This window comes from Paracoccus denitrificans, from assembly GCF_900100045.1.
Classification (GTDB): Bacteria; Pseudomonadota; Alphaproteobacteria; order Rhodobacterales; family Rhodobacteraceae; genus Paracoccus; species Paracoccus denitrificans.
Window position 1 is genome coordinate 1 of the sequence record NZ_FNEA01000032.1, and the last position, 48,262, is coordinate 48,262.

Consider the following 48,262-nt stretch of genomic DNA (forward strand, 5'->3'; position numbering starts at 1 on the left):
CATGACCGTGTTCTGGTCCGTCGCGTCCAGTCGGACGAAAAGACCAAGGGCGGGCTGATCATCCCCGACAGCGCCAAGGAGAAACCGGCCGAGGGCGAAATCATCGCCGTTGGCGAAGGCGCGCGCAAGGATTCTGGCGAACTGATCGCGCCCGCGGTCAAGGCCGGCGACCGGGTGCTCTTCGGCAAATGGTCGGGCACCGAGGTCACGGTCGACGGCGAAGAGCTGCTGATCATGAAGGAAAGCGACATCCTGGGCATCATCGCCTGATCGTCCCCTTCCGATAACCCATTCTAGGAGCGATTTCGAAATGGCTGCGAAAGAAGTTAAGTTCAACAGCGACGCGCGTGACCGGATGCTGAAGGGCGTGAACATCCTGGCCGATGCGGTCAAGGTGACGCTTGGCCCGAAGGGGCGCAACGTGGTGATCGACAAGTCCTTCGGGGCGCCGCGGATCACCAAGGACGGCGTCTCGGTCGCCAAGGAGATCGAGCTTTCCGACAAGTTCGAGAACATGGGCGCGCAGATGGTGCGCGAAGTCGCGTCGCGCACCAATGACGAGGCCGGCGACGGCACCACCACCGCCACCGTTCTGGCCCAGGCCATCGTGCGCGAGGGCCTGAAGGCGGTTGCCGCCGGCATGAACCCGATGGACCTCAAGCGCGGCATCGACGTGGCGACCGCCAAGGTGGTCGAGGCGATCAAATCCGCCGCCCGCCCGGTGAACGACAGCTCGGAAGTGGCGCAGGTCGGCACCATCTCGGCCAACGGCGAGAGCTTCATCGGCCAGCAGATCGCCGAGGCGATGCAGCGCGTCGGCAACGAGGGCGTGATCACCGTCGAGGAAAACAAGGGCATGGAGACCGAGGTCGAGGTCGTCGAAGGCATGCAGTTCGACCGCGGCTACCTCTCGCCCTATTTCGTGACCAATGCCGACAAGATGATCGCCGAGCTGGAGGATGCCTACATCCTGCTGCACGAGAAGAAGCTCAGCTCGCTGCAGCCGATGGTGCCGCTGCTGGAATCGGTGATCCAGTCGCAGAAGCCGCTGCTGATCGTGGCCGAGGACGTCGAGGGCGAGGCGCTGGCGACGCTGGTCGTGAACAAGCTGCGCGGCGGGCTGAAGATCGCCGCCGTCAAGGCTCCGGGCTTCGGCGACCGCCGCAAGGCCATGCTGCAGGACATCGCCATCCTGACCGGCGGCCAGGTGATCTCGGAAGACCTGGGCATGAAGCTTGAGAACGTCACCATCGACATGCTGGGCCGGGCCAAGAAGGTCTCGATCAACAAGGACAACACCACCATCGTCGACGGCGCCGGCGAGAAGGCCGAGATCGAGGCGCGGGTGTCGCAGATCCGCCAGCAGATCGAGGAGACCACCTCGGACTACGACCGCGAGAAGCTGCAGGAGCGCGTGGCCAAGCTGGCCGGCGGCGTCGCCGTCATCCGCGTCGGCGGCATGACCGAGATCGAGGTCAAGGAGCGCAAGGACCGCGTCGACGACGCGCTGAACGCGACCCGGGCGGCGGTGCAGGAAGGCATCGTGGTCGGCGGCGGCGTGGCGCTGGTGCAGGGTGCCAAGGTGCTCGAGGGCCTGAGCGGCGCGAACTCGGACCAGGATGCCGGCATCGCCATCATCCGCCGCGCGCTGGAGGCGCCGATGCGCCAGATCGCCGAGAATGCCGGCGTCGACGGCGCCGTGGTGGCCGGCAAGGTGCGCGAGTCCTCGGACAAGGCCTTCGGCTTCAACGCCCAGACCGAGGAATATGGCGACATGTTCAAGTTCGGCGTCATCGACCCGGCCAAGGTGGTGCGCACCGCGCTGGAGGACGCCGCGTCCGTGGCCGGCCTGCTGATCACCACCGAGGCGATGATCGCCGAAAAGCCCGAGCCCAAGGCCCCCGCAGGCGGCATGCCCGACATGGGCGGCATGGGCGGCATGATGTAAACAAGCCCACAACCGGGTGAAAAAAGCAGGCCGCCCCAAATGGGGCGGCCTTTGTAATGGCAAGCAAGGGGAAATGCGACGGGCGGCGATCGTTGCCCGGGCTTGCCCCATGATCGGAAAACCGCCGTGACCCGACATCTGCCCTTTTGACAAGAACCGATCACGGTCGAAAACCTGCCGTCGAAAGATATATCCGATCCGCGCGAGCCGTTGAAATTCCCGGGTCTCGCGTCTGGTTTTTCTGTCAGGACCCGGCCGCTTCCTTGCGACTGCCTTCGGCAACCGCCACGGTTTCGCCCTGCTTGTTCAGGAACATGATCGCCAGCCGGCGCCTGTCCTGGTGCTTTTGCGTGATCCTTCTGCGGTTCGCGCGTCTGTTCGATGTTCTGGCCATTCTTCAGTCTTTCTTTTTTTGGTTATTGGGCAGCCCCGCCCGGCTTCCGGCCGGATGACCGGACAGAATTCCGACGGAACGAGCCGCGATGAGATTGTCTGCAAAAACCGAGCCTGCCGACGCGAGCAAAAGCCGACGCGAGGCCCGTGATGTCTATGCGCCTATGGCTTGCGCTTTTTGGGCGAAGATGCGCCCTTGCCGGTTTCGGACGCTTCCTTGGCCAGCCGCGCCGCGCGCAGGTTGGCGGTCAGTTCCCGACGGCGTTCGGCCTGCTCGCTGATGATCAGCTTGGCCTCCTGCGTCGTCCGGTCCATCGCGGTCAGCGGTGCCGGCGCGCGAAAAAGTTCCTTCAGCCTGTCCTTGGGTGCCATGCGGACCTCCGGGAAGGGATAGGTCCGACCAGGATCGGTCGGACCTGCTGTCGAAATCAGGCCAGCGCCAGATCGCGCGCCGATTGACGGCCGTCGCGGCCGGTCTCGATTTCGAAGCTCACGGCCTGGCCGTCAGCGAGGTGGCTGATATTGGCCCTTTCCAGCGCCGAGATGTGCACGAACACATCCTTGCCGCCGTTCGCGGGGGCGATGAAACCGAAGCCTTTGGTGGCGTTGAACCATTTCACGGTGCCATTGGCCATCGTGATATCTCCTTCAGATGATGTCGCCCACGACATTGCGGCGACCCGGCCTAGTCAGATCGAAACACAGTCTGAAGCCGGGAAGGAGACAGGATGCGAAGAAATAACGTAGCCCCCGCAAGATGGGGCAGCTCGGGCCAAAATGCAAGGCCCGAGGCGATCTTTCCCAGCCAGGCGGGTCAAGAATCGCTCAGCCCTGGTCCTTTTCTGCCAGTTCCAGCCATTCCTCCTCGGCCGCGGCCAGTGCGTTCTGGCGCTCGGCCAGGCCTTCGCTGGCCTTGGCGAACTTGGCCGGGGCGGTCTGGAACAGGTCGGGCTGGGCCAGGAATTCGGCCAGCTTGCCGATCTCGGCCTCCAGCCGCTCGATGATGGCGGGCAGCGTCTCCAGGCGCTTTCTTTCGCTGAAGCTCAGGCCGGTGCGCTCTGCCCTGGGCCTGGGGGCGGGCTTGGCCGGCGAGGACGCGATAGGCTTCGGCACCTCGGGCGCAGGCGACGCCTCGGGGCGTTGCGCACGATAATCCGACCAGCCGCCGGGATAGATCGTGGCGCAGCCGTCGCCCTCCATCGCCACGGTGGTGGTGGCCACGCGGTCGATGAAGTCGCGGTCGTGGCTGACCAGCAGCACGGTGCCGTCGTAATCGCCCAGGATGTCCTGCAGCAGGTCCAGCGTCTCGACGTCCAGATCGTTGGTCGGCTCGTCCAGCACCAGCAGGTTCGAGGGCCTGGCCATGATCCGCGCCAGCAGAAGCCGCGCCTTTTCCCCGCCCGAAAGGCTGCCAACCGGGGCGCGGGCCTGCGCCTCGTCGAACAGGAAATCCTTGAGATAGGCCACGACATGGCGCGGATTGCCGCGCACCATGACCTGGTCCGACCGTCCCGAGACCCGCATGGACGGATCGCCCGCCAGCGCGTCCCACAGCGTCACCGTCTCGTCGATGGCCGAGCGCGCCTGGTCGAAGACCGCGATCTCCAGATTGGTGCCGTGCTTGACGGTGCCGGTATCGGGGGCGATCTCGCCGGTCAGCATCTTGATCAGCGTGGTCTTGCCGGCGCCGTTCGGGCCGACGAAGGCCACGCGGTCGCCGCGCAGCACCCGCAGGTCGAAGGGTTTCAGGATCACCCGCTCGCCGAAGGACTTGGAAATCCCCTTGGCGTCGATCACCCGCTTGCCCGATTGCGGCCCCGCGTCCAGTTCCATCGCCGCAGTGCCCTGGCGGCGGATCTGGCCGGCGCGTTCCTCGCGCAGCGCGGCCAGTGCGCGCACCCGGCCCTGGTTGCGCTTGCGCCGGGCGCTGATGCCCTCGACCGCCCAGCGGGCCTCGGCCTTGATCTTGCGGTCGAGCTTGTGGCGGGCCTCGTCCTCGGCCGCCCAGAGCGTTTCGCGCCAGTCCTCGAAATGCTCGAAGCCCTTGTCCTGCCGGCGCACCTCGCCGCGGTCGATCCACAGCGTCGCGCGCGTCAGCGCCCGCAGAAAGGCCCGGTCGTGCGAGATCAGCACGAAAGCCGTCCTGGTCGTCGAAAGCTGATCTTCCAGCCAGCCGATGGCTTCGATGTCCAGGTGGTTCGTCGGCTCGTCGAGCAGCATCAGCTCGGGCGCCTCGGCCAGCAGCCGGGCCAGCGCCGCACGCCGCCGCTCGCCGCCCGAAGCGGTGGCGACCGGGCGGTCGGGGTCGAATTTCAGCCCCTCGGCCGCCATCTCCACGCGGTAGCCTTCGCTGTCGCCAAGGCCGGCGCGGGCGAAGTCGCCCAGCGTGGCAAAGCCCGACAGGTCGGGATCCTGTTCCATATAGCCGACATGGATGCCGGCAGGTGTGACGACCTCGCCGCTGTCGGGCTCGACCAGCCCGGCCATGACCTTCATCAGCGTGGACTTGCCCGAGCCGTTGCGGCCGACCAGCGCCAGCCGGTCGCCTTGCTGGACGGTCAGGTTCAGCCCGTCGAAGACGGGATTGCCGCCGAAGGTCAGGGAGATATCGGTGAGTTGCAAAAGCGGTGCGCGTGCCATGGCCCGCAGATAGGCCGCGCCGGGGCGGCGGTCAACGGGCAGCGCCCGGGTGCCGCAAGGGAATTGCCGGCCCAGCCATCATGAGAGATTGACAATCCGGTTCCCAGGTAGACCGTTGCTCCACTCGTCTCAGTGAACAGGTTTACAATGCAAAAGAAACTCCTGGCCGAAGGCATCGGCACGTTCTGGCTCGTGTTCGGCGGCTGCGGCAGCGCCGTCCTCGCGGCGGCTTTCCCAGAACTCGGAATCGGTTTTGCTGGCGTCGCCCTGGCCTTCGGCCTGACGGTGCTGACCATGGCCTATGCGTTGGGCGGCATCTCGGGCGGCCATTTCAACCCGGCGGTCTCGGTGGGCCTGACGGTCGCGGGGCGCTTTCCGGCGGCAAGCCTGCTGCCCTATATCCTCGCCCAGCTTGCCGGCGCCATCATCGCCGCCGTCATCCTTTACCTGATCGCCAGCGGCAAGGCCGGCGTCGATCTGGGCGGGTTCGCCGCCAACGGCTATGGCGAGCATTCGCCGGGCGGCTATCCGATGTTCTCGGCGCTGCTGATCGAAGTCGTGCTGACGGCCGGCTTCCTGATCGTGATCCTGGGCGCCACCCATGGCCGCGTGCCGGCGGGCTTCGCCCCGCTTGCCATCGGCCTGGCGCTGACGCTGATCCACCTGATCTCGATCCCGGTGACCAACACTTCGGTCAACCCGGCCCGCTCGACCAGCCAGGCGCTTTTCGCCGGGGGCTGGGCGCTGCAACAGCTCTGGCTGTTCTGGGTCGCGCCGATCGCCGGCGCCGTCCTGGGCGGCCTTCTGTGGAAGGTGGTGGGCGAGCACGACTGAGGACACGCCCCAAGACACTCACCGGGGGCATCCCTTGCGGGATTGCCCCCAACGGCACCCGGCAGCGATTGCATGCCCCGGCATCGTGCCTATATGCACGGGGCGCGGGCCCTTGCCCGGCGGACCTCCGGTCCCGAACCATCCCAATCCGTCCGCCAGCCGCCCGCCAGCCGGACCTGCAAGACAGGAAAGACATGTCACAAACCGTCATTCTTTCGACCTGCCGCGTGGCGACGCCGAACGGCAGCCGCTATCTGCAACAGCTCTGCAAGCATTGGGCCCACAAGTTCGAGGTCGAGTTCGACCCCGGCCACGGCCGCATCGCCATGCCCGAGGACCGCACGGTCACGCTGACGGCCACGCCCGAGGCGCTGGAGATCCGGCTGGAAGCGCCCGAGGAAACCACCGCCCACATGCGCCACATCGTGGACAGCCACATCGCCCGCTTCGCCTTCCGCGAGGAACTGGCCTTCGACTGGCAGCCTGCCTAAGGGCGGTTGCCGCCCCCCGCCAGCGCCGCTAATCTGCGCCGGTCAACAAGGGCCGGACGATGAGCGAGAGCGAACGGAACTATCAGGTGCTGGCGCGGAAATACCGCCCCGAGACCTTCGCCGACCTGGTCGGCCAGGACGCGATGGTGCGGACGCTGAAGAACGCCTTCGCGGCAGACCGGATCGCGCAGGCCTTCGTGATGACCGGCATCCGCGGCACCGGCAAGACCACCACCGCCCGCATCATCGCCAAGGGCCTGAACTGCACCGGCCCCGACGGCCAGGGCGGCCCCACGACCGAGCCCTGCGGGGTTTGCGAGCATTGCGTCGCGATCTCCGAGGGCCGCCATGTCGACGTGATGGAGATGGACGCGGCTTCTCGAACCGGCGTCAACGACATCCGCGAAATCATTGAATCGGTTCACTATCGCGCGGCTTCGGCCCGCTACAAGATCTATATCATCGACGAAGTCCACATGCTCTCGACCAGCGCCTTCAACGCGCTTCTGAAGACGCTGGAGGAGCCGCCGCCGCATGTGAAGTTCATCTTTGCCACCACGGAAATCCGCAAGGTGCCGGTGACGGTTCTGTCGCGCTGCCAGCGCTTCGACCTGCGCCGCATCGAGCCCGAGGTGATGATCGCGCTGCTGCGCCGCATCGCGACGACCGAAGGCGCCCAGATCACCGACGACGCGTTGGCGCTGATCACGCGCGCCGCCGAGGGCTCGGCCCGCGACGCGACCTCGCTTCTGGACCAGGCGATCAGCCATGGCGCGGGCGAGACGACGGCGACGCAGGTTCGCGCCATGCTGGGGCTGGCGGATCGTGGCCGGGTGCTGGACCTCTTCGACATGATCCTGCGCGGTGCCGCGGCCGAGGCCCTGGCCGAATTGCAGGCGCAATATGCCGATGGCGCCGACCCGATGGCGGTCTTGCGCGACCTGGCCGAGATCACGCATTGGGTCTCGATCGTGAAGATCACCCCCGAGGCGCTGGACGACCCGACCATCGGCCCGGATGAACGCGCCCGCGGGCAGGCCATTGCCGAAAAGGTGCCGATGCGGGCGCTGACCCGGCTGTGGCAGATGCTGCTCAAGGCGCTGGACGAGGTGGGCCAGGCCCCCAACGCGATGATGGCGGCCGAGATGGCGATCATCCGCCTGACCCATGTCGCCGACCTGCCCGACCCCGAGACGCTGATCCGCAAGGTGCAGGCCAGCGCCGCGGCGGGCGAATTCAGCCGCAACGCCGCCCCCTCCGCCGCGCGCGGCGAAGCGCCGCCCCGGGCCGCCGCCCCCCGCACCCCCGTGGCAGTCCGCCAGGACGGCAGCGCCGCGGCGCTCGCGGTCTCGCCCGATGCGCTGGCGGGGTTTCCCGATTTCGAATCGGTGATCGAACTGATCCGGCGCATGCGCGACATGAAGCTGCTGCTGGATGTCGAGGATCACCTGCGCCTCGTGCGCTATTCGCCCGGCCGGATCGAGTTCCAGCCGACCGACAAGGCCCCGCGCGACTTCGCCCAGCGGTTGGCGGAGCGGCTGCGCGGCTGGACGGGCGGCCAACGCTGGGCCGTGACCGTGACCTCGGAGGCCGGCCGGCCCACGATCAGCGAGCAACGCGCGGCGCGCGAGGCCGAGGCCCGCGCCCGCGCCATGCAGAACCCGACCGTGCAGGCGATCTTCGCCGCCTTCCCCGGCGCGAAGATCACGCAGATCCGGCCCATCCCGGCGCCGGCCGCGGTTGAAATGCCCGCGGGCGAGGATACATCCCCGCATGAGCTGACCGAAGGCCCGGTGGCCGAGGTCGAGGAATGGGACCCCTTCGAGGACGAGGATTAGGCGATGTTCAAGGGCCTTGGCGATATGGACCTGTCGAAAATGATGGAAGCAGCCCAGCAGATGCAGGGCAAGATGGCCGAGATGCAAGAGGGGCTGGCTCGCCTGACCGTCACCGGCGAGGCCGGGGCCGGACTGGTCAAGGCCACGGCGACGGCCAAGGGCGAGCTGACGGCGCTCGACATCGACCCCTCGATCTTCAAGGCCGAGGACAAGGAGGTGGTCGAGGACCTGATCCTCGCCGCGATCAAGGACGCGCAGCGCCGCGCCCAGGACAAGGCCGCCGAGGAAATGGCCCGCCTGACCCGCGAGCTCGGCCTGCCCGGCGACATGAAGATGCCCTTCTGAATGGCCGCTGCCGGCGACGAGATCGAGACGCTGATCGCCACCATGGCGCGCCTGCCGGGGCTCGGCCCCCGCTCGGCGCGGCGCATCGTGCTGCACCTGATCCGCCGCCGCACCGGACAGATGGCGCAATTGGCGGGGCTGATGGCCAATGTGGCGGAGCATGCCCGCGAATGCCTGGTCTGCGGCAACGTCACCGGCTCCGACATCTGCCCGATCTGCGAGGACCCGGATCGCGCCACCGGCGAGATCTGCGTCGTGACCGACGTGGCCGACCTCTGGGCGCTGGAACGCGGCCGCGCCTTTCACGGCCGCTACCATGTGCTCGGCGGCAGCCTCTCGGCACTGGACGAGGTCGGACCCGAGGACCTGCGCATCCCGCAACTCATCGCCCGCATCGCCGAGGAAGGCATCACCGAGGTCATCCTCGCCCTCTCGGCCACGGTCGAGGGCCAGACCACGGCGCATTACATCGCCGAGGCGCTGGCGCCGACTGGCGTCGCCGTCACCGGCCTGGCGCAAGGCGTGCCGATCGGCGGCGAACTCGACTATCTGGACGACGGCACCATCACCGCCGCGCTGCGCGCCCGCCGCAAGCTCTGAAGGGACTCTGAAAAGACAACGGGCGCGACCCTGCGGCCACGCCCTGCGTTTTCCGTTTTCCAAATACCCCGGGGTCCGGGGCAGAGCCCCGGTCCGGCCGTGCCGTCAGGCGTCCAGCTTTTCGACCGCCTTGGCCGGTTTCGCGATCTCGATGCGGCGCGGTTTCAGCGCCTCGGGGATCTCGCGCACCAGGTCGATGTTCAGCATGCCGTCCTCGTGGCTCGCACCGCTGACGCGGACATGATCGGCCAGGGTGAAGCGGCGCTCGAATGCACGGGTCGCGATGCCGCGATGCAGATAGGTGCGGCTCTCGTCCTCGGCGGCCTTCTTGCCCGAGACGATGACGGCCCCGTCCTTGACCTCGACGGTCAGGTCGTCGGCGGAAAAGCCGGCAACGGCAAGCGAGATGCGATAGGCATTCTCGCCGGTCTTTTCGATGTTATAGGGCGGATAGCTGGCGATATCGGCCGACAGGGCACGATCCATGACATCGGCCATGCGGTCGAAGCCGACCGAGGCACGATAAAGCGGGGTCAGGTCGAAGTTGCGCATTTTTCGCATCCTTTCTCAAGCGATACAAAGGCTTGCCCCCCGATCCGGGCGGGCAGGTCCGTCGGTGCCGCAAGGGCCCTCCGACAGCGTTGAGGTAGGAATGCGCCCGATGGCTTTCAAGTCCCCGCCGCGACCCCGCGGGGCGGCCGGACCAGGGCGCGCGATGCCACCGCGCGCCCGACGTTCATCACGCCCCCCAAATGGACCGCCTGACGGCCCCGGGGCAGGCGCCACATCAGGCGCGCGCGCCGGCCAGCATGCGGGCAATCTCGTCCTTCAGCGCGGCGCGCTGCTTGCGCAGGGCGATCTCGGCCTCTTCCGACATCGGCGTATGGCGGCTTTCGGCCCCCGCGACCTGATCGTTGATCTCGTCATATTCCTCGAGCAGGCGCGCGAAATGCGCATCCGAGACCTTCAACTCGTGGATGCGCGCGGCGTCGTTGGGAAATTCCTCGTGGATGGCGTGGGGTGCTGCCATTGTCTTTACTCCGGAACAAAGTTGACCAGCCTGCTGGATAGCCGCCGGGACAGTGGCTGGCAACATCCGGACCGCAAGGGTAGAATCGCGCCATGGACCCGAATACATCCCTGCCCGGCCCGCCGATCTTCGACCCCGCCATCTTCGGCCCCCTCTCGCTGGCCGACCTCGCAGCCCTGCTATGGCTGTTCCTGGCTTGGTTCGGCATCGGCTGGATCACCGAGCATCCGCCCCGGGCCCATCCTTCGGTCACGGTGCTGATGAAGGCGCATCGCCGCGAATGGATGCGACAATTCATCACACGCAATCCGCGCATCTTCGACAGCGCCATCCTGACCACGCTGCGCGAGGGCACGTCCTTCTTTGCCTCGGCCTGCCTGATCGCGGTGGGCGGCGGGCTGGCGCTGATCGGCAATACCGACCAGCTTGCCGGCGTGGCGCGGCAGTTCGACCTGGGCCATGTGCCGACGCTGAAATGGGAAATCAAGATCGTCGTGGTGCTGTTCTTCGTGGCCAACGCGCTCTTGCGCTTCGTCTGGTCGCACCGGCTGTTCGGCTATTGCGCGATCATCATGGCCTCGGTCCCCAACGAGCCCGAAGACGCACGCGCCATGCCGCTGGCGATGCAGGCGGCCGACATCAACATCACCGCGGCGAAAAGCTTCAACTCGGGGCTGCGCTGCGTCTATTTCGCGCTGGGGGCACTTGGCTGGCTGGCAGGACCGCTGGGGCTGTTCCTTGCCACCAGCTATGTGCTGCTCATCTCGTGGCGGCGGGAATTCGCGTCACACTCGCGCCGGGCGATCATGCAGTTGGTACCCGGAGAGACGGGCCTGCCGCCAGGCAAGGCCGAGGGCGAGCAGACCGGCCCCTGACAGCGCCACCGCCACCAGGCCCGAGGAACGCCAGCCCCAGCCCGCCGCCAGCGCCAGCCCGGCCAGCCACGGCCCCAGCGCATTGGCGGCGTTGAAGGCCGCATGGTTCATCGCCGCGGCCATGCTTTGCGCCTCGCCCGCGACATCCATCAGCCGGGTCTGCAAGGGCACCACCATGCCCGAGCCCAGACCCAGCAGGAAGGACGAGACCAGCATCAGCCCCCAATTGCCCACCGCCCAGGCCGCAAAGCCCTGGGTCACGGCCATGAACAGCATCAGCCGCAAGGCCGCGCCCCAGGTGCCGTGCCGGATGGTCAGGCGGGCGGCCAGAATGCTGCCTAGCGTGCCGCCGATGCCAAAGGCCGAAAGCGCAGCCGGTATGGCCCAGCCCGGCGGCTGGGCCGTCGCCAGCATCGCGGCGGAAAGATAGGAATAGACCGCGAAAAGCCCGCCGAAGCCGATGGCGCCGACCAGCAGGATCAGCATGACCGCCGGATTGCGCAGCGCCCTCAGTTCGGCCAGCGGCCGCGCGTCCTTGGGCGCGCCGACCCGGGGCGCCAGCCGCAGGATCAGCCAGCCCGCCAACAGCGCCAGCACGCCGGGCAGCGCGAAACCCCAGCGCCAGCCGAAGCCCTGCCCCAGGATACCGGCCAAGGGCACCCCGGCGATATTGGCGATGGTCAGCCCCAGCAGCACCTGCGTCACGCCCTTGGCACGCTGTTCGCGCGGCAGGGCATCGGCGGCAAACAGCATGGCCACGCCCAGAAAGCCGCCATGCGGCAAGCCGGCCAGAAAGCGCATGCCGACCAGCGTGCCGTAACCCGGCAGCACCGCCGCCAGCAGGTTCATCGCGCCATAAACCGCGATCAGCGCCGCAAGATAGCGCCGCCGCGGCAGCCGCGCGCCCAGGATCGAGGTGACGGGCGCCCCCACGACCACGCCAAGCGCATAGGCGGAAACCACATGGCCCGCCTGCGGCTCGGTGATGCCGAGGTCGCTGGCATACCAGGGCAGCAGCCCCATGGCGGCGAATTCCGAAGTGCCGATGGCAAAGGCGCCAAGGCCAAGGGCAAGGATGGCAAGCTTGAGATTGGGCTGCGGCGACATGGCGGCACCTTCGGGCTGGCGGATGGGGGAAACAGGCCCGCTAGCGTTAACAGATGCGACCATATGTCGCCAAGCCGCCCGCCGCGAAGCCCTGACATGCAAAGGGCGCAAGGCTCCGACGCCGCGCCGGCCCGCGTCTTCTTCGTTCCTCAAATACTCGAATCCCGCAATGCGGGCGGGCGCGACGTCGATATGGGGACCAAATCCGCAACCTGGGCGCTGCGGGACGCCTGCCGATGAGTATTTCCAGAACGAAGAAGACGAAGGTCGGCGCCTCAGCCGACATGCCAGCGCGGTTTGCGCTTGTCGAAGAAGGCGGCGATGCCCTCGGGGGCCTCGTCGCCCTCCCAGACTTCGACGAGGGCCTGGATGCTGGCCTCGATTTCGGCCTCGCCGATGGGGGAGCCGAGGCGGCGGGCCAGGCGCTTGGCGGCCGCCACCGCGCCCGGGGCGCAGGAGAGATAGGGCACGACCTCGGCCTCGACGGCGGCGTCCAGCGTCTCGGCATCGGCAAGGCTTGCCAGCAGGTTCAGCCGCAACGCCTCCTCGGCGCCGAACAGCCGCGCGGACATGAAGACGCGCCGCGCCTTGTCCTCGCCCATGCGGGCCAGGACATAGGGGCCGATGGTGGCGGGGATGAGGCCCAGCCGCGTCTCGGTCAGGCCGAAGCGCGCCTCGGGCACCGCCACGGCCACGTCGCAGACCGAGATCATGCCGATCCCGCCGCCGAAGGCATTGCCCTGCACCCGGCCGATCAACGGCTTGGGCAGGGTGTTGAGCGCGTTCAGCATCATGGCAAGCTCGCGCGCGCCCTGGCGGCGGGTTTCGGCATCGGCGCGCATCTGCTCCTGCATCCAGCCCAGATCGCCGCCGGCGCAGAAACTGCGCCCCTCGGCCGCCAGCACAACGACGCGCACCGCCGGATCGGCCCCGAGCGCCTGCGCCGCCCGGGTCAATTCGCGGATCATCTGCGCCGAAAGCGCATTGTGCTTCTCGGGGCGCGCGAGCCACAGATGCGCCACGCCGCGGGCGTCGGTGTCGATGCGGATCGTTTCCATCATGCTCCTCCCCTCATGGTGCGGGCCCTCATGGTGCGGGCCATGGCGGCGGCCTGTTCGATCACCGCCATGTCCAGCCCGGTGTCGTGGCCGTGCGCGGCCAGATGCGCGGCAAGTTTTTCGGTCGCGACATTGCCCGCCGCGCCCGGTGCATAGGGGCAACCGCCCAGCCCGCCGACAGCGGCGTCGAAGACCCGCAAGCCGCGCGAAAGGCTTGCATCGACATTCTCCAGCGCCCGGCCTGCGGTATCGTGGTAATGGCCGGCGAGGTTTTCGGGCGGCAGTTCCTCCAGCACGGCAGAGAGCATGGCGTCGATGGTCTCGGGCCGGCCCTGGCCGATGGTGTCGCCCAGGCTGACCTCATAGCAACCCATGTCGCGAAGCGCGGCGGTCACCCGGGCGACGTTCGCGGGCGGCACCGGCCCGTCGAAGGGGCAATCCGTCACCACCGAGACATAGCCGCGCAACGGAATGCCGTCGGCCCGCGCCGCCTCGGCCACCGGGGCGAAGCGTTCCAGGCTTTCGGCGATGGTCGCGTTCAGGTTCGCCCTGGAAAACCCCTCCGAGGCCGAGGCGAAGATCGCCACCTCGTCCGCGCCGGCCGCCTTCGCGGCCTCGTAGCCCCTGAGGTTGGGGGTCAGCACCGCATAGCGGATGCCGGCATGCCGGGTGATGCCGGCCATGACCTCGGCGGCATCCGCCATCTGCGGCACCCATTTCGGCGGCACGAAGCTGGTCACCTCGATGCGCCGGAAGCCGGCCTGCGACAGCAGGTCGACCAGCGCGACCTTTTCCGCCGCCGGGATCAGGCGCTTTTCGTTCTGCAGGCCGTCGCGCGGCCCGACCTCGAAGATCTCAACCCGGGACATCCGGCACCTCATAGAAATCGCGTTCATAGATCGCATCGCCCCCGGCGCGGGCCAAGGCACGGCGATAGGCCGGCCGCACCGTCATGCGGTCGCGATAGGCCGCCAGCGCCGGATAGTCGGCAGTTGCCAGAAAGCGGAACAGCGCCTCGATGTTGAAGCCCAGCATGCAATCGGCGGCCGAGAATTCGGACAGCAGCGTCCCGCGCCCCGCCAGGTGATCGTCCAGCGCCCGGGCGGTTACGGCAAGCCGTTTCGTGTCGAGCCGCATCAGCGGGATCGAGCGCGCGCTTTCCGGCCGCAGGAAGATGTGGTGGATGTTCAGGGCTTGCAGGATATTCGCCTGGGTTTCGGCAAAATTGACCCATTCCAGGAAATCGGCGCGCTCGGGCTCGCCCGGCCCTGGGGCAAGCCTGCCCTCGCGCTCGGCCAGGTATTGCACGATGGCGCCGGATTCGAAGATGGCTCGGCCGTCCACCTCGAGCGCCGGGATGCGGCCCGCGGGCGAAAGCGCGCGGAATTCGGGGCTGCGCAGGCCGCCATCGGTCAGCGACCAGAGCCGCAATTCGCAATCGAGCCCCAGTTCCTCGATCAGCCAGAGGACGCGCATCGAGCGCGAGCCGGGGACATGGTGCAGGATCATGCGTCCCCTTCCTCCTCCAGCCGGATCAGCGCCGCGCCGGCCTCGACCTGGTCGCCGGCCCGGGCAAAGACCTCGGCCACGCGACCGTCGCGGGCGGCGGTCAGCGTATGTTCCATCTTCATCGCCTCGAGGATCGCCAGCCGCGCGCCCGCCGCGACCTCCTGCCCCGGTTCGACGAAGATCGCCTTGACGAGCCCCGGCATGGGCGAAAGCGTCATGCCGCCGCCCGCCTCTTCGCCGCCGCGCGCCAGCGGGTCGAGCGGCGCAAGCGTCAGCGAGCGGCCGCCGAAGACGCTGGTGCCGGCCGCATGGTTGACGATGCGCGAGCGGCGCGGGCTGCCATCCACCCACCAGCGCCCGCCTTCATAGGCGATCTCGTGGCTGCTGCCGTCCAGCGTGACGCGGGCGGCGCCGGGGCCGAGCACCTCCAGCACCGCCTCGCCGCCTTCCCAGGCGATGGTACGGCTCAGCGGCTGCCACAGCGTGATGCCGCCGCGCACCATGGGGTCGTCCAGTCCGGCAAGGCCCAGCACCGCCAGCGCCTTGGCCCGCGGATCGGGCTCGGCAGCGGCGATCAGCGCCTGAAGGTCGCGGGCGATCAGGCCGGTATCGACCTCGCCCTTGCCGAAACCCTCGTGCCGGGCCAGCGCAATCAGGAAATCGACATTGGTGACCGAGCCCGCCACCTCGGTATCGACCAGCGCCGCCTCGAGCGCGCGCAGCGCGATGGCGCGGGTGGCGCCATGGGTGACGATCTTGGCGATCATCGGGTCGTACCAGGGCGAGATCGCGTCGCCGGGACGCACCCCGGTCTCGATCCGGGCATGGTCGGGAAAACGCAGATGCGCAAGCCGGCCGGTGGCGGGCAGGAAGCCCGCGGGCACGTCCTCGGCATAAAGCCGCGCCTCGAAGGCATGACCGGTGATCGCCAGATCCTCCTGCCTGGCCGGCAGCGGCTCTCCGCTGGCGACGCGCAGCTGCCATTCCACCAGATCGACGCCGGTGACGAGTTCGGTCACCGGATGCTCGACCTGAAGGCGGGTGTTCATCTCCATGAACCAGAAGCCGTCGGAGCGCAGGCCCCGGCTGCCATCGACGATGAATTCGATGGTGCCGGCGCCGGCATAGCCGATCGCCTCGGCGGCGCGGACGGCGGCGGCGCCCATGGCGGCACGCATCTCGGGCGTCATGCCGGGCGCCGGAGCCTCCTCGATCACCTTCTGGTGGCGGCGTTGCAGCGAACAGTCGCGCTCGAACAGGTGGACGGCGCGATGGCCGTCGCCGAAGACCTGCACCTCGATATGGCGGGGCTGCTGGATGTATTTCTCGACCAGTACGGCCGGGTTGCCGAAGGCGGTGGCGGCCTCGCCCTGCGCGGATTGCAGCGCAGCGGCGAAGTCCCCTGCACGCTCGACCAGGCGCATGCCCTTGCCGCCGCCGCCGGCCACCGCCTTGATCAGCACGGGATAGCCGATCTTGTCCGCCTGCGCCGCAAGATGGCCGGCGTCCTGGTTCTCGCCGTGATAGCCGGGGACGACCGGGACGCCCGCCTCGGCCATCAGCGCCTTGGCTGCGTCCTTGAGGCCCATCTTGCGGATGGCATCGGCCGAAGGGCCGATGAAGGTCAGGCCCGCGGCCGTCACTGCATCGACGAAGTCGGGGTTCTCGCTGAGAAAGCCGTAGCCGGGATGGATGGCCTGCGCCCCGGTGTCGAGCGCAGCCCGGATGATGGCATCGCCGCGCAGGTAGCTGTCCTTGGGTGCGGGACCGCCGATGGGAACGGCCTCGTCGGCGATGGTGACATGACGCGCAGCGCGGTCGGCCTCGGAATAGACCGCGACCGTGCGCACGCCCAGCTTGCGGGCGGTATCGATGACCCGGCAGGCGATCTCGCCCCGGTTGGCGATCAGGATTTTCTGGAACATCCGGCACCTCTTGTGGCGGGCGAGGCACCGGGGGTTTCACACCCCCGGACCCCCGTGGAGTATTTGGAAAACGGAGAAATCATCGGCGGGCCTCTTCCACGGCTTGCCGGAGCGTCGCATGGCCGGGGCCGTCGAAGCCGACCAGGATCACCTCGATATCGGCGGCATGGTCGAGGATGGTCGCGACGGCGATGCGAGCGGCACGTTCGGCCGGAAAACCGTAGATGCCGGTCGAGATCGCCGGGAAGGCGATCCGGGCAAGGTCGTGGGCCTGCGCAAGCAGCAGGCTGTGGCGGTAGGCGCCGGCGAGCAGCGCGTCCTCGCCCGCCATGCCGCCTTGCCAGACCGGGCCGACGGCGTGGATGACGTATCTTGCCGGCAGGTCGTAGCCCCCGGTGATCCGGGCCTCGCCGGTGGGGCAGCCGCCCAGGGTGCGGCATTCCTCGAGGAGTAACGGGCCGGCCGCGCGGTGGATGGCGCCGTCGACGCCGCCGCCGCCCAGCAGCGTGCGATTGGCCGCATTGACGATGGCATCGACGGCGAGCCGGGTGATGTCGCCTTGCCGGGTGGAGATGCGCATGGCCGTCACATCCTGAAGATGCCGAAGCGGGTCGGCTCGACCGGCGCGTTGAGGCTGGCGCGCAGGCTCAGCGCCAGCACGTCGCGGGTCTTCCTGGGGTCGATGATGCCGTCGTCCCAGAGCCGGGCCGAGGCGTAGAGCGGGTGCGACTGGCGCTCGAACATCTCGATGGTGGGACGCTTGAACTCGGCCTCCTCCTCGGCGGTCCAGGTGCCGCCCTGGCGCTCGATCCCCTCGCGGCGCACGGTGGCGAGCACGCCGGCCGCCTGTTCGCCGCCCATCACCGAGATGCGGGAATTGGGCCAGGTCCAGAGGAAGCGCGGCCCGTAGGCGCGGCCGGCCATGCCGTAATTGCCGGCGCCGAAGCTGCCGCCGACCAGCATGGTGATCTTGGGCACGCTGGTCGTCGCCACCGCCGTCACCATCTTGGCGCCGTGCCGCGCGATGCCCTCGTTCTCGTATTTGCGGCCCACCATGAAGCCGGTGACGTTCTGCAGGAAGACCAGCGGGATGCCCCGCATCGAGCAGAGTTCGATGAAATGCGCGCCCTTCTGCGCAGCCTCCGAGAAGATCACGCCGTTATTCGCGACGATGCCGATGGGGCAGCCTTCGAGATGGGCGAAGCCCGTCACCAGCGTCTCGCCGAAGCGGGCCTTGAACTCGTCGAAGCGCGAGCCGTCCACGACGCGCGCGATGACCTCGCGGATGTCGTAGGGGATCTTCAGGTCGGCGGGGACGATGCCCAGGATGTCTTCCGGGTCATGGGCCGGAGGCTCGGGGGATTGCCATTGCACGGTCGCCGGCAGGCTGCGGTTGAGGTTCCCGATGGCGCGGCGGGCAAGGGCCAGCGCATGGGCGTCGTCCTCGGCCAGGTAGTCGGCCACGCCCGAAAGCCGGGTGTGGACGTCGCCGCCGCCCAGATCCTCGGCCGAGACCACCTCGCCGGTGGCGGCGCGCACCAAGGGAGGGCCGGCCAGGAAGATCGTGCCCTGGTTGCGGACGATGATGGTCACGTCGGACATGGCCGGCACATAGGCGCCGCCCGCCGTGCAGGAGCCCATGACCACGGCGATCTGCGCGATGCCCTTGGCCGACATCCGCGCCTGGTTGTAGAAGATGCGGCCGAAATGGTCGCGGTCGGGAAAGACCTCGTCCTGGTTGGGCAGGTTCGCGCCGCCCGAATCGACCAGATAGACGCAGGGCAGCTGGCATTCCTCGGCGATCTCCTGCGCGCGCAGGTGCTTTTTCACCGTCATCGGGTAATAGGTGCCGCCCTTGACGGTCGCGTCGTTGGCCACGACCATCACCTCTTGCCCGTGCACGCGGCCGATGCCGGCGATCACCCCGGCGCAGGGCGCGGCGGCGCCATACATGCCATGCGCCGCCGTGGCGCCGATCTCCAGGAAGGGCGAGCCGGGGTCGAGCAGGTTCGCCACCCGTTCGCGCGGCGGCATCTTGCCGCGCGCGACATGGCGCTCGACAGCCTTGGGGCCGCCGCCCGACGCCGCGGCCAGCGCCGCCTCGCGCACCGTCTCCAGCATGGCGAGATGCGCCGTGCGGTTGGCGCGGAACGCCTCCGAGGACGGCAGGGCCGAGGTGCCAAGCTTCATCGCATCATCCTTTCGGTCGAAGTGCCGGCGCTGCTGCGCCAGTTTGTCGCATCCCTGCCAAAGGCGGGAAAATCTTGATCCAGATCAACGTCGAAGCCCGGGACAAGGAGCCATGAGCGGGCATGCGACAAGAAGAGAGGATCGCCATGAGACACAAGCTTGCCATTGCCGCGGCGCTCGCCGTGCTTGCTTCGCCCGCGCTTGCGCAATCGCAGGGTGATTGGACGCTCGGCTTCGGGATCGCAAACGTGAACCCGAAATCGGACAACGGGACGCTGGCGGGGGGCACGGTGCCGGTCAGCATCGACGACAACACGCGCCCCAGCATCACCTTCGAATACTTCATCCGCGACAATATCGGCATCGAGGTGCTGGGCGCCCTGCCCTTCAAGCATTCGATCAAGTCGAACGGGACCGAGATCGGCACGGTCAAGCACCTGCCTCCGGTCGTTTCGCTGCAATATCACTTTGACGCGCATCCGCGCTGGAAGCCCTTTGTCGGCCTGGGCGTGAACTTCACCGGCTTCTGGGACGGCGAAGCCAAGGGTCCGCTGGCCGGCAGCGATCTGCGGGTCAAGAACAGCTGGGGCCTGGCCGCGCATCTGGGCGTGGATCACTGGATCAACGAGCGCTCGGCCCTGCGCGCCGACCTGCGCTGGATCGACATCGGCGCCGATGTCGAGCTGAACGGCCAGAACATCGGCACGGTCGATGTCGATCCGGTCGTGGTCGGCATCAGCTATGTGATGAAGTTCTAGGCCCTCGTCACCGCCAAGGGGGCGCCGCCGCTGGTGGCGCCCGTTTTCCGCGGCCCCGCTCATTGCGGTTCCGCCAGCGAGGTCAGCAGCGCCGCCTGCCGCGCCGTTTCGTCCCGGATGCAGCGGCCATGGGCCAGGTCGCCGCCCGTTTCCCGCGCCCGCTCGCAAAGGATCTCACGGAAGTCGATCCAGCTGCGTTCGACCCGGCGCAGCGTCTCCTGCGCCTCGCCGCCCTCCAGCGCCGCCTGATAGACGGCGGTCAGCTTCACCTCCCATGCCTGGTGCGAGGCGTCGAGGCAGTTCGCCATCGGGAAATCCGGGTCGTCGCCGGTGTATTTCTGCCGGACATAATCCAGGCAGGCATCCATCCCCGCCGTGGCGCAATCGGCGCGCGCGCCCTGCGTTTCGGCCGCGGCCAGGCATTGGTCGATCGCCGCCGGATCGAATCCCGAGGCATCGCCTGCCAAGGCGGCGGGGGCGGCCATGGTCGCGGCCAGCCAGAAAAGCAGTCCTGCCTTGCGCATCCTCTCCTCCCCGGTGCCTACATGTCCTTGCCGCGATACTGGTCCAGCCACAGATATTGCCGCGCGGTCAGGGTCAGCGCACAATGCAGCCCGGCCGGACCGCCGTCGGTGCCGCCGCCCCAGCGGCTGCGTTCGAACCCGCAGGCGGTATCGCGGAAAGCGATCCAGTTGCGTTGCATGTCGCGCAGCAGCGGCGATTCCTTTTCGGCGGCCGAGCCCAGTTCGGCCATGTTCCCGTCCGTGGCCTCGGACTGCGCCATGACCTCGCGATAGGTCTCGTTCAGCCTTGCGTCCCACAAGTCCAACTCGTTCCCGAGACAGGCCGACATGCCGACCGTCGTCGAGCCGCCCTGGCTGTCCATGCAGGGATCGGCGGCAGCGCCTATGCAGGTCTCGCGCGCATCGACCGGGCCGTCGCCGCGTTCCGTCCCCGACAGGCATCGCTCCAGAAGCGCGGCGTCGAAGGCCGGCCCGCCATTCTGTTGCTGCGCCACGGCGGTGCCGGTGCCAAGCACCACCAGCGCACCAAGGACCAGCACGCGCCGCAAGCCGGCCATCAGGCCAGCCCCAGAAGCTCGCGGCCGATCAGCATGCGGCGGATCTCGCTGGTGCCGGCACCGATCTCCATCAGCTTGGCATCGCGGAACAGCCGGCTGACCACCGAATCGTTGAGGAAACCCGCACCCCCCAGCGCCTGCACCGCCTGATGCGCCTGCACCATGGCCTGCTCGCTGGCGTAAAGCACCGCGCCCGCCGCGTCTTGCCGGGTAACCTTGCCCGCGTCGCAAGCCTTCGCCACCTCGTAGACATAGGCCCGCGCCGTGTTCAGCGCGACATACATGTCGGCGATCTTGCCCTGCATCAGCTGGAACGACCCGATAGGCTGGCCGAACTGCTTGCGCTCCTTGACATAGGGCATGACCTCGTCGAGGCAGGCGGCCATGATGCCGGTGCCGATGCCCGACAGCACCAGCCGCTCGTAGTCGAGGCCCGACATCAGCACGCGCACGCCCTTGCCCTCGGCGCCCAGCACGTTCTCGAAGGGCACCTCGCAATCCTCGAAGATCAGCTCGCCGGTGTTCGAGCCGCGCATGCCCAGCTTGTCGAAATGCGGGCTGGTCGAGAAACCCTTCATGCCGCGCTCGACGATGAAGGCGGTGATGCCCTTGCTGCCCGCCTCGGGATCGGTCTTGGCATAGACCACCAGCGTATGGGCGTCCGGCGCGTTGGTGATCCAGTATTTGTTGCCGTTCAGCACATAGCGGTCGTTGCGCTTTTCGGCGCGCAGCTTCATGCCGACGACGTCGCTGCCCGCACCCTCCTCGGACATGGCCAGCGCGCCGACATGCTCGCCCGAGCAAAGCTTGGGCAGGTATTTCGCCCGCTGCTCATCGGTGCCGTTCAGCTTGATCTGGTTCACGCAAAGATTCGAATGCGCGCCATAGGACAGGCTGACCGAGGCCGAGGCGCGGGCGATCTCCTCGGTCGCGACGACATGGGCCAGATAGCCCATGCCGCTGCCGCCAAGTTCTTCGGACACGGTGATGCCCAGAAGGCCCAGATCGCCCATCTCGCGCCACAGCTCGTTCGGGAATGCGTTCTTGCGATCCACCTCGGCCGCGATGGGCTTCACCCGCTCCTGCGCCCAGCGGTGCACGGTCTCGCGCAGCGCGTTCACGTCCTCGCCCAGATCGAACTGCATTCCCGCGTTGAACATCGGCGATCTCCTCCATTTATTGAACAAGTGTTCATTTAACTGTCTTATGCCGCCGGAGCGTGGCCTGCGTCAAGCCTTCTGTCGCGGCATCTCCCCTGCCATCGATCCTGCGCCGGGCTGGGCTTCGTTGACAAGCCCGTGCCCCCGCGCCATCCATGCCGCGCAATGCCGCAAGGATGCCCGATGAGCCCCGCCCCCGATGCCGCCGCGCGGCTGCTGATTCTGCGCCATGCGCCGCTGGCCCACCCCGGGCTGGCCGGGCGGCGCGACGTGGCGGCGGATTGCAGCGACCTCGCGGCGCTCGGCTGGGCGCGCGAAACGCTGCGCGGGGCCGAGAGCCATTGGTCCAGTCCCGCCCTGCGCTGCCGGCAGACCTGCGCGGCGCTGGGGCTGACCCCCGAATGGCACGCCGCCTTGTGGGAACAGGATTTCGGCGCCTGGGAACAGCCCGGCGCCGCCATCCCCGACCTCGGCCCGCTGCCGCCCGGGGAACTGGCCCGCCAGCGCCCGCCCGGTGGCGAAAGCTTCCTCGACATGGCCGCGCGGGTGCAGCCGCTCCTGGACCGGGCGCGCGGCACGGTGGCCATCGTTGCCCATGCAGGCACGGTTCGCGCCGCGCTGGCCCTGGCGGTCGGCCCGGCGGCGCTGTCCTTTTCGGTGGCGCCTCTGTCGCTGACCATCCTGTCGCGCAGCCCCGCCGGCTGGGCTGTCGAGGCCGTCAACCGGGTCGCGCCATGACGCAGGACACGCTGGTGATCGCGCTGATCGCCCTGTTGATCGATGCGCTGATCGGCTGGCCCGATGCGCTTTATCGCCGCATCTCGCATCCGGTGGTCTGGATCGGCGGGCTCATCTCGACGCTCGACCGGCGCTGGAACCGGGGCGCAAGCCGCATCGCGCGCGGCGCGCTGGCGGTGGTGGTGACGGTCGGCGCGGCGGTGATCCCGGCGCTGCTGCTGACATGGGCGCTGGCGCCGCTGCCCTTCGGCCCGGTGGTGCTGGGCGTGCTGGCCTGGCCGCTGGTCGCCGCCCGCTCGCTTCACGATCACGTCGCCGCCGTCGCGCAGCCCCTGGCCTCGGGCGACATCCCGGCGGCAAGGGCGGCCGTGGCGATGATCGTGGGCCGCGACCTGGACGACGGCCGGCCCGAGCCCATCGCCCGCGCCGCGCTGGAAAGCCTGGCCGAGAACACGTCCGACGGCGTGGTCGCGCCGCTGTTCTGGGCGGCAGTGGCCGGGTTGCCGGGGATCGCCGCCTACAAGGCGATCAACACGCTCGATTCGATGATCGGCCATATGAGCCCGCGCCATGCACTGTTCGGGCGGGTGGCGGCGCGGCTGGACGATCTGGTGAACCTGCCGGCCTCGCGCCTGACCGGACTGCTGTTCGTGGCCGCAGCGGGATCGCGACGGTCCTGGCGGGTGATGCGCCGCGACGCAGGCCGCCACCGCTCGCCCAATGCCGGCTGGCCCGAGGGTGCCATGGCCGGCGCGCTGGATGTGCGCCTGTCCGGTCCGCGCCGCTATCACGGCGTGGAAAGCCCCGAGCCCTGGCTGAACGGGAGCGCCCGCGACCCTCTGGCGCAGGATCTGCTGCACGGGCTGGCGCTTTATCGCCGGGCAATGGTTCTGCTGGGACTTGGGCTGGCGCTGGGGCTGGCGCTTTAGGACCAGTCGAAGAAGTCGGCAGGCGCCCGGCCGCGCAATTCCTCGGCCAGATCGGTGCCCATGGCCGCGCCGTCCGCGGCCGGACCGACGCGCTCGGCCGCGATGACCTCGCTGCCGTCGGGGCGCAGGATCTCGCCGCGCAGCCGCAGCCGGTCGCCCTGCAGTTCCGCCAGCCCGGCGATGGGCGTCTGGCAGGAACCGTCGAGCCGCGCCAGGAAGGCCCGCTCGGCCGTCACCCGCAGCGCGCTGTCCCGGTCCGAAATCGCGGCCAGTAGCGAGGCGGTGCGCGCATCGTCGGCGCGCCGCTCGACCCCGATGCAGCCTTGCGCCACGGCAGGCAGCATCTCGTCGGGTTCGACCGCGCCGCGCGCGACATGCAGCATGCCCAGCCGCGTCAGCCCGGCCATGGCCAGGAAGGTCGCTACAGCAACGCCGTCTTCCAGCTTTTTCAGGCGCGTCTGCACGTTTCCTCGAAACTCCACAAGCTTCAGGTCGGGCCGCCGCGCCGCCAGTTGCGCCCGCCGCCGCAAGCTCGAGGAACCGACGACAGCCCCTTGGGGAAGCTCGGAAATCGCCGCGAACTGCGCGCTGACAAAGGCGTCGCGCACATCCTCGCGCGGCAGGTAGCAGTCGATCACCAACCCCTCGGGCTGGATCGTCGGCATGTCCTTCATGGAATGCACGGCGATGTCGATCTCGTGCGCCAGCAGCGCATCCTCGATCTCGCGGGTGAACAGACCCTTGCCGCCGATCTCTTTCAGCGGCCGGTCCAGCACGCGGTCGCCGGTGGTCTTGATCACCACGATCCGGAAGGCGTCGGCGGCAAGGCCATGCGCGGCCATCAGCCGGTCGCGGGTTTCATGCGCCTGCGCCAGCGCCAGGGCCGAGCCTCGGGTGCCGATGCGGATGGGGTTCTGGGGGTCGGGCATCTGGGTCATGACACAGGGCTTAGCGCCCCCCCTCGGCCTTGACAACGGGGACGCGCGCGCCATGAAAGGGGCGAGAGGTGAATTATGTCCGAAAAAACCATCCTGCGCGCGCTGAAGGGCGAGCGTTTGCCCGTCCCGCCTGTCTGGATGATGCGCCAGGCCGGCCGCTACCTGCCGGAATACCGCGCCACCCGCGCCCAGGCCGGCGACTTTTTGTCGCTGTGCTACACGCCGGACCTGGCGGCCGAGGTGACGCTGCAACCGATCCGCCGCTATGGTTTCGACGCGGCGATTCTCTTTGCCGACATCCTGCTGCTGCCGCAGGCGCTGGGGCTCGACCTGTGGTTCGTGACCGGCGAGGGGCCGCGGCTCTCGACCGTGACCAGCGCCGCAGGGGTCGCGGCCCTGAAACCCGCCGCCGCGATCCACGACACGCTGTCGCCGGTCTATGAAACCGTCCGCATCCTGGCGCGCGAACTGCCGCGCGAGACCACGCTGATCGGCTTTGCCGGCGCGCCCTGGACCGTCGCGACCTACATGGTCGCCGGCCGCGGCACCCCCGACCAGGCCCCCGCCCACGCCTTCAAGGCCGAGGACCGCGCCGCCTTCGCCGCCCTGATCGACCGGATCACCGAGGCGACCATCGACTATCTCTCGGCCCAGATCGAGGCCGGGGCCGAGGTGGTGAAGCTGTTCGACAGCTGGGCCGGTTCGCTCAAGGGCCGGGACTTCGACGATTTCGCGGTCGAGCCCGCGCGCCGGATCATCGCCGCGCTCAAGGCGCGCCATCCCGGCATCCCGGTGATCGCCTTCCCGCGCGAGGCCGGGCCGCGCTATGCCGGCTTCGCCCGCGCGACGGGGGCCGATTGCGTGGCGCTGGACAATTCGGTCAGCGCCGACTGGGCGGCCGCCGAGGTGCAAAAGGACGGCTGCGTGCAGGGCAATCTCGACCCGCGCCTGCTGGTCAGCGGCGGCGAGGAGCTCGTCTCCGAAACGCGCCGGATCGTGCAGGCCTTCTCGCGGGGTCCGCATATCTTCAACCTCGGCCATGGCATCACCCCCGAGGCCGATCCCGAGAACGTCGCGCGGATGCTGGAGGCGATCCGGGGCTGATGGGCGGGGTCGGGGCTTGAGCTGGATCGTCGCCACGCTGATCGCCGCCGCGGCCCAGACCGGGCGCAACGCGGCGCAGCGGCGGCTGACCGCCGAACTGGGCACGATGGGCGCGACTGCCGTGCGATTTCTCTTCGGCCTGCCCTTCGCCGCGCTGGTCCTGGCGGGCATGGCAGCGCTGGTGCCGGTGCCCCGGCCCGATGCGGCGGTGCTGGGCTGGGCGGCGCTGGGGGCCGCCTCGCAGATCGCCGCCACCGCGCTGATGCTGGTGACGATGGAAAGCCGCGGCTTCGGCGTCACCACCGCGCTGATCAAGACCGAGCCGGTGACGCTGGCGCTGATCGGCACGCTGATCCTGGCCGAGCCGCTGGGTCCCGCCCGCATGGCGGCGATTGCCACGGCGACGCTGGGCGTGGTGCTGATGTCGGGCGCGGACTGGCGGCGCAGCACCTGGCGCACGGCCGGCCTCGGCGTCGCGGCGGGGGCGCTGTTCGGCCTCTCGGCCATCGGCTTTCGCGGCGCGATCCTGGCCCTGCCCTTCGGCGCCGAGCCGGTGCGGGCCGCGACCGTCCTGGTCCTGGCCCTCGCCATGCAAAGCGCGATCATGCTGATCTGGCTGGGCACGCTCGACCGCTCGGCACTGGCCGGCATCGCCCGGCACTGGCGCGGCTCGCTGGGTGCCGGCGCCCTGGGCGCGCTGGCCTCGCTGTTCTGGTTCCTGGGCTTCGCGCTGACGGCGGCGGCCAATGTCCGTACGCTGGCGCTGGTCGAGGTGGTGATGGCGCAACTGGTTTCGGGCCGGGTCTTCCGCGAAGGCGCCAGCCCGCGCCAGCTTGGCGGGATGGCTCTGATCGTCGCCGGCGTCGCGACGCTGATCGCGGTCAGTGCCCGGTGACGACCGGCAGCATCGAGCCGACCAGCAGCACCGCCATCGCCCGGTTGAACAGCATGAGCCGCGCCGGGTCCTGCAAGGCGCCGCGCAACCCCTGCCCCATCGCCGCCCAAAGCGCGACCGAGGGCAGGTTCACCAGGGTAAAGACCAGCGCCACCACCAGCGTGCCGCCCACCCCGGCCGAATAGGCCGAAAGCGCCCCCAGCGCCATCATCCACGCCTTGGGATTCACCCATTGAAAGGCGCAGGCGGCCAGGAAGCTCATCGGCCGCGCCGCCGCCCCTTCGGTTCCGGGCGCCGCAGCATAGGCGATCTTCCACGCAAGCCACAGGACGTAAGCCATGCTGATCCATTTCAACGCCTCGGCCAGCCGCGGCGCGCCCGCGATCAGCCGGTCCACGCCCAGCCCCAACAGCGCCACCATGGCGCCAAATCCCAGCGCCACGCCCAGAAGATGCGGAATGCTGCGGCGGATGCCGAAATTCGCACCCGAGGCCATCAGCATCAGGTTGTTGGGCCCCGGCGTGACCGAGGTGACGAAGGCGAAGGCGACAAGCGCCACGAGTATCTGATGCGACATTGCGGATTTCCCGAAAGAAGCCACAATGATACTGCGGGCCAGGCGCAATTTCCGATCAAGTTTGAAGATGAACAGCATAGATCAACAATCAGAGTTCGAAATTGATACTATCTCCGCGCGAATCTTGCGCATTCTTGCGCGGAACGGCCGCATTCCGAATCAGCAACTCGCCGCCGAGGTCGGGCTCTCGCCCTCGGCCTGCCTGCGCCGCGTGCAGGACCTCGAACGGCGCGGCGCCATCCAGGGCTACCGCGCCATCATCGCCCCGTCCGCCCGCGCGGCGGGCTTCACCGCCTATGTCACCGTGGGCCTCGCCCGCCATTCGAGCGAGGCGCAGCAGGCTTTCGAGCGCGCCTGCCTTGCGGCACCCCAGGTCCGGGAATGCCACAACATCACCGGCTCGGTGGAATACCTGCTGCGCGTCGAGGTGCGCGATCTGGACGCCTATCGCCGCTTTCATACCGAGGTGCTGGGCGCCTTTCCGCAGATCGCCACCATCACCACCCATGTCGTCATGGGCTCGCCCAAGGACGAACGGGCCTGAATGCTGCACCGGGGCATGAGTATTTGGGGAACAGAGAAGCGGCGGGCACCCTGTCGGCCTTCTTCGTTCTCCAAATACTCAAATCGCGGCGGCACCACCGGATCGGCCTTTCAGCCTCTCGCGCGGCGGGCTAACAAGGGCTCATGACCCTGCCCGCCCTTTCCCCCGATCAGGCCGAAGCCTGGGACGCGCTTGCCGCCGTACTCGAAGAATCCGGCATCGACCTGGTTTCGGAAGAGATCGCGCCGCCGAAGCCCGGCAAGGGCCGCGTCATGGCGGTGATCGGCAAGGCCGGCTCGGGCAAGACGCTGCTGCTCGCCGAACTGACCAAGGCATTGAAGGCAGCCGGGGTCGATATCGTTTCGGGCGATTACGAGGGCAAGAAGCGCAAGGACCGCCGCACCGTCGCCATCCTTGCGCCCACCAACAAGGCGGCCTTCGTGCTGCGCATGCGCGGCGTGCCGGCGACGACGATCCACCGCATCCTCTATACACCGGTCTACGACCCGGAATACGAGCGCATCGCCGATTGGCTGACCGGCGTGGGCGAGCGGCCCTCGGTCGACGGGCTGATGGAGGGGCTGACCGAGGCCGCGCTGGACCGGGCGAAGGCCTTTTACGACCAGCATGCCTCGATTCCCGGCGCCCTGGCCGCCGCCGGCCTGCGCGGTTCGGACTTCATCCGCGGCTGGAAACGGCGCGAGGAGGGGCTGGACATCGGGCTGATCGACGAGGCGTCGATGCTGGACGAGCGCCAGTTCGAGGACCTGCGCGAGATCTTCCCGATCCTGATCCTGTTCGGCGATCCCGCGCAATTGGCCCCGGTCGGGCAGTCGGGCGAGATGGTCTTCGACCGGCTGGCCGCCTCGCAGCGGCTGACGCTGAGCCGCATCCACCGGCAGGAGGGTGACAGCCCGATCCTAGACCTTGCCCATGCGCTGGCCGATCCCAGGCTGGAATTCGACGCCTTCGAGCGCATGATCCGCGAGGCGGCAGCCAGCGATCCGCGCGTGATCTGGGCCGAGCGGGTGGAAAGCGACCTGATGGCGCAAAGCCCGGTCCTGGTCTGGCGCAATATCACCCGCATCAAGCTGATCCAGGCGTTCCGCTCGGCCTATGGCGCGCCGGGCGATGCGCTGCTGCCGGGCGAGCCCCTGATCTGCGACGGGCTGGAACTGCCCCTGAAGCACCGCAAGAAGCGCATCGACCTGGAGGCGCGCGGGCTGATCAAGGGCGCGCAGGTGGTTTATCTGGGACCGGGGCGCAAGCCCGGCTTTTCGCGCCTGCATGTCGTGGGCGCCGAAGAGCCGCGGCTTTCCGCCGCCAGCATCGTCAAGATCGAGATGCCGGATGTCGAGGAGCCCTTCATCCCCTTTGCCGCCCGCATGGGCGCGGCCTTCCTGCACGGCGCGGCGGTGACGATCCACAAGGCGCAGGGTTCGCAATGGCCCGATGTGCAGGTCTTTGCCCCCGACATCGCCGCCGCCGCGTGGTCGGGCCGCTCGGAAGCCGGCATCGCGCTGTGGAAGCGGTTGGCCTATGTCGCCATCACCCGCGCGCAGGAGCGGCTGCATTGGGTGGTGAAATCGCGGCTGGCCCGGCCCTCGGGCCCCTTGCGGACCGATCACCTGGAGGCCCCGGCCAGCGTGCTGGAGCTCGCCGCCGAACCCGGGGAATAGCCGAAGGGGGGCTAGCCGCGCCGCGACAGCTTGCGCGCCGCGGTATTCGGGCGCAGCTGGATCATGCGCAACTCCAGCGCCTCGGCCAGCGCCTCGCGCGGGATGCCGGTTTCCTGAGACAGCCGCAGCAGGCCGAAATGCACTCGCGCCAGTTCCTGATAATAGCGGGTGAAGCTGTAATTGATCGAGGCCCCCGCAAGCGCGCCCAGCACCGGCACCGCCTGCGCCGCCAGCTTCTGCGCCAGCGAGGCGGAAAGCCGCGGCGCCACCCGCGCGATCAGCGCCTGCACGGTCTGGCCGGTGATGGTCATGCGCGCCGCCAGCAGGCCCAGGTCGGTGCCGTCGTCATCGGCAAGCGGCCCGGCCGAGGCGAAGACATGCAACGCCTCGCGCCGCGCCTCGTCCGAAACCGGGTCGAAGCCGTGCTCGGCGGCAATGTCCATGATCGCGCGCAAAAGCAGCGTGACCGTCACCGGCAATTCCAGCATGGCGCCGCCGATCCCCGCGAGCCCACCCACCGCGCCCGAGGTGGTCGACAGCATGCGGTTGAACAGGTCGCCGCGATCCCGCAACACCCCGCGCGAGCGCGATGCCGCGTCGAAGGCGCGGTTCAGCGCCGCCAGGGTGATCCGGTCCATGCGCCCGCGCACCGGGGCCGGCAGGCGTTCGATCAGCCCCTCGGCCTTGCCGCCGACAGCGGTCAGCAACTCCATCGCCACGCCGCCCGCCTGAAGATAGCGCCGCGCCAGCCGGTCGATCGCGGCATGCACGGTCGGGTCGTCGATCGGAGGCAGCACGGCCTGGCGGACGGGGATCTGGCTTTGTTCGGTCATCCTGCGGCTTCTCTGGGTTGTCTGGCCTGCGCCAGAACTGGGCATCGGCAAGGGAACCCGCAAGGCGTCGCCGGGGTTCCGACGGAAGAATGCAAACCTGCCGCATGGCGGCGGGACAAGGACAAGGAAGACTGGAATGAGCATCCGCCGCATGATCCCGGCCCTGACATTGACCGCTGCCCTGGCCCTGGGGCAGGCCGGGTTGGCGCAAGAGGCCGACCCGCCGACGCAACCGGCGCAGGAACCCGCCCAGGCCGCCGCGCAGGAGACGGCGCAGGGCGAAACGCCCGGGGCGGCCCAGGCTGCGGCCTCCGATGTCGGGTTGACCCTCGCCGACCTGGGCAAGGACGAGGGGTTGACCGCCGCCGTCGAGAAGATGGCCGAGGGGCACCAGATGCCCGAATGGCTGCGCGAGGGCGCGGTGATCTCGCCCAGCCAGAAGGTCGGCTTCGGCGGCCAGGAATACCTGGCCATGACCGCCTGCAAGCAGCATGACTGCGCGGCGAACCAGTTCGCGGTGCTTTACGCGCCCGGCAGCGGCACCGCCCATGGCGTGCTTTCGGTGCGCGACGGCGAGGGGGCGGAGCTGCTGACATGGCTTGGCATGGCCGGCGGGCCCGAAACCATCGACGGCCGCACCATCCTTTATGCGGCGCTGACCGGCAGCCTGGCCAACCACCCGCAGGATTTCACCTACGCCGAGTGATCGGGCGGCTCGACCTGGGTGCAGCCCTCGCGGCGCATCTCGCGCAGGCCGGCGGCGGTGTCGCCGGTCTCTCGCTCGACCGGGCCCGCGATGCCGGACCAGGCATCGGGCACCAGTTCCAGCCCCAGGATCCGGTCGGGATTGGTGGGCGGCGGCATCTCGACATCTTCGAGCTTCCAGAAGCCAAAGCGCTGATAATAGGGCAGATCGCCGACCAGCATTGCCCGCTGCCAGCCCATCTCGGCCGCCCGCGTCAGGCTTTCGCGCATCAGAAGGCCGCCCAGCCCCTCGCCCTGCGCCGTGGGATGCACCGCGACCGGCCCCAGCAACAGCACCGGCCGCCCGCCCACGCGCACCGGCCAATAGCGGATCGCACCCATCAGCGCGCCGAAATCGTCGCGCAGCATCAGGCAAAGCGGCCTGACCGGCGCAACCCCCTCGCGCAGCCGATAGGAGGACAGCGCCGTGCGTCCCGGCGCAAAGCACAGGTCCAGCAGCGCCTCGACCTCGGGCGTGTCGGCGGGGGTTTCGGGGCAAAGTTCGTACATCCTGCCTCCGGTTCTGGGGTCGGGATTCGGGTGGTCTCGGCGCGGCGCAGGGACCGCGTAACATGCGGGCGCGGCCGCGAAAACCGCCTGCGGGACCCGAAGGGCAAATTTCGCCGTCCCATGGCCGGGCGGGACGGGCGAAGCTGCGAGAATGCTTGACGCGCCGCGCGCATGGGGTCACTTCTGGGCCCCGCATCAGGGATGGATCAGCGAGGCACGCCATGTTCTACCGACCCCAGGACGGCCACGGGCTGCCGCATAACCCGCTGAGCGCCATCGTCGCGCCGCGCCCCATCGGCTGGATCTCGACCCGCGGCCGGCAGGGCGACAACCTGGCGCCCTATTCCTTCTTCAACCTGACCGCCTATGTGCCGCCGCAGCTGATGTTCGCATCGACCTCGGCCAAGCCGGATCGGCCCGGGACCAAGGACAGCGTGGCCCAGATCGCGCAATCGCGGGTGTTCTGCGTCAACATCGCCGACGGATCGCTGAAGGATCAGGTGAACGCCAGTTCCGCCGCATTGTCCGCCGGGGTGAACGAATTCGAGGCGGCCGGCATCGAGGCGGCCGAATGCGAGACCATCGACTGCCCCCGCGTCGCCGGCGCCGCCGCCGCGCTGGAATGCCGCGCCACGCGCATCCTGCGGCTGGCGGGCGAGGCGAACTACATGGTGCTGGGCGTCGTCACCGGCATCCACCTGCGCGAGGACTGCCTGAAGGACGGCCGCTTCGACCTGCGTGGGATCGGCTGGCTGTCGCGGCTGGGCTACAAGGACTACACCATCACCACCGAGACCTTCGAGATGGAGCGCCCCTGATGGAAACGCCCGCCGGAAAGCGCCGCCGCGACAGCCGCACGGTGCGCGACTACATCCGCACCATCGTCGATTTCCCGCATGAGGGGATCCTGTTTCGCGACGTGACCACGCTTTTCGCCGATGCGCGCGGCTTTCGCATGGCGGTGGACCAGCTTCTGGCCGCCTATGCCGGCGAGGATATCGACAAGGTGGTGGGACTGGAGGCGCGCGGCTTCATCCTGGGCGGCGCGGTGGCGCATCAGCTTTCGGTAGGCTTCGTGCCGATCCGCAAGAAGGGCAAGCTGCCCGGCGCCGTGATCAGCCAGGCCTATGCGCTGGAATATGGCAAGGCGGTGATGGAAATCCATGACGACGCGCTGAAACCGGGCGAGCGGGTGCTGATCGTCGACGACCTGCTGGCCACCGGCGGCACCGCGGCGGCCGGCATCTCGCTTTGCGGACGGCTGGGGGCCGAGGTCGTGGGCTGCGCCTTCGTGATCGAGCTGCCCGAGCTGGGCGGACGGGCGCTGCTGGAGGGGCTGGGCCACGAGGTCCACGCCCTGACCGCCTTCGAGGGCGCCTGATCCCTTGCGAGGCGCCTTTCCCGGGGTTAGGTGAAGCCCATGGACAAGAAACCGCCCCTGACCCTCTATCTCGCCGCGCCGCGCGGATTCTGCGCCGGCGTGGACCGCGCCATCAAGATCGTCGAGATGGCGCTGCAGAAATGGGGCGCGCCGGTCTATGTGCGCCACGAGATCGTGCATAACAAGTTCGTCGTGGACTCCCTGCGCGACAAGGGCGCGGTCTTCGTCGAGGAACTGGACGATGTGCCCTCCGACCGGCCGGTGATCTTCTCGGCCCATGGCGTGCCCAAGGCGGTGCCGGCCGAGGCACGGCGGCGCGAGATGGTCTTCGTCGACGCCACCTGCCCGCTGGTCAGCAAGGTCCATGTCGAGGCCGAGCGCCATCACGCCGAGGGCTTGCAGATGGTGATGATCGGCCATGCCGGCCATCCCGAGGTGCTGGGCACCATGGGGCAACTGCCCGAGGGCGAGGTGCTGCTGGTCGAGACAGTCGAGGACGTGGCGCGGATCGAACCGCGCGACCCCGGGCGACTGGCCTTCATCACCCAGACCACGCTCTCGGTCGACGACACCGCCGCCATCGTCGCCGCCTTGCAGGCGCGGTTTCCGGGCATCAGGGGCCCGGCCAAGGAGGATATCTGCTATGCGACGACGAACCGGCAGGCCTCGGTCAAGGCCATCGCCGGGCGGATCGACGCGCTGCTGGTGATCGGGGCGCCGAACAGTTCCAACTCGCGCCGGCTGGTCGAGGTGGGCAGCGCCGCCGGCTGCGCCTATTCGCAACTGGTGATGCGGGCCGACCAGATCGACTGGCGGGCCATCGCGGGCGCGCGTGCGGTGGGCGTGACCGCCGGCGCATCGGCCCCCGAGGTGCTGGTCGACGAGGTGGTCGCGGCCTTTCATGCGCGTTATGACCTGACGGTCGAGATGGTCGAGACGGCGCGCGAGAATGTCGAGTTCAAGGTGCCGCGGGTCTTGCGCGAGGCCTGAGCCGGGTTTTCGGGGCGGCACCGTCGCAGGGGGCGCTGCCCCCGGCCCTGCGGGCCTCCCCCGGAGTATTTTTGAAACGGAGAAAGGGTCGGGATGAAGCTCTGGTCGATGCCGTCCTCGGGCAACAGTTACAAGGTGCGGCTGCTGCTGGCGCTCCTGGGTCGCGATTGCGAGATCGTGGATGTCGAATACCTGACCGAAGCGCTGGAGGCGGCCAAGGCAGCGAGGCGGCTGCCCTTCGGCAAGGCGCCGGTGCTGGAACTGGACGACGGGCGGCTCTTGCCGGAATCGAATGCCATCCTGTGCTGGCTGGGAGAGGGCACCCGCTTCGTGCCGGGCGATGCCTTCGATCGCGCCGCCATGCTGGGCTGGATGTTCTGGGAGCAGAACCAGCACGAGGGCGTGATCGCCGTGCGGGCGGCCTTGCAGGTCTATCCGCATCGCCGCGCGCAGGCGACGCCCGAGCGCATGGCCGAGTTGCTCGACCGGGGCCATGTCCTGCTGCAGGTGATGGAGGACCGGCTGGCGGCGCATGACTGGCTGGTGGGCGATGCCCCCAGCCTCGCCGATATCTGCCTTTACGGCTATACCCATACGGCGGGCAGCCGGGGCGGCTTCGAGATGGAGCGTTTTCCCGGCATCGGGCGCTGGCTCGACCGCATCGCCGCCCTGCCCGGCTACAGGGGGATCGAGGCATGAATGCGCTCTTTGCCTGGACCGACGGGGCTTGCAGCGGCAATCCCGGCCCGGGGGGCTGGGGCGTCCTGATGCGCGCCATGGACGGGGACCGGATGCTGAAGGAGCGCGAGCTGTCGGGTGGCGAGGCCGAGACCACCAACAACCGCATGGAACTGATGGCGGCGATCTCGGCCCTGGAGGCGCTGACCCGGCCGAGCGAGATCACCGTGACCACCGACAGCGCCTATGTGAAGAACGGCGTCACGCAATGGATCCATGGCTGGAAGAAGAACGGCTGGCGCACCGCCGACCGCAAGCCGGTGAAGAATGCCGATCTGTGGCAGCGGCTGGACGCGGCGCAGGCCCGGCACCAAGTGCGCTGGGAATGGATCAAGGGCCATGCCGGCCATCCCGAGAACGAGCGCGCCGATGAGTTGGCGCGGGCGGGCATGGCGCCCTTCAAGCCCGCACGGGTCTCGGGATGAACGTCGAGGCGCTGGTCCCGCTGCTGGATTACGCCAGCGTACTGGTCTTTGCGCTGACCGGCGCGCTGGTGGCGAGCCGCGGGCAGCTTGATGTGGTCGGCTTCATCTTCTTCGCCACGCTGACCGGGATCGGCGGCGGCACCTTGCGCGACCTGGTGCTGGGCCGGGCGCCGGTCTTCTGGGTCGGGCGGCCCGAGCTTTTGCTGCTGACCGCCGGGGCTGCGATCATGGTGTTCTTTACCGCGCATCGGCTGGAGAGCCGTTATCGCGCCATCCTGTGGCTGGATGCCTTTGCCCTGGCGGTCGCGGTGCCGGCCGGGGTCGGCGTGGCGCTGGAGGCGGGGGTCAGCCCGGTGGTCACGGTGCTGATGGGGGTAATGACCGGCACCTTCGGCGGGCTGATGCGCGACGTGGTCGGCAACGAGGTGCCGCTGGTGCTGAAACAGGGCGAGCTTTACGTCACCGCCGCCTTTGGCGGAGCGGTGGCGGCGCTGCTGTTGCTGACGCTTGGCACCGAGCGCGGCTGGGCGCTGATCGGCTGCGCGGCGGTGGTGCTGCTGTTGCGTGCCGGGGGCATGAGCTTCGGATGGCGGCTGCCGGTCTACAAGGCGCGGCCACCGCGGCGCTAGCGTTCGGACCAAACGGCCATTTCGGTTCCGCCCGGCTCGCGGAACTGGAAACGGCGGCCGCCGGGAAAGCTGAAGATCGGCCGGGTGATCGTTGCCCCGGCTTCGGTCACCCGGGCCAGGGCCGCCTCCAGATCCTCGGCCTTCAGGATCACCAGCGGCGGGGTCAGCGTCCCGGCGGCAATGCCGCCCGCAAGGCCGGCATCGGCCATCTCCTGATAGTCCGGGCCGTAATCGTTGAAGCTCCAGCCGAAGGCGCGGGCGAAGAAAGCCTTCGTGGCCGGCAGATCGGGCGAGGAAAATTCGAGATAGTCGATCTTCATCGGGAAGCCCTTTCGGATGTTCCCGTTTTGTCTACATCGCTGACCGGCTCAGCGCAAGACCGGCGGGCCGGGGCGGCGCTCGCGCAGGTCCTCGACCCCCATGCGCAGCCCCGCGCCGATGCGATGCGCCAGCGCCGACCAGGCCCGGGCCGTCTCGGCCGGCAGCGTCCGGCGCAGGGTTTCGTCGAAAAGCATGAGCCAGGGCGCGAAATGCTGGGCCTTCACGTCTCCGGCACGCATGTGCACCTGCATCGGATTGCCGTCATAGCCGCGCTCGTACAGGATGGCGTTGCGCCAGAAGCGGGCGATCTTGGCCTCGTGCTCGGGCCAGTCGGCGACATGGCCGGCAAAGACCGGGCCCAGCACCTCGTGCCGGCGGATCGCGGCGTAGAAGGTGGCGACGACGCGGTCGATCTGTTCGGGGGTGACGTCAAAGCGCGGCGGGATCATGCGGCGGATATGGACCCGCACGGCCGGTCCTGCAAGCCCGTCACGGATCGCGCACCCCCGAAAGCGGCGGGATCATGGTGCCCGCGACAAGATGCGTCAGCCCGCCCCGCAGCAGCGGCAAGGTAGAGAGCGGCGCGAGCACCAGGTCGCGCAGCCAGGGCAGGCTACGGCTGCCCGACTGATACATCGGGGTGAAGGCGGCGCTCATCCCCTGGTAGATACGGACATGCCAGCGGCGCATGGCGGCGTAATCCGGCAGGGCCTCTTCGAGCGGACGGCGCAGCGCATGGGCCAGCGCGAAGGCATCGAGCAGCGCCATGTTCGCCCCCTGCCCCAGTTGCGGGCTGGCGCGATGCGCGGCGTCGCCGATATGGACCAGGCCCGGCGCCCAGGGGCGGCGCAGGGTGCCGTGGCTGTAGCGCGCCTGGGTCATCTGCGCATTCTCGCGGATGGTTTCCAGGAACGGCGCCATCTGCGGCCAGAGCGCGGCAACCCCGTCGCGCCAGTGGGCCATCGGCGCCTGCGGCCAGCGGTCCAGTTCGGCCAGCGGCATGGACCAGAAGACGGCGGCGCGGGGCGTCGGATCGCCGGGCAGGCAGCCGATGGGCAGCACGCCCGCCATCCGGCTGGCGGCGCGGTAACGCTGCCACAGTTCGCTGCGCGGGAAATCCGTTTCGGGCCAGGGCACCGTGCCCCAGATCGCGCCATAGCCCAGCGGCCGCGCCTGCAGGGGCGACAGTCGCGAACCCGCGCCGCTGGCATCGACGACCAGGTCGAAAGGGCCGAAATCGCGCCCGTCGGCCAGCATGAGGCGCCGCCCGGCCCCGTCCGGGCCGGCCGAGACGATCTCGGCCGAGGTCACCACCGGCAGGCCGAGCGCAACAACCCGGTCCCAGAGCAGTTGGAACAACGTGGCGCGGTGGATGCCGCGGCCCGGCGCGGCGACGGGATAGGAGACGTCCAGCACCTTGCTGCCCCGCGCCTCGTGCCCGAGCATGCGGGCGATGGGGCTGGAGAGGCGGCGCGTGTCCCCGCCCGCGCCGATCCGGTCCAGCACGGCCAGCCCGACCGGCTGGACCACCAGCCCCGAGCCCAGGGGACGCGGCGCGGCGAAACGCTCGAACAGAGTGACGTCGTGGCCCTCGCGGGCCAGCAGCGCGGCAGCGGCGAGGCCGCCGATCCCGGCGCCCGCGATGGCGATCCTGTAGCTCATGGCCGCTTGCTGCCCCAGGCCGGCCGCAGGTGCAAGCCGCGCTTGCAGGGGTCCGGGCGGTTTCCTATAACCCGCGCATGTTCAGCAGGGCCGGGATCTTTCGAATTATCCGCCCGGCGGCGTAGGAGCGTCCCTCGCCGCCGGGTAATGCATGCCTGCCCAGCCACCGAAGGATTCCCGCCAGATGAGCGATACGACCACCGATACCCAAGCCGCGCCCGATTACCGCGACACCGTCTTCCTGCCCCAGACCGATTTCCCGATGCGCGCCGGCCTGCCGCAGCGCGAGCCGGAATGGCTGGCCCGCTGGGAGCGCATCGGGATCTACGACCGGCTGCGCGAGCGCGCCGCGGGCCGCACGCCCTTCATCCTGCATGACGGCCCGCCCTATGCGAACGGCAACCTGCATATCGGCCACGCGCTGAACAAGACGATCAAGGACATCGTGGTGCGCAGCCACCAGATGATGGGCCGGGATGCGCGCTATGTGCCGGGCTGGGACTGCCACGGCCTGCCGATCGAATGGAAGATCGAGGAGAAATACCGCAAGGCCGGCCTGGACAAGGATGCGGTCGACATGATCGAGTTCCGCCAGGAATGCCGCCGCTTTGCCCAGGGATGGGTCGATATCCAGCGCGAGGAGTTCAAGCGGCTGGGCATCACCGGCAAATGGGACGATCCCTACCTGACCATGGACTACCATGCCGAGGCGGTGATCGCAGCCGATTTCATGAAGCTGCTGATGAACGGCTCGCTCTACCAGGGTTCGAAGCCGGTGATGTGGTCGCCGGTCGAGAAGACCGCGCTGGCCGAGGCCGAGGTCGAATATCACGACCATACCAGCCACACCATCTGGGTGCGGTTCCGGGTGGCATCGTCGCAGGGTATTTGGGAAACGGAAAAGGACGCCAGCGTGGTGATCTGGACCACGACCCCCTGGACCATCCCGCAGAACCGGGCAGTGGCCTATAATCCGGGCATCGGTTACGGGCTTTACCGGGTCGGCGCGGTGGCCGAGAACGCGACCGCGAAGCCCGGCGAATTGCTGGTGCTGGCCGACGCGCTGGCCGAAAGCCTGCGGCAGGCCGCGAAGGTCGAGGATTGGCAGCGCGTCCGCGACGTCGCGGCGGCCGACCTGGAGGGGCTGGTGCTGGCGCATCCGCTGCGCGGCGTCGAGGGCGGCGCCGGCGAGTGGGACTATGACGTGCCCATGCTGCCGGGCGATCACGTCACCGACGACGCCGGCACCGGCTTCGTGCATACCGCGCCCAGCCATGGCGACGACGACTATCAGCTTGGCCTGAAATACCGGCTGCCGATGACCTATAACGTCGAGCCGGACGGGTCCTATCGCGCCGACCTGCCGATCTTCGGCGGGCAGGCGATCATCGGCCCGGACGGCAAGGAAGGCCCGGCCAATGTCAGCGTGATCAAGCAGCTTGCCTGGGCGGGCGCGTTGCTGGCCAAGGGCAAGATCAAGCACTCCTACCCGCATAGCTGGCGTTCCAAGGCGCCGCTGATCTATCGCAACACGCCGCAATGGTTCGCCGCCATCGACCACGAACTGACCGACGGCATGGGCGAATACGGCGGAACCATCCGCACGCGCGCGCTGACCAGCATCGACAGGCTGGTGAAATGGTGGCCACAATCGGGGCGCAACCGCATCCATTCGATGATCGAGAACCGGCCCGACTGGGTGCTGTCGCGCCAGCGCGCCTGGGGCGTGCCGCTGACCTGTTTCGTCAAGAAGGGCGCCAAGCCGACGGATGCGGACTTCCTGCTGCGCGACCAGCGCGTGAACGACCGCATCATCGCCGCATTCGAGCGGGACGGCGCCGATGACTGGTATCGCGCCGGCTTCAAGGACGAGGTGCTGGCGGGCATCGTCGCCCCCGAGGATTACGAGCAGGTCATGGACGTGCTGGACGTGTGGTTCGACAGCGGCTCGACCCATGCCTTCGTGCTGCGCGACCGCGCCGACGGGGCGCCGGACGGCATCGCCGACGTCTATCTGGAGGGCACCGACCAGCATCGCGGCTGGTTCCAGTCCTCGCTCTTGCAGGCCTGTGCGACCAAGGGCCGGGCGCCCTATCGCAACGTGGTGACGCATGGCTTCACGCTGGACGAGAAGGGCATGAAGATGTCCAAGTCGCTCGGCAATACCATCGTGCCGGCCGAGGTCATCAAGCAATACGGCGCCGACATCCTGCGGCTGTGGGTGGCGCAGACCGACTACACCGCCGACCAGCGCATCGGGCCGGAGATCCTGAAGGGCACCGCCGACAGCTATCGCCGGCTGCGCAACACGCTGCGCTTCATCCTGGGCAACCTTGCCGGCTTTACCGAAGCCGAGCGCATCGACGTGGCCGAGATGCCGGAGCTGGAGCAATGGGTGCTGCATCGTCTTGCGCAGATCGACCGGCAGTTGCGCCATGGCTATGACAGCTTCGACTTCCAGGGCGTGTTCCAGGCCGTGTTCCAGTTCGCCACGGTGGACCTGTCGGCCTTTTATTTCGACATCCGCAAGGATGCGCTTTACTGCGACGCGCCCGATGCGCTGCGGCGGCGGGCCGTGCGGACGGTATTGGACCTGCTGTTCCATCGGCTGGTGACCTGGCTGGCGCCGATCCTGCCCTTCACCATGGAGGATGTCTGGCTGAGCCGCTTCCCGTCCGAGGACGGCTCGGTGCATTTGCAGGATTTCCCGGCCACGCCCGCCGCATGGCTGAACGATCCGCTGGCCCGGAAATGGGAAACCATCCGCCGCATCCGCCGCGTGGTGACCGCCGCGCTGGAGATCAAGCGCACCGACAAGGTGATCGGCGCCAGCCTGGAAGCCGCGCCGGTGGTGCATGTCGATGAGGCCGATGAGCTCAAGGCGCTGAAATCGGTGGATTTCGCCGATATCTGCATCACCTCGGACCTGAGCCTGACCGGCGATCCGGCGCCGGGCGAGGCGTTCCGGCTGTCGGACGTGCCGGGCGTCGGCGTGGTTTTCGAGCCGGCCGAGGGCGAGAAATGCCAGCGCTGCTGGAAGATCCTGCCCGATGTCGGCAGCCACAAGCATCCGGGCACCTGCGCCCGCTGCGACGCGGTGCTGAGCGCGGGCTAAGGAAAACACAGCCGGGCCGGGATGGCGCATCCCCGGCCCGCAGCCGCCGTCAGCGCAGCCAGAGGCCGGCCTTCTTCAGGATCTGCCGCGTCCGCCCTTCGATCAGCGGGGCGCGGCGGTCGAACATGGGGCGGATGCTGTTGCGCCCCACGCCCTCCAGCACGATCTTCCTTGCCGGCTCCCATGCTTCGGCCAGCGGTCCCAGGCGCGGATCGCGCAAAAGTGCCTCGACCGTCTCGACGGCATGGTCGCTTTCCCGGGCATAGAGCAGGGGCAGATCGCGGTAATGACAGGTCACGTCGCCGTCGAGACCGGCCAGACCTGGCCCCGGGCGCCCGCCGCCAAGCGCGTGGATCACCAGCGGAAGCGCCACCTGGTCCAGCAACACATCGAGCTTCTGGCAGGCCAGCGCCTCGCCCGGATCGGTGCGGATCGCCAGCGTCCAGTCCAGGAAACGCCGGCCGAACTCCTGCGCATCGGCGCCGAAGAACCAGCCGGCATTGAAATAGAGGTAGCGCTCCCAATGCTCGTCCGGGTGGCTGCGGTCCAGCGAGCCTTCGTAATCCAGCCCGAAACGGTCATAGAGCGATTTCCAGATCGCACCGTAGCCTGGACCGTAGAGCGGCGGCTCGGGCCAGGTTCCGGTCCGGCGCATCGAGGCCGAGGGGCGCGAAAAGTCGAAGGGCAGCCGGTCCAGCGGTCCCGTCACCAGCGTATCGCTGTCGAAGAAGATGAACGGTTCATGCGGCGGCAGGACCGCCAGGGCCTCGATCTTGTTGCCGTAGGGATAGCTGGCGCCGAAATGCCGGGCGGCAAAGGGCAGGATCTCGGCGTCGAAGCCGGCAAGCGCGTGGCGGATGGCATCGGGCATCAGGGTCTGCGTGCCGGCCCAGGCGCCCTCGGGCCGAGGCTCCGCGACGATCAGCCGTCCCTGCCAGTCCGGGGCATGGCGGCGCAGGCTGGCGGCGAACAGCACCGCCTCCATGCCCAGGCGCATGCCCTGCCCGACCAACAGGATATTGAAGGAAGTTGCCTGTGCTGGGGCGGGGTCGGCTGCCAGAACCCCGGCGGCCGCATCGGCCCTGCGCCCCTTGCGTTCGGCCTGGCGGGCCTGGCGTCGCGCCTCGCGCTCGGCTCGGTTGGCCGCCTGGCGCGCGGCTCTTTCGGCCGCCCGGGACACGGGGGACATATCCCTCTGGTCCTGATCCTTGCCCTCGTCCGTCATGGCACACCTATCATGCGAATCTTTACCGCGACAGGTCTTAGCAACAAGACGGCATCTCATTCCAGAGATGAATTCAGATTCCCGTATTCAACCTGAATGCGAGAAAGCTCGAAAACAGGCACCGTAAACACGTCTGAATTGTGCGGGCAGGAAAAATTCGCAATGAACCTCACCAAAAAGGCAGGTTCCCGCTAAACGGCTTTCATTGCAGGGTTAGTTTCAGCCGTTGAACGATTTCCACTTTTACAGGTTCGGCAAGACCGGGTGAGACGTGGGCACCGTCCTCACCCGGTCACTCTAGACCTCAAATTTGACATTCCGCCAAAGACTTGTCGATCACTTCGACAAAGCCATGGCGCTTTTCCGCCGATGCCCTAAGGGAAAGTTTCGTTAAATGATCAGATTTACCGGCCAAACCAACGGGAATTGCTTGGCATTCCCTCATGGCGTGCATTTGGTAATATTGATCGCCCAAAAGATGATCTCGGAAAATGCGCCCGACTTGCTGCGAACCTCCGAAAATCGCTCTGGAACATGGCCGGCCGGGACCGCCGATTCCCGCGCATCCGGGCCATGCCACCTCGCCCTGTAAGGGCGGCGGATGCAGCCGCAACCCCGTCAAGGCTTCGGAATTCGGCAATAGCGCTCTTCGGAGGGCGCGGGATCGCCGGGCAAGGCCGGCCGGCTCGGCCGAAGCGGATTCTTGCATTTTCCCTGCCCGGGATTTTCCCCTTCCGGATCAGGCCGCTTCGGCCGGGATGCCGGCGCGCCAGGCCATCGGGGACCGATCCGCGACAGGATTTCCGCATCGGCCCGGGAACCCCCGGCCCGGAACGGGTGTTCAATTCCCATATGCAAATGCAATCCGATCGAAAGGAGAGCCGATGAACTGGGATATCATCGAAGGCAAGTGGAACCAGCTCAAGGGCAGCGTCAAGGAGAAATGGGGCGATTTCACCGATGACGAATTGACCGAGGTCGCGGGCAAGAAGGACAAGCTTGCCGGCAAGCTTCAGGAAAAATACGGCTGGACCAAGGAAAAGGCCGACGAGCAGATCAACAGCTTCTTCAAGGACAAGGTCTGAACGCGTCAATCACCCAGGTTAGACGACTGCCAAGGCCCCCGGTTCGCGCCGGGGGCTCTTTTCCATCCGCCAGGCCGGGAACAAAGGACGAACCAATCCCCCATTGAACCTCCTGCGCCGGCTTCCTATCTTGTCAGCCAGCAGGGGGCGCAGACTGCCTGTCTTAGGGGTTGCGCCTCTTGGCGAGAAAGGACTGATTCCATGAACGAATTCGCCCAAACCACCCATCCGGTCCTGCCCTTGCGGGATATCGTGGTGTTCCCGCACATGATCGTGCCGCTGTTCGTCGGGCGCGAGAAATCGGTGCGGGCGCTCGAAGCCGTGATGGAACAGGATCGCCCGATCCTTCTCGCAGCGCAGAAGGATGCCGCGGTCGACGAGCCCGCCGCCGATGGGATCTTCCGCACCGGCGTGCTGGCCAATGTGCTGCAACTGTTGAAACTGCCCGACGGGACCGTCAAGGTTCTGGTCGAAGGGCGCGAACGCGTGCGCATCACCGAATTCGTGCCGAACGACGCCTATTTCGAGGCCCGCTGCGAAACGCTGGCCGAACAGCCGGGCGACGAGGATACGCTGACCGCCCTGACCCGCGCCGTCGCCGAGGAGTTCGAGCGTTACGTCAAGGTGCGCAAGAACATCCCCGAAGAAGTCGTCTCGGCCGTGGCCGAGGCGCGCGATGCGGAACGCCTGGCCGACCTGGTCAGCGGCCATCTGGGCATCGCGCTGGACAAGAAGCAGGAACTTCTGGAAACGCTGGTCACCGCCGAACGGCTGGAAAAGGTCTATGGCCTGATGCAAGGCGAGATGTCGGTCCTGCAGGTCGAGAAGAAGATCAAGTCCCGCGTCAAGACCCAGATGGAGAAGACCCAGCGCGAATACTACCTGAATGAGCAGATGAAGGCCATTCAGCGCGAGTTGGGCGACGGCGAGGACGGCTCGAACGAGATCACCGAGCTGGAAGAAAAGATCCGGCAGACCAAGTTCAGCAAGGAGGCCCGCGAAAAGGCCGAGGCCGAGTTGAAGAAGCTGAAGTCGATGTCGCCGATGTCGGCCGAGGCCACGGTCAGCCGCAACTATCTCGACTGGCTGCTGTCGCTGCCCTGGGGCGTCAAGTCGCGTATCCGCAAGGACCTCGGCAAGGCCGAGGAGGTCTTGGATGCCGATCATTACGGCCTGGAAAAGGTCAAGGAACGGATCGTCGAATACCTGGCGGTGCAGAACCGTTCGGCCAAGCTGAAGGGGCCGATCCTGTGCCTCGTCGGCCCTCCGGGCGTCGGCAAGACCTCGCTGGGGCGTTCGGTGGCGCGCGCCACGGGCCGCGAATTCATCCGCATCAGCCTTGGCGGGGTGCGTGACGAATCCGAGATCCGCGGCCACCGCCGGACCTATATCGGCTCGATGCCCGGCAAGATCATCCAGGCGCTGAAGAAAGCCAAGACCACCAACCCGCTGATCCTGCTCGACGAGATCGACAAGATGGGCCAGGACTTCCGCGGCGACCCGGCCTCGGCCATGCTGGAGGTGCTGGACCCCGAACAGAACGCGACCTTCGTGGACCACTATCTGGAAGTGGAATACGACCTGTCGAACGTGATGTTCGTGACCACGGCCAACAGCTACAACATGCCGGGGCCCCTGCTCGACCGGATGGAGATCATCCCGCTGGCCGGCTATACCGAGGACGAAAAGCGCGAGATCGCGCGCCAGCACCTGCTGCCCAAGCAGATCAAGGCGAACGGGCTGCGCAAGGGCGAGTTCTCGGTGACGGACGAGGCACTGACCCATGTGATCCGCTACTACACCCGCGAGGCGGGCGTGCGGTCCCTGGAGCGCGAGATCGCCAAGCTGGCCCGCAAGGCCGTGACCGATATCCTCAAGGGCAAGGTCAAGACGGTCGAGGTCACGCCCGAGAAGGCCGAGGAATACCTGGGCGTGCGCCGCCATCGCTATGGCCTGGCCGAAAAGGACGACCAGGTCGGCGTGGTGACGGGCCTGGCCTGGACCCAGGTCGGCGGCGATCTGTTGCAGATCGAGGCACTGAAGCTTCCGGGCAAGGGCCGCATGAAGACGACCGGGAAACTGGGCGACGTAATGAAGGAATCGATCGACGCCGCGTCCTCCTTCGTCCGCTCGATCAGCCCCCTCATCGGGGTGAAGCCGCCGAAGTTCGAGACGGTGGACATCCATGTCCACGTCCCCGAAGGCGCGACGCCCAAGGACGGGCCTTCGGCGGGGGTCGCCATGGTGACCTCGATCGTCTCGGTGCTGACGCAGATCCCGGTCCGCAAGGATGTCGCCATGACCGGCGAGGTCACCTTGCGCGGCAATGTGCTGGCCATCGGCGGGCTCAAGGAAAAGCTGCTGGCGGCGCTGCGCGGAGGCATCAAGACCGTGCTGATCCCGGCCGATAACGAGAAGGACCTGGCCGAGATTCCGGCCAATGTGAAGGAAGGGCTGAAGATCATCCCGGTCAGCCATGTGCGCGAGGTCTTGCAGCACGCGCTGGTGCGGATGCCCGAGCCCATCGAATGGGACGAGGCCGCCGAGGAGGCGGCCGAGGCCACCCGGCTTGCCGCGACCCGCGACCAGGGAAGCGGCGGCGCGGCGGTCGCCCACTGACACCGGAACCGCGCGGGCCATCCCGCGCGGTTTTTTCTTGACCGAGGCTCCAACAGAAAGGAGTTCGCTCATGGCAAGATCGGAGAGGAAACCGGAAGGAAAAAGCATCGCCGAGCCGGAACCGGCGAAAGTTCTGCAAAAGCGGCAGCTTCTGGCCCAGGTGGCGCGCCGGACCGGCCTGCGCAACAGCGAGGTCAAGGCTGTGGTCGAGGCGACCCTGGCCGAGTTGGACGAGGCCATCGCCGCAGGCATGACGCTGGCCCTGCCACCGCTTGGCCGCGCCCGGATCAGCCGGCGCAACGACAGTTCCGGCGGCGAGGTCATCACCCTGCGCCTGCGCCGCCGCGCCGCCGACGAGGCGTGATTTTTCACCCGAATCCTCTTGCAGCCCGCCGCGGCTGCAGCTATCTAGCGCGCATCGGGCGATTAGCTCAGCGGTAGAGCGCTTCGTTCACATCGAAGATGTCAGCGGTTCAAATCCGTTATCGCCCACCATTATTTTCAACGACTTAGGCCAGCGCATACGAAGCGCGCCTAAGTCGATTGAACCTTCCCCTGCGGACGCAATCACAGAACTCGCGCAATTCAGCGCGCGATTCTCCACGCCCCACCACAGAGGAATGACGCCATGAAGAAGGGCGCAGTCCAGATCGCGCACGAACTGGCCGATGCCGCAGAGCGAGCGCGCCTAGCTGGTGATACCGTCGCGTCTCTCGCGCTGGCCGTGAAGGCGACGGAATACCTGCAACTGGCAAAGCTGCTTGAGGACAGCCTTGCCACCCGCCCCCGCGACCAGAAGGAGAGGACATGAGCGACTGGCAACCGATTGAGACTGCGCCGAAGGATGGCACGCCGATCCTCGCGCGAATCCGACCGGACCTCGCCGAACACCGGCCGCACTATGGATGGAGCGAGCCGGGGCGGTTCGCCGGCCTATATGTCGTGATCCGGCACCAGGGGCTTGCGCCTGATGGATTTGACCCCGGCTGGTCACTGAACGGCCCGTTCGGCCACGGCCTGGGATGCGATGACGTATTCTCGGGATGGTCCCCCCTGCCCCAGCCCCCGGAGGACGCGAGATGAGTGACGACCTGATTACCCGGCTGCGCACCATCACAAGCAGCGGCTGCAATCCATATTCTGCGTGCCACGAAGCCGCCGCCGAACTCGCCCGCCTCCACACGCAACTCGGCTTGCAGAAAGCCATGGTCCAAGGGGAACGCCGTCTGCGCATCAGGCGTGAAGCGGAACTGGACAGTCTCCGCGCCGAGGTGGAGAGGCTGACCGCCGCCCTATCCGACGAGCGGGCGCATGCGGAGGAAGGCGAGGTTAACCGAGCGTCACGGCGCCTAATTGCCGGGTTTATGCTGGACTGCAATGTCATTGGACATGTTGCGGCTGCTGAAAACCTCGTCCGGGCGATCAAGGGCGTAACTGCCCACCGCGCCCGGCGTCAGGGGTGACGTTGCCTTGATGCGGGCCGCGATTTATGGAATACTCAGTTTGCACACGGAGGATTTCCACGGCCTGCGGCCCGCTCCGATTTCCGCCACGAAAGCCGGTCCTTCGGGGCCGGTTTTTGTATGCAGGGCACGGCGTCAGGGGTGACAGCCCGCCGCCATCTGGTCCAGCAGCACCAGCCCTGCCCGCTGGGACTGCGCCCCGCCGTCCTCGATCAGCGCGGCGGCCAGCGCCCTGCGGGACGCCTCGGTGCCGTCACAGATCGCGGTTTGGCTTACCGGCGTGCTGGCGCAGGCGGTCAGCCACAGCAGCGTCGTCCAGATCATCAGTCGATACATCGTCCATCCTCCTGCGCGTCTCACGATAAGCCGCATCCTCTCGCGCCTGTGCGTCCGCCCTGCCCCGCGACCGGCCGCGCAGGAAAGCAGCCACAGCGGCGGCGACGGCCCCGAGGATGGTGAGAAGCCACGCGGTCATTTCTTCCCCCAGCGCCAGAACACCAGCGCATTCAGCACCCCTGCCCCAGCCAGCGCGATTGCCGCCTGTTCCAGGTCGATGGTGAACGTCCCGGCCTCGGGATCGAACGTGCCGATTCCCAGCGAGGACAAGGCGATTGCCAACGTGTAAAGCGCCATGCGCAGATAGACGGGGTTCATGCTTTGCCTCCGAACGGGGACTTGAAAAGCGCCAGAAGCGCGGCGATGATGCCCGCTGACGGCGCCGCAGGCTTGGTGGCATTCGGCGTCGTCGCCGAGAACTGCACCACCGGCATTGCCTTGAGCTTCGCGTGCAGCGCGGCCAACGTCTTGGGCCCCGCGATGCCGTCAGCCGTCAGCCCCGCCTCTTTCTGGAACCGTCGCACCTCGGTTGCGCCATAGCCGGCCAGCACCAGGGCAGCCCGCACATAGCGCGCCTGCCGGTCGGCCATCCCATTGGTGCCGCCGTTGATGCGTCGGGTGATCATGGTAAGGTCGTTCGCGTCGGCAAGGCCGTTCAGGCTCGCGCGCGTCGGGTTGCCGGTAGACCAATACCAGATGGGGCCCAACCCTTCCCATGGATCGGTATTGACCGCCTCGGGATCGGATTCGAAGTCAGGGGCGCGCCTGTCCAGTTTCTGGGCCCATGCTGCGAAGGAGCGGTAGTTCGCCCGGCCGGTGATCTGAATGGGCCCCCTGCCCCGGAAACGCGATCCGTCGCCGGGTTGCGTGTTGCCCAGATCGGCGCGGCCCTCGTATCGCTTCTGCGCTGCGGTGGGGCCCCAGATTTCCCGGTCGTATCGCCATCCCGCGCTTTCGTGCGCAAGCTGGCCGAGATAATGCGCCAGCCGGTGAGGCCGTT

Annotated in this window: 56 protein-coding genes and 1 tRNA gene; 30 read left to right on the forward strand and 27 right to left on the reverse strand. The window is 68.1% G+C overall.

Annotated features, from left to right (window positions below; all coding sequences use genetic code 11):
* Both BLT64_RS21195 and groL read left to right on the forward strand, forming a co-directional pair.
* On the forward strand, positions 1-270 hold a 270-nt coding region (locus BLT64_RS21195; RefSeq protein WP_074810630.1), incomplete at its 5' end, for a co-chaperone GroES.
* Positions 271-310: 40 nt separating this feature from the next.
* Complete coding sequence (gene groL, locus BLT64_RS21200; RefSeq protein WP_011749890.1) at positions 311-1,948, forward strand: chaperonin GroEL; 1,638 nt, start codon at positions 311-313, stop codon at positions 1,946-1,948.
* A gap of 244 nt (positions 1,949-2,192) precedes the next feature.
* Here groL and BLT64_RS27000 read toward each other — a convergent pair whose 3' ends face one another.
* From BLT64_RS27000 to BLT64_RS21215, 4 genes are all read right to left on the reverse strand, one after another.
* A complete protein-coding gene (locus tag BLT64_RS27000) occupies positions 2,193-2,342 on the reverse strand; it encodes a hypothetical protein (RefSeq protein WP_157137453.1) in 150 nt (49 codons plus the stop codon).
* Between the two features lie 161 nt (positions 2,343-2,503).
* Positions 2,504-2,713 carry a hypothetical protein gene (locus BLT64_RS21205; protein WP_041530381.1) on the reverse strand — a complete coding sequence of 70 codons (210 nt, stop codon included), beginning with the start codon at positions 2,711-2,713 and terminating at the stop codon, positions 2,504-2,506.
* A 56-nt stretch (positions 2,714-2,769) separates the two neighbouring features.
* Positions 2,770-2,976, reverse strand: a complete 207-nt coding sequence (locus tag BLT64_RS21210; RefSeq protein WP_041530380.1) for a cold-shock protein — start codon at positions 2,974-2,976, stop codon at positions 2,770-2,772.
* A gap of 190 nt (positions 2,977-3,166) precedes the next feature.
* Complete coding sequence (locus tag BLT64_RS21215) at positions 3,167-4,981, reverse strand: ABC-F family ATP-binding cassette domain-containing protein (protein ID WP_011749888.1); 1,815 nt, start codon at positions 4,979-4,981, stop codon at positions 3,167-3,169.
* 147 nt (positions 4,982-5,128) lie between these two features.
* Here BLT64_RS21215 and aqpZ point away from each other — a divergent pair, with 147 nt between their 5' ends.
* The 5 genes from aqpZ to recR all read left to right on the forward strand — a co-directional run bounded on the left by aqpZ (position 5,129) and on the right by recR (position 9,089).
* Positions 5,129-5,815, forward strand: a complete 687-nt coding sequence (gene aqpZ, locus BLT64_RS21220; RefSeq protein WP_011749887.1) for an aquaporin Z — start codon at positions 5,129-5,131, stop codon at positions 5,813-5,815.
* Between the two features lie 194 nt (positions 5,816-6,009).
* Positions 6,010-6,306, forward strand: a complete 297-nt coding sequence (locus BLT64_RS21225; RefSeq protein ID WP_011749886.1) for a DUF2218 domain-containing protein — start codon at positions 6,010-6,012, stop codon at positions 6,304-6,306.
* Positions 6,307-6,365: 59 nt separating this feature from the next.
* Positions 6,366-8,144: a DNA polymerase III subunit gamma/tau gene (locus BLT64_RS21230; protein ID WP_011749885.1), complete on the forward strand. Its 1,779-nt coding sequence runs from the start codon at positions 6,366-6,368 to the stop codon at positions 8,142-8,144.
* Between the two features lie 3 nt (positions 8,145-8,147).
* Positions 8,148-8,489, forward strand: a complete 342-nt coding sequence (locus tag BLT64_RS21235; RefSeq protein WP_011749884.1) for a YbaB/EbfC family nucleoid-associated protein — start codon at positions 8,148-8,150, stop codon at positions 8,487-8,489.
* Positions 8,490-9,089 (forward strand): recombination mediator RecR, encoded by a 600-nt coding sequence (gene recR, locus BLT64_RS21240; protein ID WP_011749883.1) that lies wholly within the window; start codon positions 8,490-8,492, stop codon positions 9,087-9,089.
* A gap of 105 nt (positions 9,090-9,194) precedes the next feature.
* Here recR and BLT64_RS21245 read toward each other — a convergent pair whose 3' ends face one another.
* Together BLT64_RS21245 and BLT64_RS21250 are read right to left on the reverse strand one after the other, a co-directional pair.
* Positions 9,195-9,641: an Hsp20 family protein gene (locus BLT64_RS21245; RefSeq protein ID WP_011749882.1), complete on the reverse strand. Its 447-nt coding sequence runs from the start codon at positions 9,639-9,641 to the stop codon at positions 9,195-9,197.
* Between the two features lie 235 nt (positions 9,642-9,876).
* Positions 9,877-10,119: an HP1242/YdcH family protein gene (locus tag BLT64_RS21250; protein WP_011749881.1), complete on the reverse strand. Its 243-nt coding sequence runs from the start codon at positions 10,117-10,119 to the stop codon at positions 9,877-9,879.
* A 92-nt stretch (positions 10,120-10,211) separates the two neighbouring features.
* Here BLT64_RS21250 and BLT64_RS21255 point away from each other — a divergent pair, with 92 nt between their 5' ends.
* The gene (locus BLT64_RS21255; protein ID WP_011749880.1) at positions 10,212-10,994 is read left to right on the forward strand and encodes a DUF599 domain-containing protein; all 783 of its coding nucleotides are present in this window, start codon (positions 10,212-10,214) and stop codon (positions 10,992-10,994) included.
* On the opposite strand, the gene BLT64_RS21260 is transcribed toward BLT64_RS21255, so the two are convergent.
* The 7 genes from BLT64_RS21260 to BLT64_RS21290 form a co-directional block, all read right to left on the reverse strand.
* Positions 10,905-12,101, reverse strand: a complete 1,197-nt coding sequence (locus BLT64_RS21260) for an MFS transporter (RefSeq protein WP_011749879.1) — start codon at positions 12,099-12,101, stop codon at positions 10,905-10,907. The two genes, BLT64_RS21255 and BLT64_RS21260, sit on opposite strands and share 90 nt — an antisense overlap.
* Positions 12,102-12,376: 275 nt before the next feature.
* A complete protein-coding gene (locus BLT64_RS21265) occupies positions 12,377-13,162 on the reverse strand; it encodes a crotonase/enoyl-CoA hydratase family protein (RefSeq protein WP_041530379.1) in 786 nt (261 codons plus the stop codon).
* Positions 13,159-14,028 (reverse strand): hydroxymethylglutaryl-CoA lyase, encoded by an 870-nt coding sequence (locus BLT64_RS21270; protein WP_011749877.1) that lies wholly within the window; start codon positions 14,026-14,028, stop codon positions 13,159-13,161. The genes BLT64_RS21265 and BLT64_RS21270 overlap by 4 nt, the downstream gene beginning before the upstream one ends.
* Positions 14,015-14,668, reverse strand: a complete 654-nt coding sequence (locus tag BLT64_RS21275; protein WP_011749876.1) for a glutathione S-transferase family protein — start codon at positions 14,666-14,668, stop codon at positions 14,015-14,017. The genes BLT64_RS21270 and BLT64_RS21275 overlap by 14 nt, the downstream gene beginning before the upstream one ends.
* Complete coding sequence (locus tag BLT64_RS21280) at positions 14,665-16,593, reverse strand: ATP-binding protein (protein ID WP_011749875.1); 1,929 nt, start codon at positions 16,591-16,593, stop codon at positions 14,665-14,667. Before BLT64_RS21280 ends, BLT64_RS21275 begins: the two co-directional genes overlap by 4 nt.
* Positions 16,594-16,672: 79 nt before the next feature.
* On the reverse strand, positions 16,673-17,173 hold the full coding sequence (locus BLT64_RS21285) for an O-acetyl-ADP-ribose deacetylase (RefSeq protein ID WP_011749874.1): 501 nt from the start codon (positions 17,171-17,173) through the stop codon (positions 16,673-16,675).
* A gap of 5 nt (positions 17,174-17,178) precedes the next feature.
* Positions 17,179-18,783, reverse strand: a complete 1,605-nt coding sequence (locus tag BLT64_RS21290) for a carboxyl transferase domain-containing protein (protein WP_011749873.1) — start codon at positions 18,781-18,783, stop codon at positions 17,179-17,181.
* Positions 18,784-18,929: 146 nt separating this feature from the next.
* Here BLT64_RS21290 and BLT64_RS21295 point away from each other — a divergent pair, with 146 nt between their 5' ends.
* The gene (locus BLT64_RS21295) at positions 18,930-19,541 is read left to right on the forward strand and encodes an OmpW/AlkL family protein (protein ID WP_086000166.1); all 612 of its coding nucleotides are present in this window, start codon (positions 18,930-18,932) and stop codon (positions 19,539-19,541) included.
* 59 nt (positions 19,542-19,600) lie between these two features.
* Here BLT64_RS21295 and BLT64_RS21300 read toward each other — a convergent pair whose 3' ends face one another.
* The 3 genes from BLT64_RS21300 to BLT64_RS21310 are packed head-to-tail and all read right to left on the reverse strand — an operon-like array spanning position 19,601 to position 21,782.
* On the reverse strand, positions 19,601-20,065 hold the full coding sequence (locus BLT64_RS21300) for a lysozyme inhibitor LprI family protein (RefSeq protein ID WP_011749871.1): 465 nt from the start codon (positions 20,063-20,065) through the stop codon (positions 19,601-19,603).
* A 17-nt stretch (positions 20,066-20,082) separates the two neighbouring features.
* Positions 20,083-20,622 carry a lysozyme inhibitor LprI family protein gene (locus BLT64_RS21305; RefSeq protein ID WP_011749870.1) on the reverse strand — a complete coding sequence of 180 codons (540 nt, stop codon included), beginning with the start codon at positions 20,620-20,622 and terminating at the stop codon, positions 20,083-20,085.
* Entirely contained in the window at positions 20,622-21,782 is a 1,161-nt protein-coding gene (locus tag BLT64_RS21310; RefSeq protein ID WP_011749869.1) for an isovaleryl-CoA dehydrogenase, read from the reverse strand. Before BLT64_RS21310 ends, BLT64_RS21305 begins: the two co-directional genes overlap by 1 nt.
* A gap of 183 nt (positions 21,783-21,965) precedes the next feature.
* Here BLT64_RS21310 and BLT64_RS21315 point away from each other — a divergent pair, with 183 nt between their 5' ends.
* Both BLT64_RS21315 and cbiB read left to right on the forward strand, forming a co-directional pair.
* A complete protein-coding gene (locus tag BLT64_RS21315) occupies positions 21,966-22,520 on the forward strand; it encodes a histidine phosphatase family protein (RefSeq protein ID WP_041530378.1) in 555 nt (184 codons plus the stop codon).
* Positions 22,517-23,449, forward strand: coding sequence for an adenosylcobinamide-phosphate synthase CbiB (gene cbiB, locus BLT64_RS21320; RefSeq protein ID WP_011749867.1), 933 nt, complete (start codon positions 22,517-22,519; stop codon positions 23,447-23,449). The genes BLT64_RS21315 and cbiB overlap by 4 nt, the downstream gene beginning before the upstream one ends.
* On the opposite strand, the gene hemC is transcribed toward cbiB, so the two are convergent.
* Positions 23,446-24,387 carry a hydroxymethylbilane synthase gene (gene hemC / locus BLT64_RS21325; RefSeq protein WP_011749866.1) on the reverse strand — a complete coding sequence of 314 codons (942 nt, stop codon included), beginning with the start codon at positions 24,385-24,387 and terminating at the stop codon, positions 23,446-23,448. The genes cbiB and hemC overlap by 4 nt on opposite strands.
* 75 nt (positions 24,388-24,462) lie before the next feature.
* On the opposite strand from hemC, the gene hemE reads away from it, so the two are divergent.
* Complete coding sequence (gene hemE / locus BLT64_RS21330; RefSeq protein WP_011749865.1) at positions 24,463-25,491, forward strand: uroporphyrinogen decarboxylase; 1,029 nt, start codon at positions 24,463-24,465, stop codon at positions 25,489-25,491.
* A gap of 16 nt (positions 25,492-25,507) precedes the next feature.
* A complete protein-coding gene (locus tag BLT64_RS21335; RefSeq protein WP_011749864.1) occupies positions 25,508-26,386 on the forward strand; it encodes an EamA family transporter in 879 nt (292 codons plus the stop codon).
* On the opposite strand, the gene BLT64_RS21340 is transcribed toward BLT64_RS21335, so the two are convergent.
* Complete coding sequence (locus BLT64_RS21340) at positions 26,373-26,963, reverse strand: LysE family translocator (protein WP_011749863.1); 591 nt, start codon at positions 26,961-26,963, stop codon at positions 26,373-26,375. The genes BLT64_RS21335 and BLT64_RS21340 overlap by 14 nt on opposite strands.
* 67 nt (positions 26,964-27,030) lie before the next feature.
* Here BLT64_RS21340 and BLT64_RS21345 point away from each other — a divergent pair, with 67 nt between their 5' ends.
* Positions 27,031-27,507, forward strand: coding sequence for an Lrp/AsnC family transcriptional regulator (locus tag BLT64_RS21345; RefSeq protein WP_049792404.1), 477 nt, complete (start codon positions 27,031-27,033; stop codon positions 27,505-27,507).
* A gap of 143 nt (positions 27,508-27,650) precedes the next feature.
* Positions 27,651-29,186 carry an ATP-dependent DNA helicase gene (locus BLT64_RS21350; protein WP_011749861.1) on the forward strand — a complete coding sequence of 512 codons (1,536 nt, stop codon included), beginning with the start codon at positions 27,651-27,653 and terminating at the stop codon, positions 29,184-29,186.
* Positions 29,187-29,197: 11 nt separating this feature from the next.
* On the opposite strand, the gene BLT64_RS21355 is transcribed toward BLT64_RS21350, so the two are convergent.
* Entirely contained in the window at positions 29,198-30,019 is an 822-nt protein-coding gene (locus BLT64_RS21355) for an EcsC family protein (RefSeq protein ID WP_041530376.1), read from the reverse strand.
* A gap of 136 nt (positions 30,020-30,155) precedes the next feature.
* Between BLT64_RS21355 and BLT64_RS21360 the strand changes: the two genes are divergently transcribed.
* Entirely contained in the window at positions 30,156-30,725 is a 570-nt protein-coding gene (locus BLT64_RS21360) for an Ivy family c-type lysozyme inhibitor (protein WP_011749859.1), read from the forward strand.
* Here BLT64_RS21360 and BLT64_RS21365 read toward each other — a convergent pair.
* A complete protein-coding gene (locus BLT64_RS21365; RefSeq protein ID WP_011749858.1) occupies positions 30,713-31,273 on the reverse strand; it encodes a GNAT family N-acetyltransferase in 561 nt (186 codons plus the stop codon). The two genes, BLT64_RS21360 and BLT64_RS21365, sit on opposite strands and share 13 nt — an antisense overlap.
* 221 nt (positions 31,274-31,494) lie before the next feature.
* Here BLT64_RS21365 and BLT64_RS21370 point away from each other — a divergent pair, with 221 nt between their 5' ends.
* From BLT64_RS21370 to BLT64_RS21395, 6 genes are all read left to right on the forward strand, one after another.
* Entirely contained in the window at positions 31,495-32,091 is a 597-nt protein-coding gene (locus BLT64_RS21370; protein ID WP_041530375.1) for a flavin reductase family protein, read from the forward strand.
* The gene (locus tag BLT64_RS21375) at positions 32,091-32,654 is read left to right on the forward strand and encodes an adenine phosphoribosyltransferase (protein ID WP_011749856.1); all 564 of its coding nucleotides are present in this window, start codon (positions 32,091-32,093) and stop codon (positions 32,652-32,654) included. Before BLT64_RS21370 ends, BLT64_RS21375 begins: the two co-directional genes overlap by 1 nt.
* Before the next feature lie 39 nt (positions 32,655-32,693).
* Positions 32,694-33,644 (forward strand): 4-hydroxy-3-methylbut-2-enyl diphosphate reductase, encoded by a 951-nt coding sequence (gene ispH / locus BLT64_RS21380; protein ID WP_011749855.1) that lies wholly within the window; start codon positions 32,694-32,696, stop codon positions 33,642-33,644.
* A 93-nt stretch (positions 33,645-33,737) separates the two neighbouring features.
* Positions 33,738-34,343: a glutathione S-transferase family protein gene (locus BLT64_RS21385; protein ID WP_011749854.1), complete on the forward strand. Its 606-nt coding sequence runs from the start codon at positions 33,738-33,740 to the stop codon at positions 34,341-34,343.
* Positions 34,340-34,807, forward strand: coding sequence for a ribonuclease HI (rnhA, locus tag BLT64_RS21390; protein WP_011749853.1), 468 nt, complete (start codon positions 34,340-34,342; stop codon positions 34,805-34,807). Before BLT64_RS21385 ends, rnhA begins: the two co-directional genes overlap by 4 nt.
* Positions 34,804-35,436, forward strand: coding sequence for a trimeric intracellular cation channel family protein (locus tag BLT64_RS21395; RefSeq protein WP_011749852.1), 633 nt, complete (start codon positions 34,804-34,806; stop codon positions 35,434-35,436). The genes rnhA and BLT64_RS21395 overlap by 4 nt, the downstream gene beginning before the upstream one ends.
* Here BLT64_RS21395 and BLT64_RS21400 read toward each other — a convergent pair.
* From BLT64_RS21400 to BLT64_RS21410, 3 genes are read right to left on the reverse strand one after another with little or no spacing between them, the layout of a single operon-like run.
* Entirely contained in the window at positions 35,433-35,756 is a 324-nt protein-coding gene (locus BLT64_RS21400) for a VOC family protein (protein ID WP_011749851.1), read from the reverse strand. The genes BLT64_RS21395 and BLT64_RS21400 overlap by 4 nt on opposite strands.
* A 48-nt stretch (positions 35,757-35,804) precedes the next feature.
* Entirely contained in the window at positions 35,805-36,206 is a 402-nt protein-coding gene (locus BLT64_RS21405; RefSeq protein ID WP_041530374.1) for a group III truncated hemoglobin, read from the reverse strand.
* A gap of 40 nt (positions 36,207-36,246) precedes the next feature.
* Positions 36,247-37,419, reverse strand: coding sequence for an FAD-dependent oxidoreductase (locus BLT64_RS21410; protein WP_011749849.1), 1,173 nt, complete (start codon positions 37,417-37,419; stop codon positions 36,247-36,249).
* Positions 37,420-37,603: 184 nt separating this feature from the next.
* Here BLT64_RS21410 and ileS point away from each other — a divergent pair, with 184 nt between their 5' ends.
* Positions 37,604-40,534, forward strand: coding sequence for an isoleucine--tRNA ligase (gene ileS / locus BLT64_RS21415; RefSeq protein WP_041530373.1), 2,931 nt, complete (start codon positions 37,604-37,606; stop codon positions 40,532-40,534).
* A 49-nt stretch (positions 40,535-40,583) separates the two neighbouring features.
* Here the strand turns inward: ileS and BLT64_RS21420 are convergent, their stop codons facing one another.
* Positions 40,584-41,759 (reverse strand): GT-B fold glycosyltransferase domain-containing protein, encoded by a 1,176-nt coding sequence (locus BLT64_RS21420; RefSeq protein ID WP_011749847.1) that lies wholly within the window; start codon positions 41,757-41,759, stop codon positions 40,584-40,586.
* Between the two features lie 884 nt (positions 41,760-42,643).
* Between BLT64_RS21420 and BLT64_RS21425 the strand changes: the two genes are divergently transcribed.
* The 7 genes from BLT64_RS21425 (at position 42,644) to BLT64_RS21450 (ending at position 46,926) form a co-directional block, all read left to right on the forward strand.
* Positions 42,644-42,844: a CsbD family protein gene (locus tag BLT64_RS21425; protein WP_011749846.1), complete on the forward strand. Its 201-nt coding sequence runs from the start codon at positions 42,644-42,646 to the stop codon at positions 42,842-42,844.
* 201 nt (positions 42,845-43,045) lie between these two features.
* Positions 43,046-45,463 carry an endopeptidase La gene (gene lon / locus BLT64_RS21430; RefSeq protein ID WP_011749845.1) on the forward strand — a complete coding sequence of 806 codons (2,418 nt, stop codon included), beginning with the start codon at positions 43,046-43,048 and terminating at the stop codon, positions 45,461-45,463.
* Positions 45,464-45,533: 70 nt separating this feature from the next.
* A complete protein-coding gene (locus BLT64_RS21435) occupies positions 45,534-45,827 on the forward strand; it encodes an HU family DNA-binding protein (protein ID WP_041530372.1) in 294 nt (97 codons plus the stop codon).
* Between the two features lie 56 nt (positions 45,828-45,883).
* Positions 45,884-45,958 (forward strand) — tRNA-Val (locus BLT64_RS21440).
* A 133-nt stretch (positions 45,959-46,091) separates the two neighbouring features.
* Positions 46,092-46,274, forward strand: a complete 183-nt coding sequence (locus BLT64_RS21445) for a hypothetical protein (RefSeq protein ID WP_041530371.1) — start codon at positions 46,092-46,094, stop codon at positions 46,272-46,274.
* Positions 46,271-46,546, forward strand: coding sequence for a hypothetical protein (locus BLT64_RS26565; protein ID WP_011749844.1), 276 nt, complete (start codon positions 46,271-46,273; stop codon positions 46,544-46,546). The genes BLT64_RS21445 and BLT64_RS26565 overlap by 4 nt, the downstream gene beginning before the upstream one ends.
* Positions 46,543-46,926 carry a hypothetical protein gene (locus BLT64_RS21450; protein ID WP_041530370.1) on the forward strand — a complete coding sequence of 128 codons (384 nt, stop codon included), beginning with the start codon at positions 46,543-46,545 and terminating at the stop codon, positions 46,924-46,926. Before BLT64_RS26565 ends, BLT64_RS21450 begins: the two co-directional genes overlap by 4 nt.
* 135 nt (positions 46,927-47,061) lie before the next feature.
* Here the strand turns inward: BLT64_RS21450 and BLT64_RS21455 are convergent, their stop codons facing one another.
* The 3 genes from BLT64_RS21455 to BLT64_RS21465 form a co-directional block, all read right to left on the reverse strand.
* Complete coding sequence (locus BLT64_RS21455; protein ID WP_041530369.1) at positions 47,062-47,262, reverse strand: hypothetical protein; 201 nt, start codon at positions 47,260-47,262, stop codon at positions 47,062-47,064.
* A 135-nt stretch (positions 47,263-47,397) separates the two neighbouring features.
* Positions 47,398-47,580 (reverse strand): hypothetical protein, encoded by a 183-nt coding sequence (locus tag BLT64_RS21460; RefSeq protein ID WP_024844647.1) that lies wholly within the window; start codon positions 47,578-47,580, stop codon positions 47,398-47,400.
* On the reverse strand, positions 47,577-48,262 hold a 686-nt coding region (locus BLT64_RS21465; protein ID WP_074810633.1), incomplete at its 5' end, for a peptidoglycan-binding protein. The genes BLT64_RS21465 and BLT64_RS21460, both read right to left, overlap by 4 nt.

What these genes read in the sequence shown, in the direction of transcription:
- groL (WP_011749890.1), top strand. Translation starts at nt 311, where the DNA reads ATGGCTGCGAAAGAAGTTAAGTTCAACAGCGACGCGCGTGACCGGATG.
- BLT64_RS27000 (WP_157137453.1), bottom strand. Translation starts at nt 2,342, where the DNA reads ATGGCCAGAACATCGAACAGACGCGCGAACCGCAGAAGGATCACGCAA.
- BLT64_RS21205 (WP_041530381.1), bottom strand. Translation starts at nt 2,713, where the DNA reads ATGGCACCCAAGGACAGGCTGAAGGAACTTTTTCGCGCGCCGGCACCG.
- BLT64_RS21210 (WP_041530380.1), bottom strand. Translation starts at nt 2,976, where the DNA reads ATGGCCAATGGCACCGTGAAATGGTTCAACGCCACCAAAGGCTTCGGT.
- BLT64_RS21215 (WP_011749888.1), bottom strand. Translation starts at nt 4,981, where the DNA reads ATGGCACGCGCACCGCTTTTGCAACTCACCGATATCTCCCTGACCTTC.
- aqpZ (WP_011749887.1), top strand. Translation starts at nt 5,129, where the DNA reads ATGCAAAAGAAACTCCTGGCCGAAGGCATCGGCACGTTCTGGCTCGTG.
- BLT64_RS21225 (WP_011749886.1), top strand. Translation starts at nt 6,010, where the DNA reads ATGTCACAAACCGTCATTCTTTCGACCTGCCGCGTGGCGACGCCGAAC.
- BLT64_RS21230 (WP_011749885.1), top strand. Translation starts at nt 6,366, where the DNA reads ATGAGCGAGAGCGAACGGAACTATCAGGTGCTGGCGCGGAAATACCGC.
- BLT64_RS21235 (WP_011749884.1), top strand. Translation starts at nt 8,148, where the DNA reads ATGTTCAAGGGCCTTGGCGATATGGACCTGTCGAAAATGATGGAAGCA.
- recR (WP_011749883.1), top strand. Translation starts at nt 8,490, where the DNA reads ATGGCCGCTGCCGGCGACGAGATCGAGACGCTGATCGCCACCATGGCG.
- BLT64_RS21245 (WP_011749882.1), bottom strand. Translation starts at nt 9,641, where the DNA reads ATGCGCAACTTCGACCTGACCCCGCTTTATCGTGCCTCGGTCGGCTTC.
- BLT64_RS21250 (WP_011749881.1), bottom strand. Translation starts at nt 10,119, where the DNA reads ATGGCAGCACCCCACGCCATCCACGAGGAATTTCCCAACGACGCCGCG.
- BLT64_RS21255 (WP_011749880.1), top strand. Translation starts at nt 10,212, where the DNA reads ATGGACCCGAATACATCCCTGCCCGGCCCGCCGATCTTCGACCCCGCC.
- BLT64_RS21260 (WP_011749879.1), bottom strand. Translation starts at nt 12,101, where the DNA reads ATGTCGCCGCAGCCCAATCTCAAGCTTGCCATCCTTGCCCTTGGCCTT.
- BLT64_RS21265 (WP_041530379.1), bottom strand. Translation starts at nt 13,162, where the DNA reads ATGATGGAAACGATCCGCATCGACACCGACGCCCGCGGCGTGGCGCAT.
- BLT64_RS21270 (WP_011749877.1), bottom strand. Translation starts at nt 14,028, where the DNA reads ATGTCCCGGGTTGAGATCTTCGAGGTCGGGCCGCGCGACGGCCTGCAG.
- BLT64_RS21275 (WP_011749876.1), bottom strand. Translation starts at nt 14,668, where the DNA reads ATGATCCTGCACCATGTCCCCGGCTCGCGCTCGATGCGCGTCCTCTGG.
- BLT64_RS21280 (WP_011749875.1), bottom strand. Translation starts at nt 16,593, where the DNA reads ATGTTCCAGAAAATCCTGATCGCCAACCGGGGCGAGATCGCCTGCCGG.
- BLT64_RS21285 (WP_011749874.1), bottom strand. Translation starts at nt 17,173, where the DNA reads ATGCGCATCTCCACCCGGCAAGGCGACATCACCCGGCTCGCCGTCGAT.
- BLT64_RS21290 (WP_011749873.1), bottom strand. Translation starts at nt 18,783, where the DNA reads ATGAAGCTTGGCACCTCGGCCCTGCCGTCCTCGGAGGCGTTCCGCGCC.
- BLT64_RS21295 (WP_086000166.1), top strand. Translation starts at nt 18,930, where the DNA reads ATGAGACACAAGCTTGCCATTGCCGCGGCGCTCGCCGTGCTTGCTTCG.
- BLT64_RS21300 (WP_011749871.1), bottom strand. Translation starts at nt 20,065, where the DNA reads ATGCGCAAGGCAGGACTGCTTTTCTGGCTGGCCGCGACCATGGCCGCC.
- BLT64_RS21305 (WP_011749870.1), bottom strand. Translation starts at nt 20,622, where the DNA reads ATGGCCGGCTTGCGGCGCGTGCTGGTCCTTGGTGCGCTGGTGGTGCTT.
- BLT64_RS21310 (WP_011749869.1), bottom strand. Translation starts at nt 21,782, where the DNA reads ATGTTCAACGCGGGAATGCAGTTCGATCTGGGCGAGGACGTGAACGCG.
- BLT64_RS21315 (WP_041530378.1), top strand. Translation starts at nt 21,966, where the DNA reads ATGAGCCCCGCCCCCGATGCCGCCGCGCGGCTGCTGATTCTGCGCCAT.
- cbiB (WP_011749867.1), top strand. Translation starts at nt 22,517, where the DNA reads ATGACGCAGGACACGCTGGTGATCGCGCTGATCGCCCTGTTGATCGAT.
- hemC (WP_011749866.1), bottom strand. Translation starts at nt 24,387, where the DNA reads ATGACCCAGATGCCCGACCCCCAGAACCCCATCCGCATCGGCACCCGA.
- hemE (WP_011749865.1), top strand. Translation starts at nt 24,463, where the DNA reads ATGTCCGAAAAAACCATCCTGCGCGCGCTGAAGGGCGAGCGTTTGCCC.
- BLT64_RS21340 (WP_011749863.1), bottom strand. Translation starts at nt 26,963, where the DNA reads ATGTCGCATCAGATACTCGTGGCGCTTGTCGCCTTCGCCTTCGTCACC.
- BLT64_RS21345 (WP_049792404.1), top strand. Translation starts at nt 27,031, where the DNA reads ATGAACAGCATAGATCAACAATCAGAGTTCGAAATTGATACTATCTCC.
- BLT64_RS21350 (WP_011749861.1), top strand. Translation starts at nt 27,651, where the DNA reads ATGACCCTGCCCGCCCTTTCCCCCGATCAGGCCGAAGCCTGGGACGCG.
- BLT64_RS21355 (WP_041530376.1), bottom strand. Translation starts at nt 30,019, where the DNA reads ATGACCGAACAAAGCCAGATCCCCGTCCGCCAGGCCGTGCTGCCTCCG.
- BLT64_RS21360 (WP_011749859.1), top strand. Translation starts at nt 30,156, where the DNA reads ATGAGCATCCGCCGCATGATCCCGGCCCTGACATTGACCGCTGCCCTG.
- BLT64_RS21365 (WP_011749858.1), bottom strand. Translation starts at nt 31,273, where the DNA reads ATGTACGAACTTTGCCCCGAAACCCCCGCCGACACGCCCGAGGTCGAG.
- BLT64_RS21370 (WP_041530375.1), top strand. Translation starts at nt 31,495, where the DNA reads ATGTTCTACCGACCCCAGGACGGCCACGGGCTGCCGCATAACCCGCTG.
- BLT64_RS21375 (WP_011749856.1), top strand. Translation starts at nt 32,091, where the DNA reads ATGGAAACGCCCGCCGGAAAGCGCCGCCGCGACAGCCGCACGGTGCGC.
- ispH (WP_011749855.1), top strand. Translation starts at nt 32,694, where the DNA reads ATGGACAAGAAACCGCCCCTGACCCTCTATCTCGCCGCGCCGCGCGGA.
- BLT64_RS21385 (WP_011749854.1), top strand. Translation starts at nt 33,738, where the DNA reads ATGAAGCTCTGGTCGATGCCGTCCTCGGGCAACAGTTACAAGGTGCGG.
- rnhA (WP_011749853.1), top strand. Translation starts at nt 34,340, where the DNA reads ATGAATGCGCTCTTTGCCTGGACCGACGGGGCTTGCAGCGGCAATCCC.
- BLT64_RS21395 (WP_011749852.1), top strand. Translation starts at nt 34,804, where the DNA reads ATGAACGTCGAGGCGCTGGTCCCGCTGCTGGATTACGCCAGCGTACTG.
- BLT64_RS21400 (WP_011749851.1), bottom strand. Translation starts at nt 35,756, where the DNA reads ATGAAGATCGACTATCTCGAATTTTCCTCGCCCGATCTGCCGGCCACG.
- BLT64_RS21405 (WP_041530374.1), bottom strand. Translation starts at nt 36,206, where the DNA reads ATGATCCCGCCGCGCTTTGACGTCACCCCCGAACAGATCGACCGCGTC.
- BLT64_RS21410 (WP_011749849.1), bottom strand. Translation starts at nt 37,419, where the DNA reads ATGAGCTACAGGATCGCCATCGCGGGCGCCGGGATCGGCGGCCTCGCC.
- ileS (WP_041530373.1), top strand. Translation starts at nt 37,604, where the DNA reads ATGAGCGATACGACCACCGATACCCAAGCCGCGCCCGATTACCGCGAC.
- BLT64_RS21420 (WP_011749847.1), bottom strand. Translation starts at nt 41,759, where the DNA reads ATGACGGACGAGGGCAAGGATCAGGACCAGAGGGATATGTCCCCCGTG.
- BLT64_RS21425 (WP_011749846.1), top strand. Translation starts at nt 42,644, where the DNA reads ATGAACTGGGATATCATCGAAGGCAAGTGGAACCAGCTCAAGGGCAGC.
- lon (WP_011749845.1), top strand. Translation starts at nt 43,046, where the DNA reads ATGAACGAATTCGCCCAAACCACCCATCCGGTCCTGCCCTTGCGGGAT.
- BLT64_RS21435 (WP_041530372.1), top strand. Translation starts at nt 45,534, where the DNA reads ATGGCAAGATCGGAGAGGAAACCGGAAGGAAAAAGCATCGCCGAGCCG.
- BLT64_RS21445 (WP_041530371.1), top strand. Translation starts at nt 46,092, where the DNA reads ATGAAGAAGGGCGCAGTCCAGATCGCGCACGAACTGGCCGATGCCGCA.
- BLT64_RS26565 (WP_011749844.1), top strand. Translation starts at nt 46,271, where the DNA reads ATGAGCGACTGGCAACCGATTGAGACTGCGCCGAAGGATGGCACGCCG.
- BLT64_RS21450 (WP_041530370.1), top strand. Translation starts at nt 46,543, where the DNA reads ATGAGTGACGACCTGATTACCCGGCTGCGCACCATCACAAGCAGCGGC.
- BLT64_RS21455 (WP_041530369.1), bottom strand. Translation starts at nt 47,262, where the DNA reads ATGTATCGACTGATGATCTGGACGACGCTGCTGTGGCTGACCGCCTGC.
- BLT64_RS21460 (WP_024844647.1), bottom strand. Translation starts at nt 47,580, where the DNA reads ATGAACCCCGTCTATCTGCGCATGGCGCTTTACACGTTGGCAATCGCC.